Origin of the sequence: Actinobacillus vicugnae, from assembly GCF_901687125.1 — a bacterium.
GTDB classification, from domain to species: Bacteria; Pseudomonadota; Gammaproteobacteria; order Enterobacterales; family Pasteurellaceae; genus Actinobacillus; species Actinobacillus vicugnae.
Window position 1 is genome coordinate 1 of the sequence record NZ_CABFJY010000048.1, and the last position, 57,671, is coordinate 57,671.

A 57,671-nucleotide genomic window follows, 5' to 3' on the forward strand; every position below is an offset into this window, starting at 1 on the left:
GGGAAAAGGCTTTTTCACTCTCGTGATACTGTTTAGTTATTTTTATGTTTTAGCGGTTTAAGACGCTAAACCAACAATCAGGCTCAAACTGCAAAAAGTTAAGCGAATCCGACCGCTTGCTATCAACCCCATCTGTCTTAAATAACAAATCATTGCTTAGCTTTAAACCTTCCTCACAAATTAGTGGAATTTGGCCACTTGGGAAGTGCTGGTTTCATGCTATGATATCAAGCAATTTTTGATTTCTGATGGGAATGCTATGTCTTTGGAACCTATGTACATTGTATTGTCTGCCGATCGCAGATATGCAGAGCAAGTGATTACGTTAATCAAATCGATCTGTTTTTATGATTCAAATATTCACTTCTATTTGATTAATAAAGATTATTCTGAGGAATGGTTTAAATCTTTAAATCAATATCTTGCCTATTTTAGGAGTGATATTACTAATATTTCCATTCGGGCAGATTTATTCCAAAAGTTAAAAACGCTTGAACATGTTGCGGAGATCAGTTTTTATCGTTGTTTAATTCCACAAATTATTCATGCGGATAAGGTACTTTATCTAGATAGCGATATTATTGCGAATGATTCATTACGTGGGCTTTATCAGCACGATATTCGTGATTATATGTTAGCGGCTGTGGAAGATTATATTCTGAGCAGCAATTATTTTAGGCATCGTATTTTGGACTGCTATCCTTATTTTAATTCGGGTGTGATGCTGTTAAATAATAGAAAATGGCGAGAAATTCCTGATTTACAGCAAAAGCTGATGGATACTGTTGAGCAATATCATCAACAAGGTGGTGATTTAGGGGATCAAGATATTTTAAATATGATGTTTATGCATCAGTGGTTACCACTACACCGCAAATATAACTATCAGTTTGGCAATTATTATTACTTAAAACAATTAGACCGTTTTGACTGGTATCCAGATATTATGAGGTTGGATGGTGAGCAACCTCTGCTCATTCATTACAATTGTGCGTATAAACCTTGGACTGCTGGATGTGAAAATAAGTTAGATATTGAGCAGCGCTATTGGTTTTTTCATCGTTTAGAATGGGCTGAATTGATTCAGCGCAGAGCATAAAAAAGCGGTAAATCTGCCCTACTTTACAGATTTACCGCAAAGTGGTGTTATACCACGAGGTTTAGATTATTGTTGTTGGAATAATTTTACTTGCATCCCAGAAATCCACAGGCGCATTGACCACTGGTGCGATAATCCCTGCTCGAATGACAAAATCACCAAATGATTCATTCGCTTGACGCTCAGTTGCCCAGCGTCCAATTAATTGATCGAGTTCAGAGAGAATTTCAGGGATAGTGCGATTTTCTTGATATAAGCGTGGAATACGATAACCCGCTCGATCACCACCAATATGTAGATTATAACGTCCAACGGCTTTACCGACTAAGCCGACTTCTGACAGCATTGCACGCCCACAGCCATTTGGGCAACCTGTGATTCGAGTAATCAAATAGTCATCTGCTACTTGATGTTTCGCTAATAATTTCTCGATTTCGGTAACAAATTCAGGCAATATTCGCTCCGCTTCTGCCATTGCTAGTGGACAAGTTGGGAATGCTACACAAGACATTGAATATTCACGCTGTTTGCTGATCGGATCTAATAAACCATATTGGCGTGCAAGCGTTTCAATTTGTGCTTTATCTTCTTCAGCAACCCCTGCAATAATCATATTTTGGTTTGCGGTAATGCGAAAATCGCCCTTATGCACTTTGGCAATTTCTAGCATACCTGTCATTAATGGTTTATTCGGATCGTTATCGGTTAAACGTCCACTTTCAACAAATAGCGTTAAGTGCCATTTGTTATCAATTCCTTTCACCCAGCCAAGGCGATCGCCACGTTCGGTAAACTTGTATGGACGGAGTGCTTCAAATGGGAAGCCCATACGGCGTTCAACTTCCGCTTTAAAGCCATCAAAACCCATATTTTGAATGGTGTAACGGGTGCGTGCATTTTTGCGATCAGCACGATTACCAAAGTCACGTTGAGTTGTCACAATCGCTTCTGCCGCTTTTAAAATTCGATCACGGGGAATATAGCCAAATTCTAACGCCACGTTAGGATAAGTCTTACGATTACCGTGTTCCATTGATAAACCACCACCAATCAAAACATTAAAGCCCGTTAATTTGCCTGCTTCATCTTTGATTGCGACAAAGTTCATATCATTACCAAACACGTCCACATCATTTAGTGGGGGAATAGAAACCGTGGTTTTATATTTACGAGGCAGATAAGTTTTACCTAAAATGGGTTCATCTTCTTGCCCTAAAAAGCTATCAGAACTCTGTACTTTCTTGCCTGAGACCCATACGTCTAAATAACCATTTGTTCGAGGTAATAGGTGTTCAGAAATTTTTTTTGCCCATTCATAAGCTTCTTGGTGTAATTCGCTTTCAATTGGGTTAGAAGTACAAAGTACATTACGGTTCATATCAGAAGCCGTGGCAATTGAATCTAAGCCAATTTTATGTAGTAAACGGTGCATATCTTGCAGTTTTGTTTTCGGCACACCGTGATATTGGAACGTCTGGCGATTGGTTAAACGAATAGATTGATAGTAGCAATTCTCACGAGCAAATTTATCAATTTCGATCCATTGATATGGCTTAATAATGCCACCTGGTAAGCGACAACGGAGTAACATAAAAGTACGAGGCTCAAGTTTTTCATTGGTACGTTCGGCACGAATATCTCGGTCATCTTGTTGATACATACCGTGAAAGCGAATCATTTGGAAATTATCGCCCTTAAAGCCACCTGTTAGCCCGTCATTTAAATCATCTAAAATAGTGCCTCGTAAAAAATTACTTTCCGCTTTTAAACGTTCGTTATCCGATAATGGTTTTTCTTGCCATTCCAAGCCTTTTGGTTTGTTATCACTCATTTGTATCACTCCTCAATTCCACAATTTTTAATAAATATCACGTTGATAGCGTTTTTCTTCACGCAGGTTATCTAAATATTCTTCTGCATCGTCCGTACTTAGCTGACCCTGTTCGACTATTACATCCAATAGTGCTTGGTTTACATCTTTTGCCATACGGCTCGCATCACCACATACATATAGATAAGCGCCTTCTTGTAACCATTGCCAGAGTTCTGCGCCATGTTCACGAATCTTATCTTGTACATAAATTTTCTCAGCCTGATCGCGTGACCACGCTAAACAGTATTTATGTAAAAAGCCGTCTTTAGCAAATTGTTGCCATTCGGTTTGATATAGAAAATCAAGAGCAAAGTGCTGGTTACCAAAAATTAGCCAATTTTTGCCTTCTGCTTCATCCGCCACACGTTGTTGTACAAAAGATCTAAATGGTGCAATCCCTGTGCCAGAGCCGATCATAATGATCGGTTTTGAAGTATCTTGTGGCAGTTTGAAATTCTCATTTGGCTCAATAAACACACGCACTTGTCCATCTTCTTCCACTCGGTCGGCTAAATAGCTAGAAGCACCGCCCGCACGAGCTTTGCCTTGATATTCATAACGCACTACGCCAACACTAAGGTGAACTTCTTCTCCCACTTCTGCTTGTGAGGAAGAAATGGAATATAAACGTGGTGTGATGGGGCGCAATAATGCCACTAATTGCTCGGCAGATAGCGTAGCGGGATAACGATTTACCACATCAACAAGCGGTGTATTTTGCACAAATTTTTGCAGCTGATCTGAGTCTGCCACAATTGCATTTAATTCAGCTTGATTCGCCAATGTAGCATAGCCTTTTACAAATGCAGCCGTGTTTTGCGTGAGTTCTAATTGGGTTTGAAGTGCGGTTGAAATTGCCAGTTTTTTGCCTTGTACATTCACCAATTCTTCTCCCGTTAAACTAACGGCATTCAGCAATTCTGCGACTAATTCAGGATCGTTTTCAAAATAAACGCCCAACACATCGCCCGATTGATAGGTTAAATCTGATCCTGTTAAATCGAGTTCAAGATGGCGCACATCTTTTTCAGCGGTTTTATCAGTGATACGTTGATTAGTGATCAATGTGGCGGGAAAGGGATTCTCCTTGTTATATTGAGATGTCACTTTATCAGTTTGGTTTACTTGAGTGGTGTTGCTCACGCTACTGGTAGAGGTTGCCGCATTTTTCGCCTTAATTACATCCACCACATTGTTTACCCATTGATCGGCAGTAGCTTGGAAATCTAAATCAGCATCAACTCGTTCAAATAAACGCGTCGCACCTAATTCCGCAAAACGACGGTCAAAATCTTTACCCGCTTGGCAAAAATTTGGGTAAGAAGAGTCGCCTAAGCCAAGTACGGCAAATTGCAAGCGGTCTAATTTTGGTGCTTTTTTACCATTGAGTAATTTTAATAACAATATGCCTTCTTCTGGGGCTTCACCTTCCCCTTGAGTTGAAGTCACTAATAACACCAGTTTTTCATCGGCAATATTTTTCGCTTTGTAATCAGCCAGACTAGTACGAACTACATTCACGCCTTCCGTGGTTAAACGGCTCGCTAATTTATCTGCAACTGATTTGGCATTACCTGTTTGAGAAGCTGAAAGTACAGTGACTTTGAGCAATTCAGCTGGAATAGATGCGGTCGAATTTTGCGAATTTTCTGCAAAATGGTTTGGTAAATCTGCCACTGTACTTTGAATGCCATGCGCTTTTGCCCAAGCGTAGCCCGATAGCCATGCTAATTGTAATGGTGCTAAACCTGCTAAAATTTGTGCTGTTTCAGCTGATAAAGGAAATTCCCCTTTATTTTCAACGCCCATATAAAATTCCCCACGTTTAAAAATACTTCAATGGCGTATTTATAGAGGGATTTTTTTATTCTTAAAAATACTAACAGGGCATAGTTTAGAGCAGAATGGAATATAAAATTAAAAATAGCGAACTCGATCAAAATTTATTCGCTAAATGGAGATGAAAAATCGAAAGTTGCAGGCTTTTTATGAATTTTAGGAATATTAGCAAAGATTTTGCTATGTATTAGAAGTTATATTTTCAGGGCTGAAAAGGGCATTATGTGTACCCTTTTTGCTTCGTGGGTTTAAGTGATTAACCAAGCAATGGCGATAACAATCAAGAAAACTGCTAGCCAAAATAGTTGTAGCTTGGCATTCTGGCGGTTAAGTGCTTGGTTGTGTAAACGACGCTGTTCTAGCTTTTCTCGATAAACAGTTAAATCTGCCTGTTTAAATGAAAAACCGCAGTGTGGGCAAGCAATCACGCTATCGCTGATTTTGCCTCTGCATTCAGGGCAACGTTGTAATGCCATATTACTCCTTAGGCAAGCGGTCGAATTTTGCCGTTCTTTTGCAAAATTTTGGCAAAACTCGACCGCTTGTGATTACCAAATACGAATGCGTTCCGATTCAGTGCGATACATTTTATCGCCTGCTTTGGTGCCGAATGCACGGTGGAATCCGCCAATATTCAGCACAGGGGCATACGCACGGAACTGACCTGGTGCGTGCGGGTCGCTTTTCACTTGATGAGTAAGTGCTTGTACAGTTGCTTTGTGGCGCCATGAACGAGTCCAGCTCATAAAGAAACGCTGATCGCTGGTGAAGTTTTCAATGGTTGGACTTATACCGTGGTCTTGTTCATACAGTTTCAGGGCATCGTAAGCAATGCTTAAGCCACCCAAATCTGCAATATTTTCTCCGAGGGTAAAACGCCCATTTACGTGAACTTTAGGTGCAACTTCAAACTGATCGAACTGTGCTACTAACTTATCCGCAAGTGCTTCAAATTTCTTGCGATCATCAGCTGTCCACCAGTCGGCGAGATTGCCTTCGCCATCAAATTTTGAACCACTATCATCAAAACCATGGGTAATTTCGTGTCCGATAATTGCCCCAATTGCACCAAAATTCACCGCTGGATCGGCATTTTGACTATAAAGTGGCGCTTGTAAAATGCCCGCTGGGAACACAATACGATTCATCAATGGGCTGTATGAGGCATTCACCACCTGTGGCAACATTCCCCATTCATTTAAATCAACTGGTTTGCCGATTTTTGCGAGGTTGTAATGATAGCGCCATTGTGCGATTTGTTGCATATTGGCATATAGTGTACCACCTTGCTCCACCGTTTTAAGGGTTAAATTGCTATAGTCTCGCCATTTGTTTGGATAACCGACTTCCACGATAAATTTATCTAATTTCTCTTTTGCTTTTTGTTTGGTTTCTGGTGACATCCAAGCTAAGTTATCAATGCGATGATGATATGCTTTCACCAGATATTTAGTCATTTCTAGCACATCATTTTTCGCCGATTGAGGGAAAAATTCCGCCACATAAAACTGTGCAAACTCTTGCCCAATCCAGCTATTAATCGTGGCTAATGCACGTTTATCCAATGGACGTTGTTGCTTTTGCCCGACTAATTGCTTACCGTAAAATGTAAAGCGCACATCATCCATTTCTTTATTTAGGTAAGGTGCATTATCCGATAAAGTGCGGAACAATAAATAGTCCTTAATCACCGCTAAATTTTGCGGATTGATAAGCTGATCTAACGCTTGGAAATAACGAGGTTCATATAAAATTACCTCGTTAGTTTCCACTCCAACTTCGGTTAAAAACTTAGCTAAGTCAATGTTTTTGCTAAGTTTTTTCAATTGTATCATATTAGTTGGATTGTAACGTTTTTGCACATCACGATCTTCTTCATTAGTAAATAAGGTGTTGGCAATTGCTTTTTCGTACGCCACAATCGCTTTTGCTTTGGCGACTGGATTTGCAACTTTTGCATAGCCTAAAATCTGTGCAATATAATCTTGATATAATTTTAAAGTAGCACGATTTTCAGGCGTATCTTTTTGGAAATAATCATTGCTTAGCCCTAAATCTACGTTGCTTAAATACACACCGTTTTGGCGCGAGTTTTTCAAGTGAGCAAACACCGACCAACCGAATAACACATCATGACCTGCTTTAGTTTCCGCAATTAAATAGTGTTCTAAATCAGCAAAAGTATTGATCCGCTTGATTTTTTCAAGATCGTGCACAATCGGCGTTAACCCTGCTTGTTCACGGGCATTTAAATTGGTATAAGTTTCATAAACCGCTTTTAAACGTTGTGCTTTCGCATCATTTGCAAATTTCGGCTCAGAAATGATCGCTTGTAAGAATTTAATTGAACGCTGTTCATTCAATTCATTTAACTCTGCCAACGTACCCCATGAGGTTCTATCTGCTGGAATTTGGGCGTTCATCAGCCACTTACCATTTACAAAACGGTAAAAATCTTGTTGTGGAGCGATATTGTGATCCACGCCCTCAGTGAGAGTGGATTGATAATGACTGCTACAGCCCACAAGCCCAATTGAAAGGGCAACCAGAGGGAATATCGAAAATTTTTTCACGCTTTTCTCCTTTAAGTGAAAAAGTAAGCGGTCATATTTTAACAAAACTTTGCAAAATGCGCTGAAAAATAGACCGCTTATTTTCTGAAGCGAGGTTAATCACAAAAAATTTCACAAAATTTTTCATTTTGCCCTTGAAGAGCAGTTTTTTATCCTTATTTACTGTCTCATCTGAACGGGAATATGGAACTTCCCGTTTCTTTTTACAAAAGCCACAAGAAAATTTCAAATTTAGCCTTGAAAAGTTGTGAAAGAACTCCATCTTGTGGGAAACGTTACGAAAACGTAATTAAACAAATTGATATTCAGAGGAATTTTAAAATGGGTAAAATTATTGGTATTGACTTAGGTACAACAAACTCTTGTGTAGCGGTAATGGACGGCGATAAAGCACGTGTAATTGAGAATGCAGAAGGTGCGCGTACAACGCCATCAATAATTGCTTACACAGACAACGAAACGTTAGTTGGTCAGCCAGCAAAACGTCAGGCGATTACTAACCCGAAAAATACATTATTTGCTATCAAACGTTTAATCGGTCGCCGTTTTGAAAGTGAAGAAGTGCAACGTGATATTAAAATTATGCCTTTTGAAATCACTCGTGCCGACAATGGCGATGCGTGGGTAAATGTAAAAGGCGATAAATTAGCACCACCGCAAATTTCAGCCGAAGTGTTGAAAAAAATGAAAAAAACAGCGGAAGATTTCCTTGGTGAAGCAGTAACAGAAGCGGTTATCACTGTGCCTGCATACTTCAACGATGCACAACGCCAAGCAACAATCGACGCAGGTCGTATCGCAGGGTTAGATGTTAAACGTATCATCAACGAGCCAACCGCAGCAGCATTAGCGTTCGGTTTAGGTTCAACTAAAGAAAACCAAGTGATCGCAGTTTATGACTTAGGTGGTGGTACATTCGATATTTCAATCATCGAAATCGATAACTTCGACGGTGAACAAACCTTTGAAGTGTTAGCGACAGGTGGTAACACGCACTTAGGTGGTGAAGACTTCGATAACCGTGTGATCGACTACATCATTGATGAGTTCAAAAAAGAACAAGGCGTTGATTTACGCAACGATGCAATGGCATTACAACGTGTGAAAGAAGCGGCAGAGAAAGCGAAAATCGAACTTTCTTCAGCACAATCTACTGAAGTGAACCTTCCGTACATCACCGCTGATGCGACTGGTCCTAAACACTTGGCGATCAACGTAACTCGTGCGAAATTAGAAGCGTTAGTAGAAGATTTAGTGGCAAGCTCAATCGAATCACTTAAAAATGTATTAAAAGACGCAGGCAAGAGCGTGAATGAAATCAACGATATCATCCTCGTTGGTGGTCAAACTCGTATGCCATTAGTACAACAAAAAGTAGCAGAATTCTTCGGTAAAGAAGCACGTAAAGACGTAAACCCTGATGAAGCGGTAGCAATCGGTGCAGCGGTTCAGGGCGGTGTATTAAAAGGTGATGTAAAAGACGTTCTGTTATTAGACGTAACTCCATTATCGTTAGGTATCGAAACCATGGGCGGTGTGATGACCGTGTTAATTGAGAAAAACACCACGATTCCGACTAAGAAATCACAAGTGTTCTCAACGGCAGAAGACAATCAATCAGCGGTAACAATCCATGTGTTACAAGGTGAACGTAAACAAGCGTCTGCGAATAAATCGTTAGGCCAATTCAACCTTGAAGGCATTAACCCAGCACCACGTGGTATGCCACAAATTGAAGTAACGTTCGACATTGATGCAAACGGTGTAATCAACGTATCGGCGAAAGATAAAAACACAGGTAAAGAGCAACAAATTCGTATTCAAGCTTCTTCAGGTTTATCTGATGAAGAAATCGAACAAATGGTTCGTGATGCGGAAGCCAACGCAGAAGCGGATAAAAAATTCGAAGAATTGGTACAAGCTCGTAACCAAGCAGACGGTATTGCACACGCAACTCGTAAACAAATTGAGGAAGCGGGTTCAGCATTAAATGCGGACGACAAAGCGAAAATCGAAGCGGCAGTTAGCGAATTAGAAGCAGCGGCAAAAGGCGATGATAAAGCAGATATCGAAGCGAAAATCGAAGCGGTAATCAAAGCTTCTGAGCCGTTAATGCAAGCAGCGCAAGCTAAAGCACAAGCAGGCGAACAACCACAACAATCTGCAAAAGATGACGGCGTGGTAGATGCTGAATTTGAAGAAGTGAAAGATAACAAATAATTCTTTCACGCTCTCAAAGCGTAAGACAAAGGGCGTGGTAACACGCCCTTTTGGTGTTTATTATTGAAAAATTTATTTTCTTCATTATTATCCTCTGCCAAATCTCCCCCAACCCCTCTTTGCTAAAGAGGGGAATAACGAGATAAATTTAACCTTAAGATAAGTTTATTACGCAAATTAATGAGCTTATGGAAAAGCGTGATAATAAAACTTCAACGAATACAGCTCCCCTCTTTAGCAAAGAGGGGTTGGGTGAGATTTGTAAGAAGTAAATGACGAAGTGAGCAAATAAATTTTCTAAAGAATCACAGCAAGCGGTCAAATTTCAGCAAAATCTTGCAAAATAACACGGAAAAACTATGGCAAAAAAAGATTACTACGAAGTCCTTGGGCTTTCCAAAGGGGCGAGTGAGAATGATATTAAACGTGCATATAAACGTTTAGCGTCAAAACACCACCCTGATAAAAACCAAGGCAGTAAAGATGCAGAAGAGAAATTTAAAGAGATCAACGAAGCTTATGAAGTGCTAGGCGACGCGGAAAAACGTGCGGCATATGATCAATATGGTCACGCAGCCTTTGAACAAGGTGGCGGTGGTGCTGGCGGATTTGGTGGCTTTGGCGGTGGCGGTTTCGGTGGCTTTGAAGATATTTTCAGCGAAATGTTCGGCGGCGGTTTTGGTGGTGGCAGTCGCCGTAGCCGAGTAGTGCGTGGCGATGACTTACGTTACGATATTGAAATCTCCCTCGAGGAAGCAGTTAAAGGCTGTAAAAAAGATATTCGTATTTCAACCTTAGCAGAATGTGATACTTGCCATGGTTCGGGGGCAGAAAAAGGCTCGAAAGTGGAAACTTGTCCACACTGTCACGGTTCAGGTCGCATTCGCCGTCAACAAGGTTTCTTTGTAACAGAAGCAGTTTGTCCGAGCTGTCATGGAAGCGGTAAGAAAATTGAAAAACCTTGCAAATCGTGCCATGGTGACGGACGTGTTCAGAAAGCGAAAAATCTTTCAGTAACCATTCCAGCAGGTGTGGATACTGGTAATCAGCTTCGCTTATCGGGCGAGGGAGCCGCAGGCGAAAATGGTGCACCAGCAGGCGATTTATATGTGGTTATCCATGTGCGTGAACACGATATTTTTGAGCGTGATGGCTCAAATTTATATTGCGAAGTGCCAATCAGCTTTACCATGGCGGCATTAGGTGGCGAGATTGAAGTGCCAACGTTAGACGGTAAGTTAAAACTGAAAATTCCAGCAGAAACGCAAACAGGTAAATTATTCCGTGTAAGGGGTAAAGGCGTGGCAAGTCCACGTGGCGGTTATGCGGGGGATTTAATCTGTAAAGTGGTGGTGGAAACACCTGTAGCGCTAAACGACGAACAAAAAGATTTACTATGTAAATTGGAAGAAAGTTTAGAAGGTAAAAGCCAACATCGCCCCCAGCAAGAAGGTTTTTTAGATAGCGTAAAAAATTTCTTCTCTAATTTAGGTAAACACTAAAAAATGAAAGGCTTAGCCTAGGGGCTAAGCCTTTTTCATGTATACAAGCGGTGGTAAAAATTCAACTTTTTTCGACCGCTTGTAAATGGCAATTTAGTAGTATTTTACTGGGAATTGCTTTTGGATCTGCTCAATACTTTCTACATTTTCATAGCCTTTCAATTTAACTGCATCTTTCGCTGTCGTTTTGCTTCCTAGCGCTTGGCTCATAAAAGAGAAGCCTTGCTGTTCAATGACGGTATGTTTATAAAATTCAAGTATATCTTGTTTGGTTAATTGTTTTACCGCTTCAATCATTTTGGTTCGCTGATTGAATAGATCGTTTCTACGATTAAAATCAAACGTGAACTGAGCAAATTCTTGGTTTAGTGATTCAGGTTTACGCTGTAGTTTATCCAGCAGACTATCACGATATTGATTAAATTCAGACTCAGATAAAGCGGTCAATTTTGTTAAGCTTTCCGCAAAAAAACGTTGATTGTGTTGCATAATACCCTCGGGTGTCGTGTTTGGACTTTGCACCATAAAGCGCATTCCCGCTGTTTTTCCCAGTTTGGTATTGGTTGCATACACCACATAACCTAGCTGTTTTTCTGTGCGTAAATCATCAAAATACCAACGACCAATAATATCTCGCAATAAATTTGCTCGTGCAGAACCTGCTAATTCATCATAACCTTTGGCAAGGTAAGTGATACTTAGAGCATTATCTTCGTGGGGCACGGTTTGTACGTAATTTAATTTACGATTGCTGTTATTTACATCTAGATAACGTGCTTTTCCTCGCTCAATTTCACTATTTTTGACGATAGTTTTTACTTCATTAACTAAACTTTCCACTTGTTGATCATTGAGATTACCGAGTGATAATGCGGCTAAACCTGTTGATTTCTCAAGTAGGCGCTGACGCATTGCCTGCACATCTGCAAGTGTTGTTTCGTTAAGCACTTTGCGTTGTTTTTCCTCTTCAAAATAAGGGTAGTGTGCGAACTTAGTGATTGCCTGATTTGCTTGCGTTAGGCTGCTTTCTTTACGTTGACTATCTAATGCTTCAAACGCACGCTGTTTTGCTTGTGCCAAGAATGCTTCGGTTAATTCAAAATTTTTGAATTGAGTCAGCGAGTCTTGCACTAATTTTGCTAAATGTTGTGTATAACCTGCTGCTTCCACCGAAAGTCCATTCGGATGGGCGGTAATTTCTGTTTGCATTCCTGCAACAGTGGTTTGGAACGCTAATTTCGTTTGAGCGAGACTGTTCATATAGCCAAGCAATGTTGCGCTGATTGATGTTTTTAAATCATCGGTTTTAGGCATAATTGAAAGGCTAATTGACACAATCGCTTTTGGGTCATTGGCAAAATATTGGCTTGGCATAGCGTAAATTGCCTTGCCTGCATTGCTAATCAGCGCTTTAGGTACTTTACGCTCTGGTTTTGCCTCAATTAATGAAAAATCTGTCGCAAAATAAGGGTTTAGCTCTGGCAATTTCAGAGCAGGATTTTGGCTGAAATCTAGCCATTTTGTTTTTTGCACCGTGCTGATTTTTTCGATTGCATAATTGGCTTCAAAATAAGGTGATTTTTTGTCGGTTTTTGCCTTTTCATCAATAATTAAAATGCGTGAATTTTCTAGTGTCATATCGGCAAGTTTAGCTTTGATAGCGGCTTTATCCATACGATCTACAATAAATTCGGAATCCAAAATATGTTCTAATGGATAATGAAGCATTTGTTCAGCGAGAGATTCAATATAACTACCGCTTTTTTCCACTTGTAAATGTTGAAAATCTTGTTTCAAGCTTTCTCGTACTTCATTGAAGTAACTTTCTTGAATCCCTGATTTTTTAACTTGTTCAATTTGTTGGAAAATCAGTGAAATAATTTTATCTTTCTCTGCTAATCCTTTATCTGTTAAGGCAACATAAATCGTAAAATTACCACGGTTACGGCTTACATTTGAGATTGGCTGTGCTGTAATACCGCTGTCAGATAACCCTTGTTTGATTAAATAATCAGATAAAGTGCCATCCGTGTTATTGTTTAAAATATAAGCTAAATATTCGCCCGTTTTATGGATGAATTGTGTTTCATCATTTGGCATATCAAATGAAATAGCTAACATTTTTGTTGGCTGTACAGGCTTGTAATGAATGACGACACCTTTATCTTCTGCACGGAAGAACGGTACATCCACAGTTGGCACTTCAAGATTTTTATTTTGCATTTTGCCTAATGTACGCTCTGCTAATGTGGCGAGTTGCTCAATAGATTGATTAGAATACAGCACTGCTTTCACTAAATTTGCAGAGTAGTAGCGTTGGTAAAACTGTTCTAACTCGGTTTGTAGCTTACTGTTTGGTTTGTCAGAAAGTGTTTCATGATTTCCTACTGCAAATTTTGTCATGGGATGAGCAGGATTGGCGGTTGCTAAATTTACGCTATGTAATAGGTGTCCATCACGTGCCTTTGCGCGTACCATTTCTGCATTTACCGCATTTATTTCCTTTTTAGCATTACTTTCGGAAAGTAACGGTTGGGCAAAAGCATCAGCAAGGCGAGCAACTGCTTCATCAAATGCATTGTTGTTTACTTCTAAGTAATAAGCCGTGCGATCAGCTGTAGTGGATGCGTTGTTATAGCCTCCATTTTGGGTTAGAAAGCGATCTATGCTATTGGTTTCAGGGAATTGTTTCGACCCCATTAGGATCATATGTTCTAAGTAATGTGCTAATCCTTGTTGTTGAACAGGATCTTCCATAGAACCAATGGGTAGTGCTAATGACATCAATGACTTATTCGCTTTTGTATCTGAAACCAGCAATACCGTCATACCATTTTTTAGACGAATAGCCTGATAAGTTGCGTTATCATTCGGACTTTTATTTATTTGTTGGTGAAGAAATTCAAAGCCTTGTGTTTGAGTGACAGCTTGCGCTGAACTAGCGGTTGAATTTTGTGGAAGATTTGCAAATGTCGTTAAACTCACACTTAAGGCAATCGCCGAATAAAGTGCGTGTTGAACCATGCGACTCATCAATGTTTTCTTCATTAATTCTCCTTTTTCTTGTTGTTTGGTTTGCTATCTTGCATTAAAGCAAACCATTGTTTAGTTGTCTCATGAATAGCAGAGTAATTAAGTTCTGCACTTTGCGCTAGAAGGCGCTGTAAATACGGGCTTTCGAAAGCAGTATTTTGAACAAGTTTCATCACATTTTGCTGACAATATTCTGCGATATTATCTGCCTCTGCTATTTTGGCAAAATAATCCTCTAATCCTGCAGAAATTCCCCAAGTGAGCTGGTGAAAGCTATTAAGATAATCTTGTAGATAGATTGCCAATTGTTCTTGTGCTTGTTGCTGGCTAATTTCACGGAATTGGAAGGTTTGAATATTTTCATCATTACGTACAATATATTTCAGTGAAATTGCGTCATTTTGTACTTTAGTTGCTAAGTAAAATAGCCAGAAACGAATAAAATCTTTATCTTTTAACCCGCTTACTTTCCAAAATACAATTTCGGAACCAAATAATTGCGGAATGCTACCAAATAATGTGATTTTTTTTCCTTGAATATCAAAATATTGCTTAATAGATAAAATATCACTTTGTACTAAATAAGGTGATATTTCTTTACGCATTGTTTTTATTGAGTTTTCTAGTGATTGTTCAGTAAGCTTAGCAAAATTTGAAGAAGGTAAGTTGCCTTTTAATTGCTCTTTATAAAATAAATCATCACTTTCTTCTTCATGAATGGTTAATAATTTAGTTCTTAATTGATAATTATCTAATCCATTTAATGTAAATTTTTCTGATTCTTCAATGCTTTCATTAGAGTAGTTAAAGTAAATACCTAGTTGTCGATTAAAGAAATATTTAACTGGGTTAATAATATAATTAATTAATTCATTTAAATTAACTTCTGTCGGTATTTCTGATTTTAATTTTTCAGCTAAAAAATTAGGGGGAGCAGTTTCTTGTTCGAATAATCTTAACCATTCTTTATCATAAGAAATATATGGTTCACTAAAGTTTCTTGGGCTAAATACGCTCATTGGTTGTAGCTGAACGAGTGAACTAATATCATCCCCCTCATCTAAATGATCTCCAATGTAATCCAGTAATTGTGAGACTAACACCGAAGGTAAACGAGCTTTATTGTCTGTCACCGATTGTCCAATATAGCTAACATAAAAAATATCTTGAGCCGAAAGTAAAGCTTCTAAAAATAAGTAGCGATCGTCATCTCGGCGTGCTCTATCTCCTTTTTTCGGCGCATATTGCATCAAATCAAAGCTATTCACCGAATGCTGACGAGGAAAATCAGCTTCATTCATACCAAGCAAGCAAACCACTTTAAATGGGATAGCCCGCATAGGTAATAGGGTACAAAAATTCACTTTGCCTGCTAGAAATTGCAAATTATTTTGTTGGGTATTGAGCTGTTCTTGCAGGAGCAAGCTCAAGATTTCAATGGAAATATCCTCTTCAAAGTGAGCATTTTCGATTTTTTCGAATACATCATGTAAAGTGCTTTGCAACGTCAAGAGAGAATCAAAATATTCACTGTCATCTTGATAAAAATCCCCGATTAATTCAGCAAATTTTTTTTGCCAGAGGCTAATGTTATGTTCGGTTTGGATAAATTGATGCCATTCGTTCAGCTTTTCTAAGTAATGGCATAAGTAGCCGACAAGTTCAGAGGCTAAGCCATAACTTTCGTTAAAACCGATACTTTCTTGCCAAATGCCGTGTTCCTCTTTAAGACTACTGCCGAGTAATAGTCGTGTTAAACCATTTTGCCATGAGTTATAGTTTTGCCACTGTACTTGGTTGGTTTGTAAACCTGCACGAATACCTACGGTTTTTATCCAATGTCTGAGTGTATGAAGATCGTCAGGCTGAATTTGAAAACGCGCTCGGATAGCATTTACATCAAGTAGATCAAGTAGGGCTTCCGCATTAAAATTACCCTCTTTCAACTCAACTAAGGTAAGAAAACTACTAATAATCGGATCTATCGCAGTGGCTTTTTGATCGGAAAGCGTAAACGGGATTCTGCGAGGATCTTTGTGATCAAAGCGAGAAAATACGGCATTAATATAAGGCGCATATTTATCAATATCCGCTGACATTACGATAATATCCTTCGGTGTGAGCGATGGATTTTGCTCAAATAATTGTAAAAGATAATTATGTAAGACCTCTACTTCTCGCATTACGCTATGGCATGAGTGGAATTGTAGAGATTGATCTTGGGTGTTCAATTCAAAATTTGCTGAATTATTAAACGCTAAAATCGCATTTTTTAGTTTAACTAAATTGGTTTCACCAGGATATGGATCGAAAACCTCCAAACTATAATCAACTTCTTGTTCTACAAGCTGGGCTAAAAATTCTCGTCCTTGTTTGCCCCACATTGTGAGTAATTGATTGCCTTGTTGTTCTAATAAAGCGGTTAAATCTGCCTCGGATAACTGCTGTTTTAGTGCTAATTTCTCCAAAACGCTATCTTCTAGGCTATCGCCCCAATACTCTTGGCTAGGGTTTAAAAAAAATAGATGAATATCACAATGTTCACTTAATTTTTTCAGTACCGCCAATTGAGTGGCTGGTAGAGAAGAAATCCCAAAAATAAAAATTCTTGATGGGAGCTTCTGCTTTTCTTGTTCGGTTAAATTATCTAATTTTTGGAAATATTGCTCTTGTAAATACGCACGATGCGAAGTGAAAAATACCTCTTCATCACTATCAGACTTGATGTCATTCACTAGTGCATTCCATAAAATTGCTTGCCATTGTAGATTAGCTAAAATGCCTTGCTCATTTTTTGTTCTAGAAGTGCTAGAGTGCATAATTTCAGCTAATACTTTATCAAGCTGCTGAGCTTCCCAATGCACTAGCCAATGAGGTCGATACACTAAATATTGGTCAAACAGATCGGCAATTTTAGTGGCTAATTGATAGAGTTTAAGTTGGTATTGGCGTAAATCTTGTTGTAAATATATTTTTAAGGCGTCAAATTCAGCATTATCTAAATAATTCGGAATCAAGCGCATTAGGCGCCAAGTGATGGAAGCACGCTCAAAAATATTTTCTGTTGGTAGTGACGGAAATAATACACGGTACTGTTGCCATAAAAAACTCGTTGGAAATGGAAATGCGTAATTCCCTGCTACTCCCATCGCATCAGCAATTTGCATTTGTAGCCATTGCGCCATTCCCACGCTTTGAACCAGAATAGTTTCTGTTTCGAATGGATTTGGGTTTGGATTGGTTTTTTGTAGTTGCATTAGCATTTCCGCTAATGATGATAGCTTTTGTGAATGGTAAACCGTGAACATAATTGATACCTCATATAAGCCGATGATTTTCTACTAATTAGGCTAGAGATTCAATCACTTTTGCCTTGCTACAAGCGGCCAAGAAACATGATTTTTTACAATTCAGTTGAATTACTAGAGTAGATAAAGTGCTAAGTGATTTGCAATAGCTACGAATAAATTGCACGATTTGGGTAAATCTATGGTGATATTTCAATTTTTCCTAATGGGAACGCAACGCTAATTTTATTCGTTTGACATTCGATCGTAAATGTTAAGTGATTTTGCTGAATAGCGGCTTCACAAGGTTTTTTTGCGTATTTTAAAGCTAGCTGGTTTTCAGCAATTTGTAATGCTTGTTGTTGCTGATAAATAAGATTTATTTTTTCAGTTTGGTGTGAAAGCCACTTTGAGGTCGTTAAAAATAGGGTAGAAAAGATAAGTATTCCAACTAAAATAGCAATAAATGATTCAGATTTAATAATGTTATTCAGCATTTAGCATATTCCTAGAAAAGGGGAGTGGTTCCCAATAAGCATATTTTTTATCTAAATTTAAAATGACATTTTTCTTAAATACCATATTTCGTTCTTCTCGATAATTATCATAAGATGAATAGAGTATTCCATAAAATTTAGCATTACCTTTAATATTAAATAAATGGTGGGTAATTATTATTCCATAAAAATTGCGATGTAGCGTTTCATCTAGCTCTCCTTTAACCAAAACTATTTTGGGGGCTTGTTCTGAACTTGGTGGTAGCTCGTCCAAGTGATTAACTTCAAAAAATTCAGCATGGGAAAGATCTAATACTTCATTGATATTGGTAAAGTGAATATATTTTTGGCTACTCGGTATTTTTCCAACAAATAAACTTTTTCTAATACAATAAGTATTTTGCATTTGTCCATTTGATGCAATAGTTATTTTTTCAGTTTTGGCTGCATTGCAATTAGGTTGAATGTGGTATGCTGTTTGGTTAAATAAATGGAATTTATTATCAATATAACTTTTCTGATAATATTGTGTTTTTAATTCAGATTGAATAAATTTTTCTTTTGTAAGTAAAATAGCACTCGTAATAAAAGATAAAGTAACTAATGCAATGATTAACACACTACTAGATAATTGATGTTTTTTCATAATGTCTCATTAAGAATGTAGATATAACTAGTGGCACTGTATTCAATATCTTGATATTTACTGGAGATAAATTTTAGATTAACTTGTAAAAGTGTTTTAGGTTCTTTTACAACAAAACTAAGTTTGTCTATTTTAAAGCTATCAGTGGAGGTGAATTTTTTCCATTTTTCCTGACAAGAACTTAAAAGCTTTTTACATTCAGTTTGTTTGCAATTTATTAGATTATTTTTATCATAAATATACATTTCCTGATTCTCTAATTTAAAACCAAATACTTCTTTAGCTAAATCTGAGGTGTTGTTCTGATTGTTAATTATGCAAGCGGAATTTTTTGTTTTTCTCTTACCTAAACAGCCATCATTATTTACATCGTAGAAAAAGATAAAGCAATTTTTATCTTCTAATGCATAGCGCTTGTTTAATTTTTCAAATAAGTTGAAATTACTTTTTTCTCGATTCGTACCTTGAAAACCTAGATGTTGAATATGTTGTTCAAAGTAGTGAAGCATTTGATGAGCTTCCTTTTGTAAAAGGAGAAGTTCTTTTTGCTTTGCTGTATTTTGAGTGAAGTCTGCATAAGATTTAGAGGTTAAAAGTAAGATAAAAACAGCTAATGAGAGAGATATAAGTAATTCAATTAAGCTAAAGGCAGAAAGTTTATTCCTTACAATTGCTCCGTTTATATTTTGGTATAACATAAATTCGTCCCCACTGATCGAGTTGTAATATTTCATCTGTGTTATGCCGAGATAAATATAAGCATTTAGATTCTAATCTACCAGCTAGCCCATCAATATTAATAAAAGCCTTTGGGTATAAACTATTATTTTTAAGGTGAATATCTTTATTTTGGTTAAAATAGATATGATGCTCATTTTCTAATTGGCAGCTTTTAGTGTTTAAACAATTACAAATAATTTGCTTTTTATCTTTTTTATTCTTTTTTATAGCAATAACGCACCAATGGTTATTTTGCTTATTTTGAGAAATGGTTAATGTATAATTTGATTTTTCGTAACGAGATTTAGTTTGTAATTGATAAATAAATGATTGAAGAGATGCTATTTCGTTATTTAATGCAATAATGTCATTATAATGAAAAATTATTGGAGAAATAAAATATATTGAAATCACTAAAATGGTGAAGCTAATAAGAACTTCAATTAATGTGAATGCCTTAAACATAAATAGTACCTCTTCGAAAAGAGATACTATTTAGTTTTATTGGGAAATGAAATGTTTGAAATCTATTTTTTCGATCAGGATCGCAAAATTAGAAAGCAGAAGTGTCTTGGAAAAGTCCTACTTTTAAATCTGTGGCGGTGTAAATTACACGACCATCAACTTCTACTTCTCCATCTGCTAAGCCCATTACCAATTTACGATTGATAACACGCTTCATATGAATACGGTAAGTAACTTTTTTCGCCGTTGGTAAAATTTGTCCTGTGAATTTTACTTCACCAACACCTAAAGCTCGTCCTTTACCTTTGCCACCAATCCAGCCAAGGAAAAAGCCGACTAACTGCCACATCGCATCTAGACCTAAACAGCCAGGCATAACAGGATCACCAATAAAGTGACAAGCAAAGAATGGCAGATCTGGATGAATATCTAATTCAGCTTCGATATAACCTTTATCAAATAAGCCACCATTTTCAGTCATTAAATTAATACGATCCATCATCAACATGGTTGGTGCGGGTAATTGTGGGCCTTCTTTGCCAAATAATTCGCCACGACCTGATGCTAATAAGTCTTCATAGGTATAGCTTGGTTTGATGTTTGGTGTACAGTTGTTCATTTTTTTATTCCAATAAATATAGAAAAAAGCCCGTACTATCAGGGCTCCGAATTTTGAGCGATAGTACAGGCTTTTAAATCAGCGTACAACTGTTAGCTGAGCTTGTCGGATCAGTGCTTGTTAAACCATTGGCAAATTTTCGTGAAAAATGAACCGCTTTCTTCATGTTCTTGCCCCTGTTCAATTTGTTGATGAATCAGGTTAAATATAGCAGGCTTAGCTTTTTTCGGTTGGGCTTCATCCTCATAAAAATCGTAATTGAGCAAAATTTGAATTGCCTCAAACACGTTTTCAACTGCCCAAATTTTAAACTTTTCTGCTTTTACTGCTTCGATAACTTCTGGTTTTAAGCTCAAATGAGAGACGCAGGTCGCAGGAATAATAACGCCTTGTTTGCCGTTTAGTTCTCGAGCATCGCAAATATTAAAGAAGCCTTCAATTTTTTGATTTACTCCACCAACACTTAATACGTTACCGAATTGGTCAATTGAACCTGTTACGGCAATAGATTGCGGTAATGCTAACTTAGCAAGTGCGCTGATCAATACGCAAAAAATCGCTAAGGATGAGCTATCACCATCTACTTCACCATAGGATTGTTCAAAAGCAAGTGAAGCAGAAAAGGGGAGTTGTGTTGGAAATTCCAATAAATTGGCTAAGCAAGATTGCGCAATAATAATGCCTTTTGAATGAATATTTCCGCCTAATTCCACTTTGCGTTCAATATCAGTAATTTCACCATCACCATGTTGTACATTGCAACTAATACGCAATGGCTCACCGAATGAATGCGGTACGCCTTCAAATTCAATCACCGATAAACCATTTATTTGCCCAACTTCTTCATCATCAGTTTTAATATATAATTGATTTGCTAGAATGTCTTGAGTGGTATATTTATTTAATATAGAAGATTGTTGCTCTAAATAATCAAAGTAGCTATTAACCTGTGTTAAAACGGTAGGGTTTTTATAAAAATTTGCAATACCTAATAAATGTTTCTTCAGTAAAGTAGGTGAAATAGAAACTAATTCTTGGCTTTCACTATCTCTTACATAAGCTTGTAAAAATTGATTTAATGCTTTGTTTTTAAATGAAGTTTTAATTAGCGTTTTCGCCATGGATTGAACATAGGTACCCCATTGTTCAATACTTTCATCATTAAGTGTTAAATAAGATTCAACTTCGGTATATTGTGCAAATTGATATAAGCTATCATCATATTCAGCTAATAATGAAATATCTTCTCGGCTACCAATTAAGACTAATTTAAATTTAGATTGAATCGGGTTAAGAAGATATGGGATATTATTTACTGAATGTTGTTCAAATGAACCAAATAATAAAGCCTGTTTTAATTTATCCCATTGCGTAATATCTAATAATAAGGAATTAACATTCAGCATTAAAATACCATTATTGGCTTGCTGGATTGCTCCTACTACATTTTCTACTTGTTGTGTTTTTTCAAGATAAATACTATAACCGAATAAGTGATTACGATTAAATTCGGTTTTGGTTACCAGAGGAGATTCAAGATTTGTAGCAAGATAATGTTCAATTTCTTGGATAAATTCAGGGAAAGTTTCGGTTTTGATCACTAATAGCGAACCAAATTGTCCACGTTTGAATTGGTCAATCGCTTGTTTTGCATTGGGTTGGAAATCAAAAAAACTCACATCCTTATTTGTTGTTTGAAATGAGTGATGTAAGGTAAGTGATTGCCAGTCTAATGGGGTTAAATTCACGAAAATGCCTCATAATAGAAATTTGGTTTATTATACAGAATTCCGTTATACTTGCCTAAGTTTAAGCACTGTGAAGAGAAGAAAATGCGCTATCAAAAGTTAGAAATTCAAGAAGCGAATTGGAAATGGAAATATTTGCTCAAAAAGCATCGAGAAGGTGAAAATATTACTAAGTACGAAGAAAGCAGTTTGATTGAGCTAAAAGTACAACTGTTAACCACCTTGCAACATTCACCAGAAGAAATTGAGCAATGGATTAAAACAGAAATGACCGCGGAACAGCGTAAAAAGATGCGCCAATCAGTGCGAGCAAGAAGAAAGCGTTATTTTAATGCAGAAAAAATTACTACGAAGAAAAAATCTATTGATTTAGAGTATGCGAGTTGGCTGAGATTGTCTAAATACGCCAAAGAGAAATCAATGACGCTTTCAGAAGCAGTGAACTATTTAATGGATGAAGTTGAGAATCAGCAGATCTATCAAGAACAAATGGCAAAAATGAAATCTAGCCTCAAAGATTTACTCAAATAAGCGGTCTGGTTTCACTTAAAATTTACAAAAATGCCCTTGTATATTGCTTACAAGGGCATTTGTTTTTCTAAGGTTATTTTACAAATCCAACAAGTTGATAAACTTCTTCAAGGGTTTTTCTTGCACGAACACGCGCTTTTTCTGCACCTTCACGGAAGATTTGCTCAAGGAGTGCTTCGTCTTGGCGGAAGTGGTTGTAGCGTGTTTGAAGGTCGGTTAAAAGTGTAGAAACTTGTTCTGCCACTTCAGTTTTTAAGTGGCCGTACATTTTTCCTTCAAATTCAGCCTCTAAGTCAGTAATTGTTTTGCCTGTTACCGCTGAAAGAATATCTAATAAGTTTGATACACCCGCTTTATTTTCACGGTCATAGCGAACGACAGGTGGTTCATCACCATCGGTCATTGCACGCTTGATTTTTTTCACAACCGCTTTCGGATCTTCTAATAAACCGATAACGTTATTGCGGTTATCATCTGATTTTGACATTTTTTTGCTTGGCTCAAGCAACGACATCACGCGTGCGCCAGCCTTAGAAATAAAGACTTCTGGTACTGCAAATACGGGTTCAATCAGATTACCTTCCGCATCTTTTTTGCCATATAATGCATTAAAACGGTTAGCGATATCACGGGTAATTTCTAAGTGTTGCTTTTGGTCATCGCCAACAGGCACTTGGTTTGCTTGATAAAGTAAAATATCTGCTGCCATTAAAACAGGATAAGTAAATAAACCTACGTTTACGTTTTCTTCATAACGTGCTGATTTATCTTTAAATTGCGTCATTCGGCTCATTTCACCAAAGTAGGTATAGCAATTTAATACCCATGCTAATTGGGTGTGTTCGGGCACGTGAGATTGAATAAAAATAGTGCTTTTGTTTGGGTCAATACCACAAGCTAAATAAAGTGCTAGTACGTCTAAAGAGGCTTTACGCAGTGCGACTGGATCTTGACGCACGGTGATAGCGTGTAAATCTACAATACAGAAAAGGCAATCGTAATCATCTTGCATTTTCACCCAGTTACGTAATGCGCCTAAATAGTTACCGATCGTCAATTCGCCTGATGGCTGCACGCCACTAAATACAATAGGTTTGCTCATTGTTTTTGTTCTCTTAATTGGTAAAAAATTGTTTGGATTATACCGTTTGCTAGCTTATTCGCCAACGAGAAAAGCACAAGCGGTCAAATTCCATAAATTTTTTGCAAAATACTCAGGGAATTTGGTCGCTTGTTATGAAGAGGGCTAACTTACAATCTTTAATACATCTGCAAATTCGCTGGTGACGAAAGTGGGATTCGATTGTTCAATTGGGACATTGTAGTTATAACCGTAAGTTAAACCAACAACATCACAGCCTGCAGCGTGAGAAGCAATCACATCGTTTTCGGAGTCGCCAACAAACAGCAATTCACTTGGTTGAATCGCAAATTTTTCGCAGATAAATAACATTGGATCGGGATGTGGTTTAATTTTCGGTACTGATTGTCCGCCAAGCGTTTCGCTGAATAAATGATAAATACCGAAAGCAGATAATACTGGCTCAACTAATTTAGTCGGTTTATTGGTGATCACCACGAGCGTATAGCTCTGGGCTTTTAGTGTTTCTAATGTTGCCTTTACATTTGGGTATAGCACGCTTTCTTCGCAAATATAAGTGGCATAATATTTATCAAAACTGCTACGCAATTGAACTAATTTTTGTGCATCGAATATTTTGCCTGTATAAGCAATCGCATTTTGAAAGAAAATATCAGCGCCTTTGCCAATCCAAGTTAGCACTTTTTCTTGAGTAGTGGTTGGTAGCCCGTGTTCGGCAAACATTGAATTCACTACCAAAGTTAAATCAGGTAGGGTATTGACCAAAGTACCATCAAGGTCAAAGCCAATCACTTTATATTTTGATGCCATAATGATTCCTCGTTTTCTTCATTTCAGTTTAAATTTAGCCAATAAAAAACCGTAACGTTGATAGTTACGGCTTTTTCTAATTCTTATGAGTGTTTTGCGGCATAATTTAGCCAAATTACACAAGCTAAGGCAATTAAGGTAAACACTGCTAAGGCAATAGTCAAATTCATAACTCTTTCTCCTTAAATGATTTTTTACGGCAAATTCTACCGCCTAATAAAAATAGATAAGTCGCCAATAGTAATAATGCGCTATTTATTAAGCGAAAATCTAATCCGTTTTACTATATAGAATTACAGGCAATGCCAATAATGCGACTTTGGCAATATCATCACATATTTTGCCCCAAGATTCAAACGACGCTTTTTCCACGAGTTGCTGAAATAAATTCCACCTATCTATTCAACTGTTAATTTATCTTTGTTCGATCTTGAACGCAAAATTGAAGCAATAAAAAAGCGGTTGAATTTCAGCAAAAATTTACCAAAATTCAACCGCTTGCCATTATGCCTTTTTACGGCGATATGCCCAAAGTATAATCAGTAGCCCACCGATAATCATTGGCATTGAAAGTAATTGACCTCGAGTGATCAAATCATCTACTGTATTTACATTTGGATCAATATCACGCACATATTCCACTAAGAAACGGAATACGCCGTAACCGATGAGGAATAAGCCCGCTACTGAGCCTGCAGGGCGAGGCTTTCTGATAAACCAATTCAGGATAAAGAATAACACTACGCCTTCTAAGAAAAATTCATAGAGCTGTGAAGGATGACGAGGTAAATAGCCACCGCTTGGGAATAATACTGCCCAAGGCACGTCGGTTACACGCCCCCAAAGTTCATCGTTGATAAAATTTCCGATGCGTCCCATTCCTAATCCAAATGGAATCAATGGCGCAATAAAATCCGCCGTGTGCCAGAAGCTACGTTTTTGACGGAACGAAATCCAAATCATCGCAACAATCACACCGATTAAACCACCATGGAAAGACATACCTCCTTCCCAAATGCGGAATAAAAATACGGGATCTTGCAAGAAGCGGTCAAAATTATAGAAGAACACATCGCCGATACGCCCGCCTAATACAACCCCCCAGAAACAGGTATAGATTAGCTGATCAACTTGTTCGGTACTCCAAACACCATTTGAGTTTTTTGCTCGTCGCATACCTAGCCAATAAGCGAAACCAAAGCCAATTAAGTACATTAGTCCATACCAGCGCAGTGCGATAGGGCCAACACTAAAAATAATCGGATCAATTTGTGGAAACTGAATAAATTGTTCGTTCATATGATTCCTTTAAAAAAATTCCCCTCAAAGATAGAGGGGAGAACATCGAAATTATTTTAAAAACATATTAATTGCGATAACAACCAGCATCACTGCAAAGGCTTTTTTTAGGATCGCAACAGGCAAAACGTTTGCTGCATTGGCACCTAATTTAGAAGTGAAATAAGAGGTTAAGGTAATGCCTAATAAAGCTGGCAAATAAACATAACCTAATGAATAATCAGGCATATTTTCTAAATTCCAACCGCTTGCAATAAAGCTGAAAGTACCAGATAAACCTAAAAATGCGCCGCAGAATGAAGAGGTGCCGATTGCACGTTTCATTTCTAAGCCTCGGCTATTGAGGAATGGCACAATAAATGCACCACCGCCGATGCCTGCAACACTTGATAATGCACCAATGACACCGCCTGCAACAATGGTTGATTGGGTCGTAAGCGGTTTAATTTTCTGTTCTTTTTGCAACGAGAAAATCATACGGGCAGCGAGATAGACTACCATTACAGCAAATAATTTCGACATTAATTTGGCATCCAAGCCACTGATCACTAAGCCCGCTAAAAAAACGGAAATCATAATAGAAGGAATAAATACTTTACTAATATCCCAATCTACATTACCTAATTTGTGATGGCGTTGTGCCGATGAAAAAGCAGTGACCACAATGGTGGAAAATGAAGTGCCTAATGCCACAGACATTAGATTTTCAGGGCTAATGCCAGCCATTGGCAATAAATAGACCAAACTTGGTACGATAATCAAACCGCCACCGATACCAAATAACCCCGCTAAAAAGCCAACAACAGTTCCTAATACGAGGCAACTTAAAAATACTTCAATCATTACGATTTTCCTTTCTGATGTTGATGATTCCAGCCACGAGTAGGTTTGCGAAATTCACGTTTTTGGTAGTCACGCTTTTGAAAATCACGTTTTCCTGTACGTTCTACTCGAAGTTTTTCCGTTGTTTCTAATTTTTTTGATTCATTTAATAACACCGCTGCAAATTCTTTCATGACTTTGCGATATACATCACGTTTAAATGATACGACTTGACGTACAGGGTACCAAAAGCTTACCCAACGCCAGCCATCAAATTCAGGATTTTTGGTTGCTTTTAAATCAATCGTGTTTTCATCACTGACAAGTTGTAGCAAAAACCAACGTTGCTTTTGCCCGATACAGACTGGCAGAGAACCATCGCTACGCACTAAGCGTTTTGGTAATTTATATTTCAGCCAATATTTAGACGCCCATAATAATCGCACATCTTTTTTAGTTAAGCCGACTTCTTCGTAGAGCTCACGGTACATTGCTGCTTCAATGTTTTCACCCTCATTAATTCCACCTTGTGGAAACTGCCAAGAGTTTTGTCCAAACCGTTTTGCCCACAGAACTTGTCCTGCTGTATTGCAAATGACGATACCAACATTTGGGCGGTAGCCATCGAAATCGATCACTGAGCCACCTTATTATTTTACGTAAAGAGAAAATAGGTGAGATTGTTTCACACTTTAGCGCTTTGAACAACCACTAAAGCCAATTTTGTAGATAAGTCTGTGGATAAGTTGTCAAACAAATGAGTATGCTTATTGAATAACTCAGTTAAGTATTTGTTTTTATTTGAAGGAGAGTTGGATCACATTTTCGATCTAACACCGATCCTTTTGAGTAAAAAGATCGGCTGTTTTAGAGAATAATTCAGCAAGTATATGGATAACTTTCCAGATTAAGACGAGATTAGCATTTTTTATTCACACTGGAGATCTATTTATCCCCATCATCTGTGGATAAAATTGTGATAGATTAGAATAATGATCGTGAATAACTTTAGTTATCCAATTAAGAGGTGAAAATTTTATATTAAAAACAATAGCTTATATATTTATGCACAATGTCGAAAAAGAGGATATGTTTGATGATTGTTTTTTATACAAAATAAAAAGCAGATCGTAATTAATGATCTGCTTTTAGGTGATTAATTGAATGACAAATTATTTTTTGCTTGTTTGATACACTTTCATCGCCTCAGGTAGTAAGCGTTCAAGATTGGCTTGGCGATCTGCGTTTGATGGGTGAGTTGAGAAGATCGAGTTACCTGAATTGCCAGCTGCTTTGCTCATTTTTACCCACACATTTGGTGCAGCAGAAGGGTTATAACCTGCACGAGCCATTAACATTAACCCAATTTCATCCGCTTCAGTTTCTTGGTTACGAGAGAAGGGTTTATTTGCAATTAAATCTGTCCCTGTGCTTAATAAGCCACCCGTATCTGTGCCTAATGCCACAGAGGCTGCAGCATCGGCAACCGCACCTAAAATACCCGTTGTCATTTCAAAGTTATAAGCCGATTTACTATGCTCTTGCAAAGCGTGTGCCATTTCATGCCCCATTACTGTTGCAATTTCGTCATCGGTCATGTTCAAACGTTCAACTAAGCCCGTATAAAAGCCCATTTTACCGCCTGCCATTGCCCAAGCGTTTAGTTCTTTTGAGCGGAACACAGTAATTTCCCAATTAAATGGCACACCTGTGGTATTTGCTTGTTCAGCATAAGGCTTCATGCGATTAAATACGGTTTGGATACGTTTGGCAGTTGCAGAAGTGGTATCAATGGCGCGTACATTTTGTTGCTTCATTTTTATATAACCTTGTTCCGCCTGTGAATTCATTTGGTGGGTGTTTACACAAGCGACAATACCTGCCAATACAAAGGCGGAAAAACCAAGTTTTTTCACTAATTTCATCTTCATTCCTTACTGATTTGTTTTTTATAGTTAGCGTTGTTGAATCCCGTTAGCTCAAGCGGAATCTTAAAGAAAAATTGTTTTCCGTTCAAAGAATACAAAGATATCAACAGCTTCGAATTAGCCCAAGCATTTGGCATTAATAATGAATAAAAATTCAAAAGTTATTCGATTTATTGCTTACTTGTCGAAGCAAATAAACAATGAGATTATAGCTTATTATCAATGGAGGTGACATGAGTAAATCAACGGGTTTTCAATTTAAGCAATTTTTTATTGCGCACGATAAATGTGCGATGAAGGTAAATACAGACGGCATTTTATTGGGAGCGATTGCTGATGTACAAAATGCAAAAACGATTCTCGATCTTGGCACTGGCACAGGCTTGGTGGCAGTAATGCTTGCACAACGAGCTAAATCAGCTCGCATTAGCGCACTTGAATTAGAGCCTAATGCTTACCAACAAGCGGTCAAAAATTGTAAAAATTCTGCATTTTCTGACCGCTTGCAGGTTTATTGTGGTGATGTGTTGAATTATGAATTTCAGCAACAATTTGATTTGATTGTGTCAAACCCACCTTATTTTGCGAATGGATTAGCCTCTCGTTCTCACGAGAGAGATCTTGCACGTGCTGTGGTTCAAAGCCATTTAGCGTGGTTAGTACAAGCCAAAAAATGGCTAGCGGAAAAAGGTGAAATGAGTTTTATTTTACCCTTTGATGCAGCAGAAAATTTAATTGAACAGAGTCGGACAAGCGGTCTGTTTTGCACAAAAATTTGCAAAATCATCACTAAACAAGGGCAGGCTCCAAAACGTGCTATTGTAAGTTTTTCCAAACAAAATCAACCAGTTATCCAAACAGAATTAGTAATTTACACGCAAGATAGCCAATATACCGCTACTTTTAAGCAATTAACGCAAGCGTTTTACTTAAAGATGTAGCAATAAAAAACCGACCTATTGGTCGGTTTGTTTGTACTCATCTAAATTATTCTTCTAATTCGGCTAAATCTAATAAGTCTGGTGAAAGAATAATACCTGTAAGATCAGCGTACACATAGTCTTCAGGGAAGAACGTTACACCACCAAAATTAACAGGCGTGTCCACTTCGCCAATATCTGCATCATCAGCGCCTACAGGGATTGGTGCAAGAGCATGAATACCGATATCTAAGGTTTCAAGCACATCAAGTTGGCGAACTGCGCCGTATACAATAATACCTTCCCAGCCGTTATCTACCGCTAATTGCGCTAATTCCGCATCAATCAGCGCTCGGCGAACTGCGCCACCGCCATCAATAAGAAGCACTCGCCCGTTGCCTTCTTCCTCCAACACTTCGGCAATTAATCCGTTGTTTTCAAAGCATTTTACTGTAGTGATTTTGCCATAGAAAGATGAGGCACCACCAAAACTTGAAAAAATGGGTTCCACCACATCAACTTGATCTGAATAAATATCACAAAGTGCTGAGGTATCAATACGCATAAGATGCTCCTGTTTCTAAAAGTGTATATCGTCTCGGAGTATAACCTTAGATAGTAAATTTACAAAATTTTTGCCAAATTTGACCGCTTGTTTTGCGAGCTAGCTCACAAATTGGCAGTGATTTCGCCGAAAATCAGGATAAACTGAGATAGGGTCTAATATATAACGAAAGAGCGTGAGATATAACTGATTATTCTTTTTGCAAGAAAATACTCTCTGTTAAATTCTTCTCATCTTTTAATTAACATTTATTTTACATTATGCACAACAGAGATCTTTATCCACACGAAATCCTACAAGACGTTATTGATAAAAGTTTTGCTAAATCGCAAAGTAGCTTAAAAATGCTCGCCATTTTAAGTTTTTTGGGCGGTGGCTATGTGAGCTTTGGTTATATTGCTTATTTAAAAGTAGTGAGCGGTATTCCACCTGAATGGGGAGGGCTAGCGAATTTATTAGGCGCTGCGGTATTCCCGATTTGTTTAATTTGTATTTTGATTGGTGGTGGCGAGCTAGCAACAGGCAATATGATGCTAATGGCATTGGGCAAATTTAGTAAAAAGGTGAGTTTGTCGAAATTAGCTCGTAACTGGGTGATTGTAAGCCTAGGTAACTTAGTTGGAGCGGTGACGATGGCATTTTTCTTAGGGCATTATGTCGGCTTAGCAGAAGGGAATTCGGCGGCGAAAACCATTGCGATTGCACAAGCAAAAGTGGAAATGGACTTTGGGCGTGCTTTTATTTCAGCGATTGCCTGTAACTGGATGGTTTGTATGGGTATTTGGTTCTACTTCGGTGCGAAGCATACTTCTGGACGAATCTTAGCGATGTGGTTCCCTGTGATGACATTCGTACTGATTGGCTTACAGCATTTTGTAGCGAATATGTTTATTATTCCAGCAGGTATCTGGGTGGGTGCAGACGTTACTTGGGGACAGTTCTTCTTAAATATGATTCCTGTATTTTTAGGTAACGTAACAGGCGGAGCTGCATTCGTAGCGGCATCTTACCTCTTTGCATACAAACACTTACTTAAAGATGATTACGCTATCTAGCCTGAGGCAAGCGGTCAGTTTTAGGCAAAATTTTGCAAAAAAGTGACCGCTTATTGATCTGCACCCCAAAACCTAAACATCCAATGTGAGGGCAGATCATTTTTCGATTAAAATCATACCAATAAATAAAACCAAATACGCAATGTAAATATACTTTACGCTCTATATTAAACAACATAAACTTGTCGGACTTGTTGTCATTTGTTTTTTATTGAGTTATGTATGTCATTAAAATTTAAATCTTTTATTTATACCTCTCTTTTTAGCCTACCTATTTTTAGTTTTGCTGCTCCAACCTCTAATATTGATCCTGTATTAAATCAACTGGATGCCAATGAGCAACAACGCCAAAAACAACAAGAAAATCAACGAGAAAGCCAATTTAAACCACAAGCGGATATTCGAATGGATACTCGCCAAGAAAAGCATTTAGCGCTGCCGATTGATGAATCGCCTTGTTATCCTATTCACCAAATTAATTTAATTGATTATTCCGTCCATAAATCACATTCGACCAGCCAATTTCAATGGGCATTTAATCATGCTGTTTCAGATTTAAAACTGACTTTGCCACACTGTTTAGGTGGGGAAGGTTTGGGAATATTAATGAAACAAATTCAAAATAATATTATTGAAAAAGGTTATGTCACTACCAGAGTGGTGGCGGAAGAACAAGATTTGCGTTCAGGTAAATTAGTCCTCACGGTGATAGCTGGTAAAGTACGTAATACTTTGGTTGCGGATAGTGGTATTGTGCCTCGCTTTACGCCATTACATGCGTTAACCGCATTGACTTTTAAAAAGGGCGATATTTTAAATATTCGAGATATTGAGCAATCCTTAGAAAATTTAAAACGTGTACCAACTGCGGAAGCCAATATTGAAATTTTACCGAGCGACGGTGAAGGCAGTCAGGTGGGCGAAAGTGATTTAAGCATCCGTTATGCACAAGCGTTGCCGTTTCGCTTAAATGTGGGCTTAGAAGATTCAGGTTCAACGTCCACGGGCAAATGGCAAGCTTCTGCAACCTTATCTTGGGACAATATTTTTTCAGCCAACGATTTGTTCTACACCAGTTTTACCCATAGTATTAAACGCCATTCCGATGATAAAGGCGCACGCGCCAGTCGCAATTTATCGTTCTATTACTCCATTCCTTTTGGTTATTGGCAATTGAGTGCCAGTCACACCACGCATCGCTATCACCAACAAGTCTTTGGTGCTTTTGAAAATTACCTCTACTCAGGTGAAAGTGAAACAGACAAATTCAGCCTTTCACGTGTGTTATATCGAGATGCCGTACGTAAGACCACTCTGTCGGGGGGTTTTGGGTCTCGACATTCAAAAAACTTTGTGGATAACGCCGAAGTTGAAGTACAACGTCGCCGTATGGCAGGCTGGGAAGCAGGCATTGCGCATAAAGAATATTTGGCAGATGCCACGCTTGCGCTAGAAGCGAATTTCAAGCGGGGGACAGGGGCACGAGGGGCAATTAGAGCGCCAGAAGAAGCGTTTAACGAAGGCTCTTCTCGCCCAAAAATTATTACCGCCTCAATTGATTATAAAAAACCATTTGTTTTGGAAGGACACGCTTGGCAATTCCATTCAAGCTTTCATGCGCAATGGAATAAAACACCGTTAATTGCACAAGACCGCCTCAGTATCGGTGGGCGCTATAGTGTGCGAGGCTTTGACGGTGAATTATCCCTTTCAGGTGAGCGAGGCTGGTATTGGCGCAATGAAATCAGTTGGAATGTCGCCAAGCGTGGTCACTGGCTTTATTGGGGATTGGATGGCGGTCGTGTGTCAGGGTTAGATGGCAACACCCGTTTAGGGCATCACTTAATGGGTGCGGTGATTGGCTTACGAGGCAGTTGGAAAGGGTTTTATTATGACTATTTTGTCGGCAGACCAATGCGCCACCCTGAAGGATTTCGCACCTCAAAACATGTCACTGGCTTTAATCTCGGCTATAGCTTTTAGTCCAGCTTGATAATTAAAAGCATTTAAAGGAATAACAGTATGAATAAAAAATCGTTCCGTATCATTTTTAGTAAAACCTTACAACGCCTTGTGGTGGTCTCTGAACTCGCCAAATCTGCGGGTAAAGGCAGTGAAACCTGCGCCACAAGCGGTGATGTTTGGCAAAAGATTTACCCAATTCGACCGCTTACCTTTAGCTTATTTTGCGCATTAGGCTTTGTGAGCTTCTCAGAATCCGCCTTAGCGGAGCTTATTATCCAAGCGGATAAAAGTGCGCCGAAACACGAACAGCCGATTATCCTTAAAACTGCAAATGGTTTACCGCAAGTCAATATCCAAACTCCAAATGACAAAGGGCTTTCACACAATAAATACCGTCAATTTGATGTAGATACCCAAGGGGCGATTTTAAATAACAGCCGTACCCAAACTCAAACGCAACAAGCAGGGATGATTCAAGGCAACCCTTATTTAGCACGTGGTGAAGCGAAAGTGATTTTAAATGAAGTCACTTCACACGACCCAAGCGTATTAAAAGGTTATGTGGAAGTCGCAGGTAAAAAAGCGGATGTCATTATTGCTAACCCAAGTGGCTTACATTGTGAAGGCTGCGGCATCATTAATTCAGATCGCGTCACCTTGACTACGGGTAAACCACAGATTCAGCAGGGCAATTTAGAAAGCTTTGTGGTGGAAAAAGGCAAAGTAAAAGTCTCAGGCAAAGGGCTAGATAACAGCCGCGTGGACTACACCGATATTATCGCCAAAGAAACGGAAATCAACGCAGGGGTGTGGAGCAAGAAAAAACTAACCGCCGTCACAGGTAAAAATACGGTGAAAGCCCGTAGCGCAAGCGATTCAGACGATGGATTACAAATTCTCAACGTGGCTCAGCAAACGCAAAATACAGCAGAAAACGAACCGCTTAACTCTGCGGTGGTTAACTATGCGGTGGATGTGAGCGAATTAGGCGGAATGTATGCAGGCAAAGTGCATCTTATCGGTACTGAACACGGCTTGGGCGTACGCAATGCAGGGCATATTGGCGCAAGCAGTGAGAACGTGATGATTGATTCTCAAGGGCGCATTGTAAACCAAGGGATTATCAACGGCGCAAATCAAGCCCGTCTCAATGCAAAACAAGGGATTGATAACCAAGGCAAAATTGAAACCAAACAGGGCGATATTTACTTACAAACTCAAGCGGATATTAAACAAGATGGTTCGATTGTTGCGCGCCAAGGCAATATCCAAAAACGTGCAGGAAAAGCGATTAGCCAAACGGGCGAAACCGTGGCAAGAGGCAAAATCAGCTTAGAGGCAAAACAAGTGGAAGCAAGCGAATCTTCATTACTTGCTGCAGGTGTCAAGCTTGAAAAGCGTGAACAAAGTGAACGCCGCACGCTAGCTACACAAGCGGATAATGGCAGCGATATTCAAGTCACTAGCCAGCAACAAGCGGTGTTAAACGGCAAAAATATTGCAAGTGGGACTTTGCGTATCCATGCCCAAAATGTGAATCTTGATAAGAGCCAAACCAGTGCGAATAACATCGATATCAAAGCGAAAAACGGTGATATCCAAGCGAATCAGGCGAAAGTCAGTGTAAAAGAAGCACTGCGTTTCAGCACGCCTAAAACCTTAGCTATGGAAGGAAGCCATATCACTGCTAAGCAGATCGAAACTGAACAAAATCACTTAAATACCACCCATGCAGTATGGGAACAAACAGGCGATCAAAGGTTACAGCTCAAAGCGCAAACCATTAATAACCAAGCGGGCGCAATCAGCACCAAAGGTCAGCTAAATGTAGAAGCAAAACAGCTAGATAACAGTAAAGGGCGTTTGGTTTCTCATGCTGAAATTGCGATTAAAACCGACGAATTTAATAATGAAGCAGGGCGTATTATCAGCAATCACAGCCAAACGATTGAAAGCCAAAAACTCAATAACCAACAAGGTATTATCGCCAGCCAAAATGGCGGTATTGACTTAACTCTATCAACTTTATTGAATAACCGGCAAGGGACAATTTCTGCCAAAAATCAGCTAAACGTGACCGCTTACGGCATTGATAATGCGAATGGCACGTTATATAGCGAGTTAGGCGATCTTATGTTAGATACTCAAAAGCAACATTTAGCTAATCAACAAGGGCAAATTTATACTCAACAAAACTTAGTATTAAATAGCCAATCGCTCACAAATGATCGAGGTAACATCAAAGCCACAAAGCAAGCAGAAATCAATCTTAGCCGTGATTTAGCTCAAGACAATGGGCATATTGAAGCGCAAAAGCTACATTTAGTCGCAAATACGTTGAACTCAACTGATCAAAGCTTAATTTTGGCGGACAATTTACATATCGAAACAACGGATAAATTAAATAATCAAGACAGCCATATTATTGCTAAACGAAATGGCAATATACAAACAGGCAATCACCTAAATAACACAAATGGTACTCTGGGTAGCCAACAGGGCTCTCTGACCGTTGATACGAAGAATCATCAATTTATTAATGTGAATGGAACAGCAGTAGCGGCTCAAGCATTCACGATTGGGAGTGGCTTAGTTGATAATAAGCAAGGACATATCAGGGCGACAGATAAACTTACGCTAAATGCCCACCATTTAGAAAATCAACAGGGTAATATCACTTCAGCAAATCAGCTGATGGTTGAGACAACACAAAAGCTAGATAACCAAAATGGCTCGATTTTTGCCAATAATCAGTTACAAATTGCTTCTCATGAAATAAATAACCAGCAGGGTTTACTCCAATCAAATAAAGCGTTAGCGATCTCTACGCAAGCGCTGGATAATCAAGCAGGTAGTATTATTGCTAAAGAAGTTGCACATATTATTTCGCAATCCATCAATAATAAGGCAACGTCTGAAGAAGGTTCATTAATTTATGCAAAATCGCTTACGTTAGAGGCTCCTCAGTTAGACAATCAAGGGACTAAAGCGAAAGACGCTCAGCCAACACAAGGTATTCAAGGTCAGCATATTGTGCTTAACACTACCACGTTGAATAATCAGCAAGGGGGCATTTATAGCTCAAATAATCTCTCTATTAATGCAGATGGGCGTGTAGATAATAATCAAGGCGAATTGCTCGCACTGAATACGCTTCAAGTACAACATCATGATCATTTAATGCTGAATAATGAGAAGGGGTTAATTCAGGCAAATAATTTAGTTGAGTTGAATGCAAAAGGCTTGGAATCAGAAGGGACGATAAGATCGCAAGATCAGCTAGTAGTTAGCTTAAAAGATAGTTTTACGCTCAATAACGCAGTGGAAGCAAATAATCTCGTCTTTAAAACAGCGGGAGATTTAACAAACAATGTTGAGCAAGTTGTTGCGAATAAAATGACGGTATCAGCAAATCATATTATTAATAATATGAATGCAGTGCTTTCTGCAAGCGAAACCCTTGTAAATGCCAACCATTTAACCAATCGAGGGTTAATTGATGGCGATAAAACGCTCATTAATAGTACAAAAGTAACCAATATTGGCACAGGACGAATCTATGGTAATCATTTAGCTTTCGATGCGAGTACTGTAGAAAATTTATCAGAAACAATTGATGGTGAAACCAAAGCCGCAACCATTGCCGCAAGAAGCAGACTTGATTTTGGTGTAGAAAAGCTGATTAACCGTGATCATTCACTTATTTTAAGTTTAGACCAATTATTTGTTGGTGGAGCCTTGAATGCTGATCATTATGCAACAGGCAAAGCAACATTAGTTGATAATGGCAGTGCGACCATAGAAAGTTTAGGTGATGGGCGTATTACCACTTCTAAATTGCTTAATCACGATATGTATTTGCAATTAGGGATTCATTCAACAACAGAAGATGTTGAAGAAATTGCCTTAGAATCTAAGCCTACAGAACGTTACAGAGTGGGTGTTGATGGCTATTATGGTTGGAGCGGTAGAACGGCTTGGTTTAGATTTTATGATACGAGTAAACCAACGCTGTCAGAAAAACAATTTTATGTCTGGCGCTATAAACGTACGACCCATACGCCTTATATCGCAAAGCAAGATAAAGCCCGTTTGAATATTGGTGGTGATTTATATCTTGATGGTGAAGATTTACACAATAAATATAGCCAAATGTCGATTGGCGGTAAGCTATTTTTAGGTGATCAACATTTCGAGCGTAATGATAACAATGAATCGTTAAGTGCAAATGGCATAACACTTAGAAATGAAGATATTGAGAAGATCATTAATATTGATGAAAAAGGCGAAGCACTCTTTTTACAACATTATCGTCGTCATGGACGTAATGGACATCGCCATGCCAAAATATCGGATTATATTAAACCAACCTATGCGATACATTCGTCTTTTAATGAAGTAGATAACACGATTGGTCACCCTATATCATCTGATTCAACGGTAGCAGAAAAAGCAAATGCTAAAGCGATTACATTAGATAATGTGAGCGCAATGACTCAAATGCCGATGATGGATAATGAAATAACTCAATCAGAGCAGGTTATTGCTGGATTAAATACGCAAGGCGCTCAAACAGAGCTTAAAAATAAAGTAGATATTGCCCTGCCAGTCATTAAAACTGAATTAGCAGAGATTAGTTTGCCACAAGCAAGTCTTTATCAGATTAATCCAGAAGCACCGAATGGTTACCTTGTGGAAACGGATGCAAAATTTACGGATCGCACTCAATGGCTAAGTAGTGATTATATGCTAACGCAATTACGCTATAACCACGATAATGTACATAAGCGTTTAGGGGATGGCTTTTATGAACAGAGACTCATTAATGAACAAATTAATCAGCTAACAGGTCGCCGTTATTTAGAAGGCTATCGCAATGATATTGAACAATATAAAGCACTGATGGATAGCGGAGTGAAGTATGCGAAACAATTTAATTTGACGATGGGAGTTGGGCTAAGTGCTCAGCAAATGGCTGAGCTCACCACGGATATGGTTTGGTTTGTGAATAAAACGGTTACATTAGCCAACGGTCAAAAACTGACTGTACTCACTCCGCAAGTTTATTTAGTTGCACGTAATAGTGATATTACTTCTCACGGTGCGGTAATTTCAGCGAATCAAATTGTAGGTCATGTCAATGAGGTGCAAAATTCAGGGGTAATCGCAGGGCGTGATTTAACTCGTATTCATTCGAATCAGCTAGAAAATCAAGGCGTTATTTTGGGGAATAGCGTAGATCTCTCAACCATCCAACGTTTGGTCAACCTAGGTGGCAGAATAGAAGCAGCGAAAGCATTATACCTTTCATCGGGTAAGGAATTGACGATAGCTAGCACACTCTCTGAAGCAAAAAACGACCATTTTGAACAGATAGGATTAGATAAAGTAGCGAGTGTAAAAGTCACGGGCGAAGGCGGGATATTATCATTGTACAGTGATGGAGAAATGAGTATTAAAGCTGCCGATATAGCAAGTAATGGTACGGCAACAGCGCAAGCAAACCACCTTATTATTAGCACGGAAAAGGTGAAGAATAAGGAGCATTATAATGGTGATGCAGACAACTACTATCGCTTAGACCAATCTTCTGAGGTAGGCAGTCAATTTCAAGGTAAAGAAGGCGTTACGCTGATAAGCACCGAAGAGATGAAATTGAGACAAGCGGAAGTCAATAGCCTAAATGGTAATGTTACGTTGGTTTCGAAGAAAGGAGATATTCAAGTAGAAGCAGGTAGCGCAGAAGAACAGTTAGGTTTGGCAAGGAAATCTACTTCAAGAGGTTTATTGAGTAAAACGACAGGCAAATACCGTTATGCACATCATATCACTGAAGCGCAATCGAGTAACATTGAAGGTAAAAATGTGCATGTTTTAGCGGAGCAAGGCAATATCACGATGTTAGGCTCAAATGCGGCGGCGGAGAATGAATTGGTGATGGTCGCCAATAAAGATATTGCGATTTTGTCGGACACCAACACCTATTTCCGAGATGAAAAAACGGAACATAAAAAATCAGGGTTAATGGGCTCTGGTGGTATTGGTTTTTCAATTGGGATGAAACAAGAACGTCTTGAACAAGATAGAACGAAAGAGAGCGCGGCACGTAGCCAAGTGGGGAGTTTAACGGGGAATACAATAATTCAGGCAGGCAACCATTACCAACAAACGGGTAGTGTTGTGACTTCAGGTAAAGGCGATATTGATATTTCGGCTCAAAGTGCCGAAATCAGCGCTGCTCGTTCAGATTATGAAAGTCACTACAAATATAGCATGGAGCAAAAGGGGGTAACGATTGCTTTAACTGGTGCGGTGGCTTCAGCGGTACAAGCGGTCGATTCTACGCTGAAATCTGCAAAAGCATTAGGCAGCAGTAAAAATGACCGAATCAATGCACTTAGTGCAGTGAATGCAGGTTTTGAGGCAATGCGAACAGCGGAGCAAGTGCAAGGTATTGCGAAAGCGGCTTCAGAAGGCTCTGCAACAGGTGGTGCAGTGGGTGTTAGTATCACTTACGGACAACAGAAATCCGAACAAACTCAACATAGCAAAGGTAATACGGTAGAGAAAAGCCAAGTAAATGCAGGAGGTAAAGTCAATATTCGTACTACGGGTAAAGGTGAACAATCACATATTACGATTGTGGGTTCGGATGTTGCAGGACAAGCGGATACGCATTTAACAGCGGACGGCAAGGTCAATATTAAAGCGATAGACGAAAATCACTTAGAACGCAGTAAAAATAAATCAAGCGGATTTAATGTTGGCGTAGCGGTTCAATTTGGTAACGGCATTGCAGCGGGCGTTACTGCTGGTGGTAACGTGGCGAAAGGTTATGGGAATGGCGAGAGTCAAGCTTGGGTAGCCAGCCAAGTGGGCAGTCAAGGCAGTAAAACTGTGATTGAAAGCGGTCAGGATACGCATATTATCGGCTCACAAGTAAAAGGCAAACGAGTGGAAGTAACCGCAGAAAATCTGAATATTGAAAGTTTGCAGGATACGGCTAAATATAAAGGTAAGCAGGAAAGTGTAAGTGGACAAGTAATGGTAGGTTACGGTGTATCAGTGGGTGGCAGTTACGGTAAATCGAAAATCAATTCGGATTATGCGAGTGTTAAAACCCAAGCAGGAATATTGGCGGGTGATGATGGTTATGATGTAAACATTCAAAATCACACCGAGCTGACGGGTGGTTTAGTGACTTCAACGGACAAAGCAGAAGATAACCATAAAAATCGTTTTAGCACAGGCACACTCAACGCCACGAACTTAGAGAATCATGCGGAGTATAAAGGTAGCAGTATAGGTGTGAGTGGTTCTATTGCGATGAACTTTGATACGCCATTGGGCAATAAAGAGAGTGGTATTGCACAGAGTCACAAACAAGCTGAAAATGAAAAAGGCGAGAAAATTTATGTTGACTCAAATGGTCATGAGACGACAGAGGCCCAAACAGGAGGTACTGCAAATAGGGCTAAATTAGCAGAGGGGTTAGCTTCGTTAAGTGCTGGGTCAAGCCTTGGTTATGGTAGCGAGAGCGATAGCCAACATAGCCAAACCAAATCAGGTATTAATACGGCCAACCTTAACATCCGTGATATGCAAGCGCAACTAGATAAAATGGGTAAAACGCTTGATGAAGTGATAGCTCAAGTTAAAACGGAAGTGACTACGGACACATATAAGAAAGACTCGGGTGTATTAGTGAATCGCTTTGATAAGGATAAAATTCAAAAAGAGCTGGATTATCAGGTTAAAGCTCTCAAGGATTTCCAAGAAATCACCTTACCACAGGTAAATAGCTATGTATCGAATAAAGCCCAAGAGTATGAGAAGGCTGCAGAGCGACTTGAAAAAGCAGGAAAAATAGAAGAAGCCACGGTAGCCCGAGAACAAGCGAGAAATTGGGAAATGGGCGGAAAATATCGCCAAGCGACCGATGCGGCAATGAATGCGTCGGGTTTATTTTTAGGCGGAAGTCCGACAGCAGGTGTGGTTGCGGGAGTGGCTTCACCGTATTTAAACCAAGCGATTAAAGAAAATACTGCACCGAATTCTACCGCTAACCTGATAGCACACGGCGTATTAGGCGCTGTAGAAATGGGCTTACAAGGAGGCAATGCAGGTGTAGGTGCGATGTCAGCGATGGCAGGAGAAGTCAGCGCAGCGGTTATAGCAGAACATCTTTATGGCGCAAAAGACCCAAGTAGCTTAACCGAAAGCCAAAAAGAAACGGTATCGCAATTAAGCCAATTGGTGGGGGCGAGTATTTCAGGTGGTGCTTCATTGGCAATGGGTGGAAATAGTTACACCGCAATAAAGTCAGCGGATTTAGGGAAAAATATTGCAGAGAATGCGGTGGAGAATAATTTTTTATCTCAAAGAGAGTGGGATATATTAGAGAAATTGAGTAAGCAACGTTCACTCTTACCGCAGGAGGCAGAGTTAGCACAATCCTTATTTGATAAACATGCAAGAACTAATGAAGCTTTATTAATGTTAAAAGAATCTCCCGAAACAGTTAGTGAGGTTAGAAAAGAAGAGTTATTTAAAACGATTTTAGAAATATCTAATGGTAATTCCGAAATAGAAAAGATGTTATTTAATTCTGACCCAAATAAGCAAGCTACACCGTATTTCCCTGATTTAAAATATAAAGTTAATGCTTCCCTAAATTATAGAGATAGTACTCATGGAAAATTATCAGAATCATTAAATACGGGATTACAAGCAGTAATGATCAATAATGTGGTTGGATTGGCTTCTGGTTCAACCAAAGCTGTAGTTAGTGCGGCTGCTACGATAAGTGCAGGAACTCAATATCTAGCAGATGGGCGAATAGAACCTAAAAAAGTTGCATTAGATATAGCAAGTACATATTTTGCTCAATATACAAAGTGGAAAGGAACTTTGGCGATAGGTGCAGCTAATGGTGCAATTAATAACTATTGGGATAATAAGAATCCAGCTAGTGGAGCTTTATTAGGAGTAGCTTCAACTTATGTAGGCATGAAGATAGGAGATCCATTCGAAAAATTAGTAAATAATAAATTAAATCCTGTAGAGAGAATGTCATATATGGAGCCACATTCTGTTTATCCATTTATATTTAAATCACCAAAAGAGAATGTTGTACCTAAATTTGTTGGAGAAATTTCGAGTGGCGTTACAGGTGAAATTATGAAACAAAATATGGAAAATAAAATAATGGAGATTAAGAATGAAACGAAATAAAAAACTTTTAGATTTATTATTTATAACCTTAGTGATAATAATATGGTTCTTGGTTTCGGCTGTTATCGTTCAATTGTTCTATTCATTTGCTATGTTAATTTACTATTCATTAGTTAGTGGGGATTTTATTAATGTATTTATTAAGTATTTTATTAGATTTTTCAATTTTAATGAGGTAATTAAAGACTTTGTTGTTATCCTAAAATATTCATCGTTATTTGGTATTTTGGTAGGGTTCATTTATTGGATATTTTCTTCTAAGTAGAATGTTTAGAGATAAATACATAAGTTTATTTTATAATGAGATATTTATCTCAATTAGTTGAATATCCTATAAAAATAACTTTATGTTCAAACGGTCAAATTCCCAAAAATTTTGCAATTTGTAAATTCTTAGCGGAATTTGACCGCTTGTTTTTGTGTTAGCGTTGGACACTCGACAGAGTCGAGCGCCAGCAAAAGCAGAATTATCTGTAAAAGAGAGCGCTTATCAAGATGCCAAAGTGAAGGAAGAAAGCTGGAAAGACGGAGGTTCGGCGAAGCGTAAAGTGGATGCGGCAGTGATGACGCTTGGGACGATTTTAGTGGGTGGAAATGCAGGCGAAATCGCAACTTCGGCACTCTCGCCAGAGTTGAATGCGAAGATTCACGAATATACTTCGGATAATAAAACGGTGAACTTATTAGCCCATGCGGCACTTTCAGCACTTGAGGCAGGCATTTCAGGCAATAATGTGTTAGCAGGTGTAGCAGGTGAAGCAAGTGCGATGTTGCTCTCAGAAACAGTGTTCAACAAACCTGCGAATGAACTGACCCAAGAGGAACGAGACCTGCTAAAAGTTGCAGGGCAATTATCGGGAGCGTTAGCGGGTAATGCGGTGGGGAATAACACTGCCTCCACTATTCAAGGCATGGAAACGGCGAAACGTGCGTTGGAGAATAACTATCTCTCGGCTCAAGAGGCGGAAAGAAAACGCATTTTAGAGGATAAATTACATCGAGGCGTTATTACTTCAGAAGAAATCACGGAACTTGGTGCAATTAATGAAAAGGATAGACAAAGTGATATTGCTTTAATTTCAGCATGTGAAAGAAATCGTCTTTCAATGGAATGTCATGTAGAGCGCCAAAAATTGGAGCGAGATAAATTTAGTTATTCAAATTCGCAATATACGCCAACGGGATATAATTATCCGACTTATACCCGCTATTCGGAAATGTATTCGGATGAATATGACAAGGTAGCAAGTTTTTCAGATAGATACGATGTATTGAAAAATGCGAAAGTAAAAGCCGATGCAGAGTTCTATAAAAAGACAGGGATTGATCCGAGTTGGATAGGAAGAGTTGATGTAGCTAATCATGTTATTGCAAGTATTGCGGGGACAAAATTATCAACGACACAGGCTGATAAAGCGACTCAATCGGTGCCGAAAGGGGTAAGTTCGAATGAGAAGTTGCCAGTTGTAGGAAATATTTCAGGATATGAGATAAACAAGGTAGATTTCTCTAAATTAGGAATTGAAATATCCAAACAAAATAAACATTTAATGCATACAAATGAATATAAGGTTGCTGTAGCAAATGGGCAACAGAAAAGTATATGCAGGATCTGGACGGCAGATTGGAAAAATTAATGTTGGATTACCAGGTTCTAAAGAAAGAGTTCATTTTAATAAGGTTATAGGGGACTATATTGATCCTATAACAGAAAAAAGACTTCCGACAACAATAGGGATTATCCATTACAGTAAGAATGGATATCATGTAGTTCCAGCAAGACCTAAGGAGCATTAATATGATAGTCAATGATACTATACGGCTTAGAATATCTATTCAAAACGCCCTGATTGGGAGAATAACAAAAGATATAAGGGGGGTATATATAAAAATTTTAGATAAAAATATCAGTTTATACGTTGTAGTTGATGGTTCAACCAATGATTGGAATGAAATAATTTATGAGGTTGGGACAGAAGTAATAGCTGATTTTGATGAAAGGTACAATATTGATGAGAAATTAATTCGTATAGATTATCCAAATGAACTATATTTTAAGGAGCATATTTGTGTATATAGACGATATGAAGATTGAAGCTCAAATATCCTTTAAAAACATAAATAACACTCTTTTGTAATGAGGGGGAAAGGAAGGGCTTTTAAACGGTCAAATTCTCAGAAAATTTGCAATTTGCAAAATTTTAGTGAAATTTGACCGTTTGTTTTTGTGTTAGTTTTGGATACCTGACAGAGTTGAGTAACCGAAAGTCAAAAAGAAACGGTATCGCAATTAAGCCAATTGGTGGGGCGAGTATTTCAGGTGGTGCTTCATTGGCAACGGGTGGAAATAGTTACACCACAATGAAATCAGCAGATTTAGGGAAAAATATTGCAGAGAATGCGGTGGAGAATAATTATCTATCTAAAGCTGACTGGCAAAATTATGAAAGAGATATTCAGCTGTGTAATGGAGATAAAGAGTGTATTGAGCAAACTAAAGAGAAATTCTCGGGAATAAATAAACAGAATAGCTCAATATTAAAGCAAGCTTGCCAATTAGGAGGAAGCTCATCATGTAGTGAGCAAACAAATCTTGCGAAAGAAGGTTTAGCTTATGCAAGGGAAAATATTCCTTTTGAAGCAACTTCAGTTTGGCAAGCAACGATGATGAGGACGACGAAAAAAGATAGTGAAATGAAACCAAGTAAGGCATTGGTAGGTAGTGAAACTATTGATATGCTGGAGTCATTATCTTCAAATCCAAAATATCGAGAAGTTTTATCAAGTAATCAAGCTGAAAGGGAAAACTTCAGAAATCAAGTTGATGCAGCAGCACTTGATGTACGAAGTGAAAATGGAAATGCTTATGAGTTTGGAGCTTATAGACAATATCCTAATATTTCATCCGTAGGTAGCTATAATTATTTTGGACGAGAATTAGGGCTTGAGCCTGTATATCCTGAATTCTATATATTAGGTGGTGTGGGAGCTAAAGGTGTTGTGAAAGGAATAAATACGATTACTTCTGCGTCAACTAAGATGACCGTTGGTGTCAATGGTGCTATAAGTGCAGGAACCCAATATTTAGTTGATGGAGAGGTTAATCCTAAACAAGTTTTATGGGATATGGCGGAAGCTCGTATTACCAAAGACTTTGGCTATAAGAAGTTTGTCGCTTGGAATGTTGGGACAGGATTTATTGAGGGATATAGTGAAAAGGGAAGTATAATAGATGGTGCATATAATGCAGTAATAAAGCCTACTACCTCTAGTATTGGTTATCTAGGCGGAAAGACGACAGAAAATTATATTAATCCTTATTTTAATCCTTATAGACAAGGATTCGAAACTACACCAGTAGGATTAAATGGTGCTATAACAAAGTATAAATCTACAAATGCTATTCCTACAGGTGTTGGTAATGCTGTAGATAATGTATTAAGTAGAAGCTCAGGAGCTGTTATAGAACATCATAAGAATTATTATGAGGCTAAAGATGATTAGAGTTTTTTTATCAGTATTTTTTCGTTGTTATATTATTCTTATTTTAACTATGACTATAGGAGTTATCTTTATAAGAATTTACTTGGGGTTTAGGTATTTAGGATGGGAAGCGTTTAGTCCTTTTTCTTCTTTAGAATTAAAGTTAATATTTATACCAATGTTCTTTGTCAGTATTGTCTTAGCTTTTTTAGCTGCAATGGCTCATAAAAGAAATTATTAAGTAGGTGAATGTATTACAAATAATATGGATAATGTTAGTTTGTAAATTAGGGATGGTAGTACCTGCTTTCAGGTATCTAAATATTTTCTTAAAATAAGGATATTACTCGCATATTACAGGGTAAGATTTATTTTAGCCATAAGAGGTCAAATTCCTCAAGTCTTTTGCAATTTGCAAATTTTTATTGGAATTTGACCGCTTGTTTTGGCGTAAGCTTTGGACACTCGACAGAGTCGAGCGCCAGCATGGGACTATAATTATTTTGGACGAGAATTAGGGCTTGAGCCTGTATATCCTGAATTCTATATATTAGGTGGTGTGGGAGCTAAAGGTGTTGTGAAAGGAATAAATACGATTACTTCTGCGTCAACTAAGGTGACCGTTGGTGTCAATGGTGATGCTAGTGCAACTTCTCAATATTTAATTGATGGAGAGGTTAATCCTAAACAAGTTTTATGGGATATGGCGGAAGCTCGTATTACCAAAGATTTTGGTTATAAGAAGTTTGTCGCTTGGAATGTTGGAACAGGATTTATTGAGGGATATAGTGAGAAACAAAATGTTGGAGATGGACTGGCATCAGCTATTTCTAAATTAAGTATTGCTAGTATTGGGTATGGTACTGGGAAAAAAGTGGAAGGTACATTTAATTCTTATTTAAACCCTTATAAAAATGGCTTTAACACCGCACCAGCTGGTTTAAATGGGGCTATAACTAAATATAAACCAGATAGTGTAATTCCAACAGGAATAGGAAATTTATCAGAGAATATTTTCAGTAAACCACTAGATTATATGAAAGGTAACTATGATAATTTAAAAAAGGATGAAGAGAGATGATTGTTTTTATCAATGTTTTTTTTAAAACTTATAGTTTGTTAATAATTTGTGGTGTGGTTTCCATCTTTGTAGGTGGTAATTTGTATTTTCTACTACGGGATCAAATCTTTTTCTGGGATATTCTCTTAAATCCTATTGTATTAAAATTGATTTTTGTTCCAACAGCTTTTATCAGTTTTGCTTTAGCTTTTTTAGTAGCAATAGCTCATAAAAGAAGTTATTAAGGATATGAATACATTGCAAATGATATTGATTTTTAATCAGAGGTGCTACTAATAGTATTATCTCTCATGTAACTAAATATCTTTTTGATGTTATTTATGGTGAGGGACAAAAGTAAAGCGGTCAAATTTCATAACTTTTTGCAATTTGCAAAAATTTAGCGGAATTTGACCGCTTGTTTTTATTGTTCAAAATCACACAACGCTAAAAGGTGGTTTAGTGACTTCAACGGACAAAGCAGAAGATAACCATAAAAATCGTTTTAGCACAGGCACACTCAACGCCACGAACTTAGAGAATCATGCGGAGTATAAAGGTAGCAGTATAGGTGTGAGTGGTTCTATTGCGATGAACTTTGATACGCCATTGGGCAATAAAGAGAGTGGTATTGCACAGAGTCATAAACAAGCTGAAAATGAAAAAGGCGAGAAAATTTATGAAGCTGAAGGTATCCAAAATACAAATGGCGTAGGTGATCCTGTTTTAGCGACAGGTTGGGATTCTTTACAAACTTCATTAGGATTTGGCTTAGGTCATACAAGTGGAAATAGTCAAAGTGTTTCTCAAAGTGGTATCAATACTTCTAATATTGAAATTCGTGATTCACAAATTCAGCTTGAAAAAACAGGCAAAACGGCAGAAAAAATAGTAGAGCAGGTCAAAACTGACATAACAACAGAAAATGCAGAAAACCGTTCAGGTAAGCTAGAAAATAGATTTGATAAGGATAAAGTTTTGAAAGAACTGAATATCCAAGTAAAAGTAACTCAGGATTTCAGGAAGAATGCATTTTCAGTTATAGATGCTTATGTACTACCAAAACAAGCTGAATTAAGGGAAGAAGTTAAAAAAGCTAAGAATGAAGAGGAAAAAACAGCTCTCTATAATGAAATCTATAAGCTACAGTATCAAAAACGTTTATTAGAAACTACAGTAGGTATTATTGCAGGTAGTCCAGAGATTGCTATTACGCAAGGCACACTACAACTTGCTGCAACTAAAATGCGTGAAGAAACGTTGAAAAATTCCCGTCTATTTGCTGGTATCAAAGACGAAAAAACAGGGCAAGTTCTAAGAAATGATAGCTATGATAGCGGTTATTTTGATGGCGTTAAGTTAGGAGGTGTTAGGATTGATCTAGATGTAATTTGTAATAGTGGTATGGGAAGTTGTTCACAAAGTAGGGATGGAGAAGTTATTTTTAAAGGAAAAGATAATTATTCTATTTATGATGCAATAGATCCTATGCAGAATAAAAAAGCTGGAAGCTTATACGGAGAAACGGGAGGATTTCAATCTGTTGAAGGTGGATGGTATTTGGGTGGGAAGCCATTATTAACCTATAAACCAGGTGATATATCTGATTTTGCCGTAGAAAGTTTTGCAGGTACGCATGATATGCTTGGTGGGCAAATATGGGGATGGTATGACAAATTAGGAAATACTTCAGAAAAAACACCAATACAATCTGTAACTTCGCAAGTGACAACCGTAGTTGCAATTCCTGTATCAGCACCTTTTGCTACTACGGATTTAATGTCATCTGATTTCTTTGAAGTTTTAATGAAAATTGGAGGTCAGTAAAGTGAGGAACATATTTGTGATATCTCTTATTTTATTACAAGGATGTTACTATTCAGATGGGTGTTTTTATTCTCCCCAAATGGTAAGTTGTGTAGATAAAGGCGATATATTCCCTTCAATAGCTCGATTTCAAAAAATAGATTCAGTCGGTAAAACTAATTCTGAACAAAGATGGAAGGATGCAGTGAAATGTGGTAGCAAATATGAAGACGTGGATTTGTTATATATAAATGAAAAAGGTTTATATGGAAAATTTGAAAAATGCATGATGGATAAGGGCTATAAAAGATTCCATCCAGCAGAGTGTGGATATCAATCCCCAAAATGGGATAAAGGTGTTTGTAATTTGTAAGTTTCAAATCTAGCGGAGCTAAATGGAGGCTGGACAGGCGATAAAGAAAGTGGTTCAGGCATGGGGTTAGGTTATGGAGAAGTGAAAGAAAGCCAAACATCGAGAACGACCTCGGGGATTAATACAGCCCTAACGATTCAAGATAAACTGGGTCAGCTTGAAAAGACAGGCAAAACGGCAGAGGAGGTATTAGCACAAGCGAAAACGGCTATTACCACAGAAAATGCGGAAAGCTATTCAGGTAAGTTGGCAAATCATTTTGATAAAGACCTTGTGCAGAAGGAATTGGATGTACAAGTCAAAGCGATGAAAGATTTCCAAGAAATTACTTTACCACAGGTAAATAGCTACGTATCGAATAAAGTCAAAGAGTATGAGAAGGAAGCAAAGCAACTTGAAAAAGCAGGAAAAATAGAAGAAGCCACAGTAGCCCAAGGACAAGCGAGAAATTGGTAAATGGGCGGAAAATATCGCCAAGCGACCGATGCGGCAATGAATGCGTTGGGTTTATTTTTAGGCGGAAGTCAGACAGCAGGTGTGGTTGCGGGAGTGGCTTCACCGTATTTAAACCAAGCGATTAAAGAAAATACTGCACCGAATTCTACCGCTAACCTGATAGCACACGGCGTATTAGGCGCTGTAGAAATGGGCTTACAAGGAGGCAATGCAGGTGTAGGTGCGATGTCAGCGATGGCAGGAGAAGTCAGCGCAGCGGTTATAGCAGAACATCTTTATGCCGCAAAAGACCCAAGTAGCTTAACCGAAAGCCAAAAAGAAACGGTATCGCAATTAAGCCAATTGGTGGGGGCGAGTATTTCAGGTGGTGCTTCATTGGCAACGGGTGGAAATAGTTACACCACAATGAAATCAGCAGATTTAGGGAAAAATATTGCAGAGAATGCGGTGGAGAATAATTATCTCTCAGCTCAAGAGGCGGAAAGAAAACGTATTTTAGAGGATAAATTACATCGAGGCATTATTACTTCAGAAGAAATAACGGAACTTGGTGCAATTAATGAAAAGGATAGACAAAGTGATATTGCTTTAATTTCAGCATGTGAAAGAAATCGTCTTTCAATGGAATGTCATGTAGAGCGCCAAAAATTGGAGCGAGATAAATTTAGCTATTCAAATTCGCAATATACGCCAACGGGATATAATTATCCGACTTATACCCGCTATTCGGAAATGTATTCGGATGAATATGACAAGGTAGCAAGTTTTTCAGATAGATACGATGTATTGAAAAATGCGAAAGTAAAAGCCGATGCAGAGTTCTATAAAAAGACAGGGATTGATCCGAGTTGGATAGGAAGAGTTGATGTAGCTAATCATGTTATTGCAAGTATTGCGGGGACAAAATTATCAACGACACAGGCTGATAAAGCGACTCAATCGGTGCCGAAAGGGGTAAGTTCGAATGAGAAGTTGCCAGTTGTTTCTCCTATTGCAAATTATCCAGAAGGTATTAGCTTTAGTATCAATCTTAAGAATCATTTAAGTGTTGGAGAAGAGATAAAGTTCAGTCAAAAGAAAGGGGTAATAGGAGTGCATAACCGAGATAATTTTTATGATGTTCTATCTCAAAATGGTGGCAGAGTTATCAGAGAAGATGCTAGTGAAACAAAAGGGATTTCCCGAATTACTTATGAAATACCGAGACTAGGTAGAGATGGAAAACCAGATGGTACTTATAAAGAAATAAATAGTCCGAAGACCGTTTATGATCCTAAAATATATTCAGATGAAAAAATATTAGAATGGGGGCAAGACGCTGCGACTAGAAATTATAAAAATAGCTTAGGTTTAAAAGAATATAATAGTAATATTAATAATATTGAGTTTAGGATTTATCAAAATCCAGAAACAGGAGAGATTAGAAATGTTCATCCTAAATAATCAATGTTTTGGCTATACACCTAAGAAAAATTTATTTTCTGATGGTTCTGGAAGTACGATGGATTTTTTTTATGGAAAAACAGAAATACTAAATAATCCAGATAAAACAATTAAAAGTTTATTTAGCGTTCTATACCATGATGGTATGTTTTTAGAAGCAATATATGATTTTCTACTCAAATATGAAGATTTCATTCAAGATGGATGCTATTGGTATTATTCTGATTCAGGTAATTATAAAATATATTTTGAATTAGGATTTAATGAAGAAGACTGGATAGTTGAAGTGTCTGAGGATGAGAATTTTCATTTTGTGGAAAAAGCATGCGTTAGGTTTCTAGAAATTCATCCAGATGAAAAATATAGTGATTTAATAAGGTATATTTTAGAAAATTGGAAACCTTTGTATAAGGAAAATATATCTTAACGATGTAATTTAACCACAAGCGGTCAAATTCCCTAATTTTTTGGCAATCGTAAAATTTTAGTGAAATTTGACCGTTTGTTTTTGTGTTAGTTTTGGATACCTGACAGAGTTGAGTAACCGAAAGTCAAAAAGAAACGGTATCGCAATTAAGCCAATTGGTGGGGGCGAGTATTTCAGGTGGTGCTTCATTGGCAACGGGTGGAAATAGTTACACCACAATGAAATCAGCAGATTTAGGGAAAAATATTGCAGAGAATGCGGTGGAGAATAACTATCTATCTAAAGCTGACTGGCAAAATTATGAGAAAAAAGTAGGAGAATGTAATGGAAATGTGGAGTGTATAAAAATCATTCGAGAAGAATTTGCTACAATAAATAAAGAAAATAGCCAAAAATTAAAAGCAGCTTGTCAATTAGGTGGAAGTTCTAGTGACTGTGCTGAACATGCATCTTTAGCTAAAGAAGGATTTGATTTTGCCTATTCAACAATTAAATTTGATCATACTAATTGGATGTCAGGAATGATGAGAACTGGTAAAAATGAAGGCAAAGCAGAACCATCAACAGCTTTATTAGGTAGTGAATTTATCCCTAATTTAGAGAGAATGCTGTCAGATAAAAATGTTCAAGCTCGTTTAGAAAAAGATCCTGAATATCGTTCTAAATTAAAAAATTTAGTAGATATAGCGGCAACAGCAGTAAGAGAAGAGAAAGAGAATGCTTATGAGTTTGGTACGTTATTCCAATATCCTAATATTAAAGCATTATCTGAAAAAGAAGGTGAGAGTTATAAAGTATTTGGAATTGAATTACCTGTGAAACCAGTTTCTCCTGAATTTTATGTTTATTCAACACTAGGGGCAGGGAAAATGGCGAAAAATATTTTTGATCTTTCTTCAGCTTCAACAAAATGGGTTGTAGGAGCAAATGGAGCAGTAAGTGCATCAGCTCAATACCTGAAAGATGGGGAAATAAGTATTAAAGATACGGCAAAAGATATGGCTGAAGCTTGGATAACAAAAGATTTTAGTTTTGGGAAATTCTTAGCTTGGAATGCGGGAACAGGTTTTGCAGAAGGATATGCAGATAAAGGGGAGCTGGGAGATGGGTTAGAGAATGCTAAGTCTAGAGTATTTTCATCATCAGCAGGATACTTAATAGGTAAAAAAACGGAGAAATATTTTGATTCTAAGTTAAATACATTTAGTGATGGGTTTGAAACGGAGCTTATTCACAAAGGAGGTTTTATTTTTAAATATAAAGAACCGAATATATTGCCAACAGGGATAGGAAATTCTTTAGATGCAGGAAGTAGTAGGCTCATCGAAAATTGGAAAGAAAATAACGAATATTCTAAAGGAGCCAAATAATGAATCTTAAAGATAAAGTTATATTTATATTATATGTTTACATTAGGATTTTAATCTTTTTTATGTTTTTTATTTTGTTTGGTCGATTTTTTTATATGGAGGTCGATTTGAATAGTTTACTTAACTTCAGTGAGTTTGAAATTAAATCTATCATATTTATGCCTTTTATAATCAGTGTTGCTGCTTTATTCATTTATATTAATTGGCGGTTGTGATAGAAGGGGTTGTTGAAGTATGAAATATTACAAAGGTTTTTCGGATTATATTAATACTGATTACTTACAAACACAAATTCTTAGATGTTAGGCTGGTAAATCTACAGTAAAGATAGCTTAAAACTGAATCAATTTATCCAGGGGGTTTTATCCAGAAATATAAAGAGCCTAATTTATTGCCTACGGGGATAGGAAATGTTCTAGATAGTTCAACAGGAACGTATCTAGAACATAAACAAGAAGAAAGAGACTTATATAAGGATAATAAATAATGAAGAAAATATTTTATTATTTTACTTTTTTTATGTTGTGTTTTCCTTTTTGTTTTTCATAGTTATTGCAACTATTAATTGCTATTTTTATTTTCTTATGACGGGTAGAATTTGTTTTTTTCAATCATTACAGCGATGGAATTGAAGATGTCTTTTATTCCTACAGTGTTTATTGCTATATGGATGACATCTGTATTTAGAAAGAAAAGCGAAGATTTTTAAGGTTATTCTTACCGATGCTAGACTTCTGCAAGCTATTAAATGTTGTTTTAAAACGTGAGTGGTACTAAGGAATAAAATTTATTTCCAAGCGGTCAAATTTCCCAAATCTTTTGCAATTTGCAAATTTTTAGCGAAATTTGACCGCTTGTTTTTTTGGATACGGGGCAGAGTCGAAACCAGCTAGAATTAGATGTACAAGTTACTGTACTGAAAGACTTCCAAGAGGTTAGTTTGCTCGAAGCGAACCGTTACGTTTCAAATAAGGCGAAAGCGTATCAAGCGGAAGTGGAGCAACTTGAAAAAGCAGGAAAAATAGAAGAAGCCACAGTAGCCCAAGGACAAGCGAGAAATTGGTAAATGGGCGGAAAATATCGCCAAGCGACCGATGCGGCAATGAATGCGTTGGGTTTATTTTTAGGCGGAAGTCAGACAGCAGGTGTGATTGCGGGAGTGGCTTCACCGTATTTAAACCAAGCGATTAAAGAAAATACTGCACCGAATTCTACCGCTAACCTGATAGCACACGGTGTATTAGGCGCTGTAGAAATGGGCTTACAAGGAGGCAATGCAGGTGTAGGTGCGATGTCAGCGATGGCAGGAGAAGTCAGCGCAGCGGTGATAGCAGAGCATCTTTACGGCGCAAAAGACCCAAGTAGCTTAACCGAAAGCCAAAAAGAAACGGTATCGCAATTAAGCCAATTGGTAGGGGCGAGTATTTCAGGTGGTGCTTCATTGGCAATGGGTGGAAATAGTTACACCACAATGAAATCAGCAGATTTAGGGAAAAATATTGCAGAGAATGCGGTGGAGAATAATTATTTTAAGCAGGCTATGGAGAATCCTAGTCAACTGATTCAGTTAGGAATATTAAATAAAGGAAACGATATTAAAAAGGATATAGAAGAAAAAGTTACAGAGGAAGTAATCGAGGAAATTGCGGATGCTACTGATAAATATGCCCCTCATTATATATCTATTAATGGGCAAATATATGGAATAGGAGCTAAAACTGCAATAAATCTTAGAAGTGGCGATATAGTTGCAGGTTGGACATTTTCGCCTGTTGCTTTACCTACTAGATTTGGAGTGTCAGCTAATGCAAATTTAGGATGGATTACTAATTTAGAACTATCAGATCTTAAAACTGCAAAAGGGGAACGAAAAACAGCTCAAACTATTAATGGAACCATTGAAGGTAATGCGATTGGTGCTAGTGCTTGTTATAAATTAGGTTGCATCGGATATAGTCAGACTATACCTAATAGTAAAAATGATAAAAAATATCATTCTTTTGAAGTAGGTATAGGAACAGGAGGTAGTGGTGGTGGAATTAACCAAGAAAGAACCTATAAAATAGAAAATGTTTCGGAGGTGCAGTAATGAAAAGTATTTATTGGAAACTAATAATTCTATTTTTTATTGCATTCGTTAATAGTTATATCTTTCTAGGTGGTTTTGCAAAAAATAGCTCCACTATACAAAAAGAAACAAGACGTATTTACCGTATATTAACTACGGAAATTATTAATATGAATGGAGAGTATAAGCAGTTTGGTGGGCAGATTATTCGAACATTTACATTAGAGGTCAACTGGAATATCCCAGAAAGTCATAATCAATCAAGAGTTTTTAATAAAATTGAGAGTTTAGGATTTAATTTAAAAAACGTAGAAAAAAATAACTTTTACCTTTTTTGTAAAGGGAAAAGTGGTTTTTTAGTAGCTACGTCTCCTATATTCCAAATAGAGTATGAAAATGATATGTTTGATTGTGCTAACTTATTAGATAGAACAGATTATTAAATGTCATTTTCGATTCTTATTGTACCTGATGTTAAAACATGGATAGTCATCGCTTGTAATAAGGGGTAAAATTCCAAACGGTCAAATTTCCAAAATCTCTTGCAATTGCAAATTTTTAGTGAAATTTGACCGCTTGTTGATCTGCTCCAAAAGTTGGACAGGTTATGTTGTTTGCTAGATAAGATCGATTATTCCATACTAATTTTGTACAAAATCGCTTGTACTTCGTTCATAATAGCCATTCATTCACACATCATTTAATCTGGAATATTTCATGAGCTTAGATAAATACTATCTGAAAATGGAAGAGCATTTTCTGTACGTGCCTTATTACAATCATCATCGCCGTATTCGTGTGTTGTTGCCGAAAGATTATCATCAAGATAGCTGGCAAACTTACCCTGTGCTTTATATGCATGATGGACAAAATGTGTTTTACAGTAAGGAATCTTATTCAGGCTATTCATGGAAAATTATTCCAACTATTAAAAGCCATCAAGAATTTCCAAAGATCATTATTGTTGGGATTGATAATGCAACGGTGCATCGTTTAGATGAATATGCGCCGTGGCGTACTGACGTTGGGCATACGCCAGAGGCACGCAATGCGGGCGGAATGGGGGCTGAATATGGGCAATGGGTGGTGAATGCGGTGAAACCATTTATTGATTCGCACTATCGTACCAAGCCACAGCGTGAACATACTCTGTTAGCGGGCAGTTCAATGGGGGGGATTATTACCGCATATATGGGAGCAGCTTATCCCGAAACCTTTGGGCATTTGGGGGTGTTTTCTTCTGCATCGTGGTTTAGTGAATCGGCATTTTTAGATTTTGTGCATCGTCATCCACTGAATAAAGCTAGCAAAGTGTTTATTCAAGTTGGTACCAATGAGGGCGATGATATGGATGCGCAATATATTTCGAATATGAATCAGGCTTATATCAATAGTTCGTTATATTACTATCAAGCGCTACTTCGTACGGGGCTGCCAATTGATAATATTCGGCTTAAAATTATGGCAAATGAAACTCATCACGAGGTACATTGGGCAACTCATTTTGTGGAGTTTTTAAGTTTTTCGCTAATGGGAAGATAGTCAGCAGAGCAAGCAAACAAGCGGTTAAATTTGGCAATTTTTTTGCAAAATCTAACCGCTTGCGTGGGTAAGGAAAATGCGGGTTAAATGATATTTTGTTCAGCTAATTTGCTTAAGAAATATGGCATCATTTTACGCCATGAAGGCCAATCGTGTTCGACATCATGTCCCCAATAATCAAACCATGCAGGAATATCTTTCGCATTAAATGCTTCTTGCAAACGGCGAGTATCTTCCACGTGTTGTTCTTCCCACGCGCCTTGTCCAACTGCAACAATAAAGTGATTTTGGCGGTAGCGGTTTAAGAACCAATTGTCATTTTGTCCCCATAATGAATCAATAGGAGAATTAAAATAAACAGTTGGGTCGCCATAAAATTCGCCCGTGAAAAAGCGAGCATCATACACACCGCTGAGCGCGATAGTGGTATCAAACAGATCAGGATGACGGAGGGCGAAATTCACAGAATGGAATGCCCCCATGCTACAGCCTGTGGCAATCATGGTACCGTTCCAATGATCTTCGTGGCGAATCAGAGGCACTAATTCATGTACGATATAGCGGTCGTAAGCGTTATGTGCTAATGCCATATCATGTCCCGATTTATGTAACGCTAACCATGAATCGCTATCATAAGAATCTGGCGTGTAGAATTTTACTAAGCCACGATCGATAAATTCACGGCAGGCTTCGATCATACCAAAATTACCGTATTCGTTTTGGTTACCGCCTGATGAGGGGAATACAATCACGGGTTTACCTGCATGACCATACACATTAAAGTGCATTTCACGACCTAATTCACCGCTCCAATGACTTCTTCTTTCAAAATGCATTGCTAACTCCTTTACTGTTTTTGTTGGGCAAAACGAACAATTTCACGCAGCTGTTCCATTGTTTTAGTACGCACTAAAATACCGTGTTCGCCCATAATTTTGGCAAATACACCTGGTACGGTTTGTACGCTGATAATATTGTCGGCAAATTGCTGACAAACGGCTTCAATGCTATTTACATAGTTTTGGTTGGCTTTGCGTGAAATATACACCACGTTCCATGGGTGGGTTATTTCAGTATAGAATTTGTTTTCAGTGACGATGTTGGCATATTCACGGAACACATCAAAATCGTTGGCGTAGTTCCACATATCAATGGTTAAGCCACCTGGTGGACGGCAGTTGATTTCAAGCGGTAATAATTCGCCTGATTTTTTCACGCGGAAGAATTCAAAATGGAAGAAACGTTCACGTACGTTAAAGGCTTCAACGCAGATTTTGCCAAGTTCAACTAA

Annotated in this window: 44 protein-coding genes and 2 pseudogenes (1 of these 46 running past the window's edge); 24 read left to right on the top strand and 22 right to left on the bottom strand. The window is 37.9% G+C overall.

Annotated elements, in window-relative coordinates:
• Window positions 1–259: 259 nt before the first annotated feature.
• On the top strand, window positions 260–1,099 hold the full coding sequence (locus tag F8M47_RS10630; protein ID WP_150540052.1) for a glycosyltransferase family 8 protein: 840 nt from the start codon (window positions 260–262) through the stop codon (window positions 1,097–1,099).
• A 61-nt stretch (window positions 1,100–1,160) separates the two neighbouring features.
• Here F8M47_RS10630 and cysI read toward each other — a convergent pair whose 3' ends face one another.
• The 4 genes from cysI to F8M47_RS10650 all read right to left on the bottom strand — a co-directional run bounded on the left by cysI (window position 1,161) and on the right by F8M47_RS10650 (window position 7,384).
• Window positions 1,161–2,930 (bottom strand): assimilatory sulfite reductase (NADPH) hemoprotein subunit, encoded by a 1,770-nt coding sequence (gene cysI, locus F8M47_RS10635; protein WP_150540053.1) that lies wholly within the window; start codon window positions 2,928–2,930, stop codon window positions 1,161–1,163.
• 27 nt (window positions 2,931–2,957) lie between these two features.
• A complete protein-coding gene (locus tag F8M47_RS10640; RefSeq protein WP_150540054.1) occupies window positions 2,958–4,781 on the bottom strand; it encodes an assimilatory sulfite reductase (NADPH) flavoprotein subunit in 1,824 nt (607 codons plus the stop codon).
• Between the two features lie 278 nt (window positions 4,782–5,059).
• Window positions 5,060–5,287 carry a zinc ribbon domain-containing protein gene (locus F8M47_RS10645; RefSeq protein ID WP_150540055.1) on the bottom strand — a complete coding sequence of 76 codons (228 nt, stop codon included), beginning with the start codon at window positions 5,285–5,287 and terminating at the stop codon, window positions 5,060–5,062.
• Between the two features lie 72 nt (window positions 5,288–5,359).
• Window positions 5,360–7,384 carry a M13 family metallopeptidase gene (locus tag F8M47_RS10650; RefSeq protein WP_150540056.1) on the bottom strand — a complete coding sequence of 675 codons (2,025 nt, stop codon included), beginning with the start codon at window positions 7,382–7,384 and terminating at the stop codon, window positions 5,360–5,362.
• A gap of 321 nt (window positions 7,385–7,705) precedes the next feature.
• Between F8M47_RS10650 and dnaK the strand changes: the two genes are divergently transcribed.
• Window positions 7,706–9,604: a molecular chaperone DnaK gene (gene dnaK / locus F8M47_RS10655; RefSeq protein WP_150540057.1), complete on the top strand. Its 1,899-nt coding sequence runs from the start codon at window positions 7,706–7,708 to the stop codon at window positions 9,602–9,604.
• Between the two features lie 359 nt (window positions 9,605–9,963).
• A complete protein-coding gene (gene dnaJ, locus F8M47_RS10660) occupies window positions 9,964–11,106 on the top strand; it encodes a molecular chaperone DnaJ (protein ID WP_150540058.1) in 1,143 nt (380 codons plus the stop codon).
• Window positions 11,107–11,199: 93 nt separating this feature from the next.
• Here dnaJ and ptrA read toward each other — a convergent pair whose 3' ends face one another.
• The 8 genes from ptrA to F8M47_RS10700 form a co-directional block, all read right to left on the bottom strand.
• Complete coding sequence (gene ptrA / locus F8M47_RS10665; protein ID WP_150540059.1) at window positions 11,200–14,154, bottom strand: pitrilysin; 2,955 nt, start codon at window positions 14,152–14,154, stop codon at window positions 11,200–11,202.
• Window positions 14,154–17,447 (bottom strand): exodeoxyribonuclease V subunit gamma, encoded by a 3,294-nt coding sequence (recC, locus tag F8M47_RS10670; RefSeq protein ID WP_150540060.1) that lies wholly within the window; start codon window positions 17,445–17,447, stop codon window positions 14,154–14,156. Before recC ends, ptrA begins: the two co-directional genes overlap by 1 nt.
• Before the next feature lie 179 nt (window positions 17,448–17,626).
• Complete coding sequence (locus tag F8M47_RS10675) at window positions 17,627–17,923, bottom strand: DUF5374 domain-containing protein (protein WP_244298124.1); 297 nt, start codon at window positions 17,921–17,923, stop codon at window positions 17,627–17,629.
• Entirely contained in the window at window positions 17,913–18,569 is a 657-nt protein-coding gene (locus F8M47_RS10680; RefSeq protein WP_150540061.1) for a DUF2572 family protein, read from the bottom strand. The genes F8M47_RS10675 and F8M47_RS10680 overlap by 11 nt, the downstream gene beginning before the upstream one ends.
• The gene (locus tag F8M47_RS10685; RefSeq protein ID WP_150540062.1) at window positions 18,566–19,267 is read right to left on the bottom strand and encodes a hypothetical protein; all 702 of its coding nucleotides are present in this window, start codon (window positions 19,265–19,267) and stop codon (window positions 18,566–18,568) included. Before F8M47_RS10685 ends, F8M47_RS10680 begins: the two co-directional genes overlap by 4 nt.
• Window positions 19,227–19,754, bottom strand: a complete 528-nt coding sequence (locus F8M47_RS10690) for a type II secretion system protein (protein WP_150540063.1) — start codon at window positions 19,752–19,754, stop codon at window positions 19,227–19,229. The genes F8M47_RS10685 and F8M47_RS10690 overlap by 41 nt, the downstream gene beginning before the upstream one ends.
• A gap of 88 nt (window positions 19,755–19,842) precedes the next feature.
• Window positions 19,843–20,373 (bottom strand): bifunctional 3-hydroxydecanoyl-ACP dehydratase/trans-2-decenoyl-ACP isomerase, encoded by a 531-nt coding sequence (fabA, locus tag F8M47_RS10695; RefSeq protein WP_150540064.1) that lies wholly within the window; start codon window positions 20,371–20,373, stop codon window positions 19,843–19,845.
• Between the two features lie 110 nt (window positions 20,374–20,483).
• Complete coding sequence (locus tag F8M47_RS10700) at window positions 20,484–22,121, bottom strand: AAA family ATPase (protein ID WP_150540065.1); 1,638 nt, start codon at window positions 22,119–22,121, stop codon at window positions 20,484–20,486.
• Between the two features lie 84 nt (window positions 22,122–22,205).
• Between F8M47_RS10700 and matP the strand changes: the two genes are divergently transcribed.
• Complete coding sequence (matP, locus tag F8M47_RS10705; RefSeq protein ID WP_150540066.1) at window positions 22,206–22,652, top strand: macrodomain Ter protein MatP; 447 nt, start codon at window positions 22,206–22,208, stop codon at window positions 22,650–22,652.
• A 73-nt stretch (window positions 22,653–22,725) separates the two neighbouring features.
• Here the strand turns inward: matP and trpS are convergent, their stop codons facing one another.
• The 7 genes and pseudogenes from trpS to F8M47_RS10740 form a co-directional block, all read right to left on the bottom strand.
• Entirely contained in the window at window positions 22,726–23,754 is a 1,029-nt protein-coding gene (trpS, locus tag F8M47_RS10710; protein WP_150540067.1) for a tryptophan--tRNA ligase, read from the bottom strand.
• 144 nt (window positions 23,755–23,898) lie between these two features.
• Window positions 23,899–24,564 carry a phosphoglycolate phosphatase gene (locus F8M47_RS10715; protein ID WP_150540068.1) on the bottom strand — a complete coding sequence of 222 codons (666 nt, stop codon included), beginning with the start codon at window positions 24,562–24,564 and terminating at the stop codon, window positions 23,899–23,901.
• A 166-nt stretch (window positions 24,565–24,730) separates the two neighbouring features.
• Window positions 24,731–24,936 (bottom strand): annotated as a pseudogene (locus tag F8M47_RS12395) (hypothetical protein).
• 132 nt (window positions 24,937–25,068) lie between these two features.
• Window positions 25,069–25,863 (bottom strand): prolipoprotein diacylglyceryl transferase, encoded by a 795-nt coding sequence (gene lgt / locus F8M47_RS10725; protein ID WP_150540069.1) that lies wholly within the window; start codon window positions 25,861–25,863, stop codon window positions 25,069–25,071.
• Between the two features lie 51 nt (window positions 25,864–25,914).
• Window positions 25,915–26,706, bottom strand: a complete 792-nt coding sequence (locus tag F8M47_RS10730) for a sulfite exporter TauE/SafE family protein (protein WP_150540070.1) — start codon at window positions 26,704–26,706, stop codon at window positions 25,915–25,917.
• The gene (gene rppH / locus F8M47_RS10735) at window positions 26,706–27,323 is read right to left on the bottom strand and encodes an RNA pyrophosphohydrolase (RefSeq protein ID WP_150540071.1); all 618 of its coding nucleotides are present in this window, start codon (window positions 27,321–27,323) and stop codon (window positions 26,706–26,708) included. The genes F8M47_RS10730 and rppH overlap by 1 nt, the downstream gene beginning before the upstream one ends.
• 534 nt (window positions 27,324–27,857) lie before the next feature.
• Window positions 27,858–28,610 carry a M48 family metallopeptidase gene (locus F8M47_RS10740; RefSeq protein WP_150540072.1) on the bottom strand — a complete coding sequence of 251 codons (753 nt, stop codon included), beginning with the start codon at window positions 28,608–28,610 and terminating at the stop codon, window positions 27,858–27,860.
• Window positions 28,611–28,846: 236 nt separating this feature from the next.
• On the opposite strand from F8M47_RS10740, the gene F8M47_RS10745 reads away from it, so the two are divergent.
• On the top strand, window positions 28,847–29,554 hold the full coding sequence (locus F8M47_RS10745; protein ID WP_150540073.1) for a tRNA1(Val) (adenine(37)-N6)-methyltransferase: 708 nt from the start codon (window positions 28,847–28,849) through the stop codon (window positions 29,552–29,554).
• Between the two features lie 46 nt (window positions 29,555–29,600).
• On the opposite strand, the gene rraA is transcribed toward F8M47_RS10745, so the two are convergent.
• Window positions 29,601–30,098, bottom strand: a complete 498-nt coding sequence (gene rraA, locus F8M47_RS10750) for a ribonuclease E activity regulator RraA (RefSeq protein ID WP_150540074.1) — start codon at window positions 30,096–30,098, stop codon at window positions 29,601–29,603.
• Window positions 30,099–30,358: 260 nt separating this feature from the next.
• Here rraA and F8M47_RS10755 point away from each other — a divergent pair, with 260 nt between their 5' ends.
• The 19 genes and pseudogenes from F8M47_RS10755 (at window position 30,359) to F8M47_RS10845 (ending at window position 56,380) form a co-directional block, all read left to right on the top strand.
• Window positions 30,359–31,153: a formate/nitrite transporter family protein gene (locus F8M47_RS10755; protein ID WP_150540075.1), complete on the top strand. Its 795-nt coding sequence runs from the start codon at window positions 30,359–30,361 to the stop codon at window positions 31,151–31,153.
• A 222-nt stretch (window positions 31,154–31,375) separates the two neighbouring features.
• Window positions 31,376–33,136 (top strand): ShlB/FhaC/HecB family hemolysin secretion/activation protein, encoded by a 1,761-nt coding sequence (locus tag F8M47_RS10760; protein WP_150540076.1) that lies wholly within the window; start codon window positions 31,376–31,378, stop codon window positions 33,134–33,136.
• A 39-nt stretch (window positions 33,137–33,175) separates the two neighbouring features.
• On the top strand, window positions 33,176–42,352 hold the full coding sequence (locus F8M47_RS10765; RefSeq protein WP_150540077.1) for a two-partner secretion domain-containing protein: 9,177 nt from the start codon (window positions 33,176–33,178) through the stop codon (window positions 42,350–42,352).
• Window positions 42,353–42,771: 419 nt separating this feature from the next.
• The gene (locus F8M47_RS10770; protein ID WP_150540078.1) at window positions 42,772–43,989 is read left to right on the top strand and encodes a VENN motif pre-toxin domain-containing protein; all 1,218 of its coding nucleotides are present in this window, start codon (window positions 42,772–42,774) and stop codon (window positions 43,987–43,989) included.
• Window positions 43,937–44,149 (top strand): polymorphic toxin type 50 domain-containing protein, encoded by a 213-nt coding sequence (locus tag F8M47_RS12475; protein ID WP_150540079.1) that lies wholly within the window; start codon window positions 43,937–43,939, stop codon window positions 44,147–44,149. The genes F8M47_RS10770 and F8M47_RS12475 overlap by 53 nt, the downstream gene beginning before the upstream one ends.
• A gap of 1 nt (window position 44,150) precedes the next feature.
• Window positions 44,151–44,447: a MafI2 family immunity protein gene (locus F8M47_RS10780; RefSeq protein WP_244298125.1), complete on the top strand. Its 297-nt coding sequence runs from the start codon at window positions 44,151–44,153 to the stop codon at window positions 44,445–44,447.
• Window positions 44,448–44,605: 158 nt separating this feature from the next.
• Window positions 44,606–45,856 (top strand): VENN motif pre-toxin domain-containing protein, encoded by a 1,251-nt coding sequence (locus F8M47_RS10785; protein WP_167509621.1) that lies wholly within the window; start codon window positions 44,606–44,608, stop codon window positions 45,854–45,856.
• Window positions 45,857–46,292: 436 nt separating this feature from the next.
• Entirely contained in the window at window positions 46,293–46,916 is a 624-nt protein-coding gene (locus tag F8M47_RS10790; protein WP_150540081.1) for a hypothetical protein, read from the top strand.
• Window positions 46,913–47,140, top strand: coding sequence for a hypothetical protein (locus tag F8M47_RS10795; RefSeq protein WP_150540082.1), 228 nt, complete (start codon window positions 46,913–46,915; stop codon window positions 47,138–47,140). Before F8M47_RS10790 ends, F8M47_RS10795 begins: the two co-directional genes overlap by 4 nt.
• 217 nt (window positions 47,141–47,357) lie before the next feature.
• Complete coding sequence (locus tag F8M47_RS10800; protein WP_150540083.1) at window positions 47,358–48,722, top strand: hypothetical protein; 1,365 nt, start codon at window positions 47,358–47,360, stop codon at window positions 48,720–48,722.
• 16 nt (window positions 48,723–48,738) lie between these two features.
• Window positions 48,739–49,074, top strand: coding sequence for a hypothetical protein (locus F8M47_RS10805; RefSeq protein ID WP_244298126.1), 336 nt, complete (start codon window positions 48,739–48,741; stop codon window positions 49,072–49,074).
• Window positions 49,075–49,134: 60 nt separating this feature from the next.
• Window positions 49,135–49,530, top strand: a complete 396-nt coding sequence (locus F8M47_RS10810) for a hypothetical protein (RefSeq protein WP_150540085.1) — start codon at window positions 49,135–49,137, stop codon at window positions 49,528–49,530.
• The gene (locus tag F8M47_RS10815; RefSeq protein ID WP_167509622.1) at window positions 49,531–50,973 is read left to right on the top strand and encodes a VENN motif pre-toxin domain-containing protein; all 1,443 of its coding nucleotides are present in this window, start codon (window positions 49,531–49,533) and stop codon (window positions 50,971–50,973) included. It begins immediately after the preceding gene.
• Window positions 50,957–51,400, top strand: coding sequence for a ribonuclease toxin immunity protein CdiI (gene cdiI / locus F8M47_RS10820; protein WP_150540086.1), 444 nt, complete (start codon window positions 50,957–50,959; stop codon window positions 51,398–51,400). The genes F8M47_RS10815 and cdiI overlap by 17 nt, the downstream gene beginning before the upstream one ends.
• A 128-nt stretch (window positions 51,401–51,528) precedes the next feature.
• Window positions 51,529–52,770: pseudogene (locus F8M47_RS10825) on the top strand (VENN motif pre-toxin domain-containing protein); the annotation flags it as partial.
• An 862-nt stretch (window positions 52,771–53,632) separates the two neighbouring features.
• Window positions 53,633–53,836 (top strand): hypothetical protein, encoded by a 204-nt coding sequence (locus F8M47_RS10830; protein WP_150540088.1) that lies wholly within the window; start codon window positions 53,633–53,635, stop codon window positions 53,834–53,836.
• Window positions 53,837–54,859, top strand: a complete 1,023-nt coding sequence (locus F8M47_RS10835; RefSeq protein ID WP_150540089.1) for a VENN motif pre-toxin domain-containing protein — start codon at window positions 53,837–53,839, stop codon at window positions 54,857–54,859.
• Entirely contained in the window at window positions 54,859–55,281 is a 423-nt protein-coding gene (locus F8M47_RS10840) for a hypothetical protein (RefSeq protein WP_150540090.1), read from the top strand. Before F8M47_RS10835 ends, F8M47_RS10840 begins: the two co-directional genes overlap by 1 nt.
• 274 nt (window positions 55,282–55,555) lie before the next feature.
• Window positions 55,556–56,380 (top strand): alpha/beta hydrolase, encoded by an 825-nt coding sequence (locus tag F8M47_RS10845; protein WP_150540091.1) that lies wholly within the window; start codon window positions 55,556–55,558, stop codon window positions 56,378–56,380.
• Window positions 56,381–56,463: 83 nt separating this feature from the next.
• Here F8M47_RS10845 and F8M47_RS10850 read toward each other — a convergent pair whose 3' ends face one another.
• Complete coding sequence (locus F8M47_RS10850; RefSeq protein WP_150540092.1) at window positions 56,464–57,216, bottom strand: esterase family protein; 753 nt, start codon at window positions 57,214–57,216, stop codon at window positions 56,464–56,466.
• An 11-nt stretch (window positions 57,217–57,227) separates the two neighbouring features.
• Window positions 57,228–57,671, bottom strand: partial view of an ATP-grasp domain-containing protein gene (locus tag F8M47_RS10855; protein ID WP_150540093.1) — the 3' portion only. The gene runs 735 nt beyond the window's last position; only the last 444 of its 1,179 coding nucleotides appear in the window; its start codon lies off the right edge, out of view; it ends in the stop codon at window positions 57,228–57,230.

Bases quoted from the DNA above. Each gene is read 5' to 3' on its own strand.
- F8M47_RS10630 (WP_150540052.1), top strand. From the start codon at position 260: ATGTCTTTGGAACCTATGTACATTGTATTGTCTGCCGATCGCAGATAT.
- cysI (WP_150540053.1), bottom strand. From the start codon at position 2,930: ATGAGTGATAACAAACCAAAAGGCTTGGAATGGCAAGAAAAACCATTA.
- F8M47_RS10640 (WP_150540054.1), bottom strand. From the start codon at position 4,781: ATGGGCGTTGAAAATAAAGGGGAATTTCCTTTATCAGCTGAAACAGCA.
- F8M47_RS10645 (WP_150540055.1), bottom strand. From the start codon at position 5,287: ATGGCATTACAACGTTGCCCTGAATGCAGAGGCAAAATCAGCGATAGC.
- dnaK (WP_150540057.1), top strand. From the start codon at position 7,706: ATGGGTAAAATTATTGGTATTGACTTAGGTACAACAAACTCTTGTGTA.
- dnaJ (WP_150540058.1), top strand. From the start codon at position 9,964: ATGGCAAAAAAAGATTACTACGAAGTCCTTGGGCTTTCCAAAGGGGCG.
- ptrA (WP_150540059.1), bottom strand. From the start codon at position 14,154: ATGAAGAAAACATTGATGAGTCGCATGGTTCAACACGCACTTTATTCG.
- recC (WP_150540060.1), bottom strand. From the start codon at position 17,447: ATGTTCACGGTTTACCATTCACAAAAGCTATCATCATTAGCGGAAATG.
- F8M47_RS10675 (WP_244298124.1), bottom strand. From the start codon at position 17,923: ATGCTGAATAACATTATTAAATCTGAATCATTTATTGCTATTTTAGTT.
- F8M47_RS10680 (WP_150540061.1), bottom strand. From the start codon at position 18,569: ATGAAAAAACATCAATTATCTAGTAGTGTGTTAATCATTGCATTAGTT.
- F8M47_RS10685 (WP_150540062.1), bottom strand. From the start codon at position 19,267: ATGTTATACCAAAATATAAACGGAGCAATTGTAAGGAATAAACTTTCT.
- F8M47_RS10690 (WP_150540063.1), bottom strand. From the start codon at position 19,754: ATGTTTAAGGCATTCACATTAATTGAAGTTCTTATTAGCTTCACCATT.
- fabA (WP_150540064.1), bottom strand. From the start codon at position 20,373: ATGAACAACTGTACACCAAACATCAAACCAAGCTATACCTATGAAGAC.
- matP (WP_150540066.1), top strand. From the start codon at position 22,206: ATGCGCTATCAAAAGTTAGAAATTCAAGAAGCGAATTGGAAATGGAAA.
- trpS (WP_150540067.1), bottom strand. From the start codon at position 23,754: ATGAGCAAACCTATTGTATTTAGTGGCGTGCAGCCATCAGGCGAATTG.
- F8M47_RS10715 (WP_150540068.1), bottom strand. From the start codon at position 24,564: ATGGCATCAAAATATAAAGTGATTGGCTTTGACCTTGATGGTACTTTG.
- lgt (WP_150540069.1), bottom strand. From the start codon at position 25,863: ATGAACGAACAATTTATTCAGTTTCCACAAATTGATCCGATTATTTTT.
- F8M47_RS10730 (WP_150540070.1), bottom strand. From the start codon at position 26,706: ATGATTGAAGTATTTTTAAGTTGCCTCGTATTAGGAACTGTTGTTGGC.
- F8M47_RS10740 (WP_150540072.1), bottom strand. From the start codon at position 28,610: ATGAAATTAGTGAAAAAACTTGGTTTTTCCGCCTTTGTATTGGCAGGT.
- F8M47_RS10745 (WP_150540073.1), top strand. From the start codon at position 28,847: ATGAGTAAATCAACGGGTTTTCAATTTAAGCAATTTTTTATTGCGCAC.
- rraA (WP_150540074.1), bottom strand. From the start codon at position 30,098: ATGCGTATTGATACCTCAGCACTTTGTGATATTTATTCAGATCAAGTT.
- F8M47_RS10755 (WP_150540075.1), top strand. From the start codon at position 30,359: ATGCACAACAGAGATCTTTATCCACACGAAATCCTACAAGACGTTATT.
- F8M47_RS10760 (WP_150540076.1), top strand. From the start codon at position 31,376: ATGTCATTAAAATTTAAATCTTTTATTTATACCTCTCTTTTTAGCCTA.
- F8M47_RS10765 (WP_150540077.1), top strand. From the start codon at position 33,176: ATGAATAAAAAATCGTTCCGTATCATTTTTAGTAAAACCTTACAACGC.
- F8M47_RS12475 (WP_150540079.1), top strand. From the start codon at position 43,937: ATGGGCAACAGAAAAGTATATGCAGGATCTGGACGGCAGATTGGAAAA.
- F8M47_RS10780 (WP_244298125.1), top strand. From the start codon at position 44,151: ATGATAGTCAATGATACTATACGGCTTAGAATATCTATTCAAAACGCC.
- F8M47_RS10795 (WP_150540082.1), top strand. From the start codon at position 46,913: ATGATTGTTTTTATCAATGTTTTTTTTAAAACTTATAGTTTGTTAATA.
- F8M47_RS10810 (WP_150540085.1), top strand. From the start codon at position 49,135: ATGGGGTTAGGTTATGGAGAAGTGAAAGAAAGCCAAACATCGAGAACG.
- F8M47_RS10815 (WP_167509622.1), top strand. From the start codon at position 49,531: ATGGGCGGAAAATATCGCCAAGCGACCGATGCGGCAATGAATGCGTTG.
- cdiI (WP_150540086.1), top strand. From the start codon at position 50,957: ATGTTCATCCTAAATAATCAATGTTTTGGCTATACACCTAAGAAAAAT.
- F8M47_RS10835 (WP_150540089.1), top strand. From the start codon at position 53,837: ATGGGCGGAAAATATCGCCAAGCGACCGATGCGGCAATGAATGCGTTG.
- F8M47_RS10840 (WP_150540090.1), top strand. From the start codon at position 54,859: ATGAAAAGTATTTATTGGAAACTAATAATTCTATTTTTTATTGCATTC.
- F8M47_RS10845 (WP_150540091.1), top strand. From the start codon at position 55,556: ATGAGCTTAGATAAATACTATCTGAAAATGGAAGAGCATTTTCTGTAC.
- F8M47_RS10850 (WP_150540092.1), bottom strand. From the start codon at position 57,216: ATGCATTTTGAAAGAAGAAGTCATTGGAGCGGTGAATTAGGTCGTGAA.